The organism is Calorimonas adulescens (assembly GCF_008274215.1).
GTDB lineage: Bacteria > Bacillota > Thermoanaerobacteria > Thermoanaerobacterales > UBA4877 > Calorimonas > Calorimonas adulescens.
This window is the reverse complement of the sequence record NZ_VTPS01000006.1, coordinates 57,672-115,342: the sequence shown is the minus strand read 5'-3', so window position 1 is coordinate 115,342 and position 57,671 is coordinate 57,672. Positions and strand designations below refer to the sequence as shown.

Annotated in this window: 52 protein-coding genes, 2 tRNA genes, 1 riboswitch and 1 other annotated feature (2 of these 56 cut by a window edge); of the genes, 17 read left to right on the top strand and 37 right to left on the bottom strand. The window is 42.8% G+C overall.

Annotated features, from left to right (window positions below):
- Together FWJ32_RS05510 and FWJ32_RS05505 are read right to left on the bottom strand one after the other, a co-directional pair.
- Positions 1-633: the 5' portion of a GumC family protein gene (locus FWJ32_RS05510; protein WP_162523522.1), read on the bottom strand. It extends 627 nt beyond the left edge of the window; only the first 633 of its 1,260 coding nucleotides appear in the window; its start codon is at positions 631-633; its stop codon lies beyond the left edge, outside the window.
- A 288-nt stretch (positions 634-921) separates the two neighbouring features.
- Entirely contained in the window at positions 922-2,520 is a 1,599-nt protein-coding gene (locus tag FWJ32_RS05505) for a CTP synthase (RefSeq protein WP_149544974.1), read from the bottom strand.
- 532 nt (positions 2,521-3,052) lie between these two features.
- On the opposite strand from FWJ32_RS05505, the gene FWJ32_RS05500 reads away from it, so the two are divergent.
- Together FWJ32_RS05500 and FWJ32_RS05495 are read left to right on the top strand one after the other, a co-directional pair.
- Complete coding sequence (locus FWJ32_RS05500) at positions 3,053-3,391, top strand: AbrB/MazE/SpoVT family DNA-binding domain-containing protein (protein WP_149544973.1); 339 nt, start codon at positions 3,053-3,055, stop codon at positions 3,389-3,391.
- Positions 3,392-3,393: 2 nt separating this feature from the next.
- Positions 3,394-3,684, top strand: coding sequence for a type II toxin-antitoxin system RelE/ParE family toxin (locus FWJ32_RS05495; RefSeq protein WP_149544972.1), 291 nt, complete (start codon positions 3,394-3,396; stop codon positions 3,682-3,684).
- 150 nt (positions 3,685-3,834) lie between these two features.
- On the opposite strand, the gene FWJ32_RS05490 is transcribed toward FWJ32_RS05495, so the two are convergent.
- Both FWJ32_RS05490 and FWJ32_RS05480 read right to left on the bottom strand, forming a co-directional pair.
- Positions 3,835-4,146, bottom strand: a complete 312-nt coding sequence (locus FWJ32_RS05490) for a TMEM165/GDT1 family protein (RefSeq protein WP_149544971.1) — start codon at positions 4,144-4,146, stop codon at positions 3,835-3,837.
- A 416-nt stretch (positions 4,147-4,562) separates the two neighbouring features.
- Positions 4,563-5,129, bottom strand: a complete 567-nt coding sequence (locus tag FWJ32_RS05480; protein ID WP_149544969.1) for a sigma-70 family RNA polymerase sigma factor — start codon at positions 5,127-5,129, stop codon at positions 4,563-4,565.
- Between the two features lie 313 nt (positions 5,130-5,442).
- On the opposite strand from FWJ32_RS05480, the gene FWJ32_RS05475 reads away from it, so the two are divergent.
- Both FWJ32_RS05475 and FWJ32_RS05470 read left to right on the top strand, forming a co-directional pair.
- On the top strand, positions 5,443-5,586 hold the full coding sequence (locus FWJ32_RS05475) for a YHS domain-containing protein (RefSeq protein WP_149544968.1): 144 nt from the start codon (positions 5,443-5,445) through the stop codon (positions 5,584-5,586).
- 113 nt (positions 5,587-5,699) lie between these two features.
- Entirely contained in the window at positions 5,700-7,796 is a 2,097-nt protein-coding gene (locus FWJ32_RS05470) for a heavy metal translocating P-type ATPase (RefSeq protein WP_149544967.1), read from the top strand.
- Positions 7,797-7,827: 31 nt separating this feature from the next.
- Here the strand turns inward: FWJ32_RS05470 and FWJ32_RS05465 are convergent, their stop codons facing one another.
- The 6 genes from FWJ32_RS05465 to FWJ32_RS05440 all read right to left on the bottom strand — a co-directional run bounded on the left by FWJ32_RS05465 (position 7,828) and on the right by FWJ32_RS05440 (position 14,726).
- Positions 7,828-8,136 (bottom strand): hypothetical protein, encoded by a 309-nt coding sequence (locus FWJ32_RS05465; RefSeq protein WP_149544966.1) that lies wholly within the window; start codon positions 8,134-8,136, stop codon positions 7,828-7,830.
- 18 nt (positions 8,137-8,154) lie between these two features.
- A complete protein-coding gene (locus FWJ32_RS05460; protein ID WP_149544965.1) occupies positions 8,155-9,792 on the bottom strand; it encodes a response regulator in 1,638 nt (545 codons plus the stop codon).
- Positions 9,782-11,956, bottom strand: coding sequence for a sensor histidine kinase (locus FWJ32_RS05455; protein ID WP_162523521.1), 2,175 nt, complete (start codon positions 11,954-11,956; stop codon positions 9,782-9,784). Before FWJ32_RS05455 ends, FWJ32_RS05460 begins: the two co-directional genes overlap by 11 nt.
- Positions 11,949-12,317, bottom strand: a complete 369-nt coding sequence (locus tag FWJ32_RS05450) for a response regulator transcription factor (RefSeq protein ID WP_149544963.1) — start codon at positions 12,315-12,317, stop codon at positions 11,949-11,951. Before FWJ32_RS05450 ends, FWJ32_RS05455 begins: the two co-directional genes overlap by 8 nt.
- Positions 12,318-12,641: 324 nt before the next feature.
- Positions 12,642-13,940, bottom strand: a complete 1,299-nt coding sequence (serS, locus tag FWJ32_RS05445; RefSeq protein WP_149544983.1) for a serine--tRNA ligase — start codon at positions 13,938-13,940, stop codon at positions 12,642-12,644.
- Between the two features lie 46 nt (positions 13,941-13,986).
- Positions 13,987-14,189, bottom strand: a binding site (T-box leader).
- Between the two features lie 39 nt (positions 14,190-14,228).
- Entirely contained in the window at positions 14,229-14,726 is a 498-nt protein-coding gene (locus tag FWJ32_RS05440) for a ferritin-like domain-containing protein (RefSeq protein ID WP_275266270.1), read from the bottom strand.
- 152 nt (positions 14,727-14,878) lie between these two features.
- Between FWJ32_RS05440 and FWJ32_RS05435 the strand changes: the two genes are divergently transcribed.
- Positions 14,879-15,067 carry a hypothetical protein gene (locus tag FWJ32_RS05435; protein WP_149544961.1) on the top strand — a complete coding sequence of 63 codons (189 nt, stop codon included), beginning with the start codon at positions 14,879-14,881 and terminating at the stop codon, positions 15,065-15,067.
- Between the two features lie 95 nt (positions 15,068-15,162).
- Here the strand turns inward: FWJ32_RS05435 and ribH are convergent, their stop codons facing one another.
- The 11 genes from ribH to FWJ32_RS13435 all read right to left on the bottom strand — a co-directional run bounded on the left by ribH (position 15,163) and on the right by FWJ32_RS13435 (position 22,560).
- Entirely contained in the window at positions 15,163-15,639 is a 477-nt protein-coding gene (gene ribH, locus FWJ32_RS05430; RefSeq protein WP_149544960.1) for a 6,7-dimethyl-8-ribityllumazine synthase, read from the bottom strand.
- A 14-nt stretch (positions 15,640-15,653) separates the two neighbouring features.
- On the bottom strand, positions 15,654-16,847 hold the full coding sequence (locus FWJ32_RS05425; protein ID WP_149544959.1) for a bifunctional 3,4-dihydroxy-2-butanone-4-phosphate synthase/GTP cyclohydrolase II: 1,194 nt from the start codon (positions 16,845-16,847) through the stop codon (positions 15,654-15,656).
- 12 nt (positions 16,848-16,859) lie between these two features.
- Positions 16,860-17,495, bottom strand: a complete 636-nt coding sequence (gene ribE, locus FWJ32_RS05420) for a riboflavin synthase (RefSeq protein ID WP_149544958.1) — start codon at positions 17,493-17,495, stop codon at positions 16,860-16,862.
- A 6-nt stretch (positions 17,496-17,501) separates the two neighbouring features.
- Complete coding sequence (gene ribD / locus FWJ32_RS05415) at positions 17,502-18,587, bottom strand: bifunctional diaminohydroxyphosphoribosylaminopyrimidine deaminase/5-amino-6-(5-phosphoribosylamino)uracil reductase RibD (RefSeq protein ID WP_149544957.1); 1,086 nt, start codon at positions 18,585-18,587, stop codon at positions 17,502-17,504.
- Between the two features lie 84 nt (positions 18,588-18,671).
- Positions 18,672-18,785: riboswitch (FMN riboswitch) on the bottom strand.
- 65 nt (positions 18,786-18,850) lie between these two features.
- On the bottom strand, positions 18,851-19,294 hold the full coding sequence (locus tag FWJ32_RS05410; RefSeq protein WP_149544956.1) for an S-ribosylhomocysteine lyase: 444 nt from the start codon (positions 19,292-19,294) through the stop codon (positions 18,851-18,853).
- Position 19,295: 1 nt separating this feature from the next.
- Positions 19,296-20,219 (bottom strand): cysteine synthase A, encoded by a 924-nt coding sequence (gene cysK, locus FWJ32_RS05405; protein ID WP_149544955.1) that lies wholly within the window; start codon positions 20,217-20,219, stop codon positions 19,296-19,298.
- Between the two features lie 3 nt (positions 20,220-20,222).
- On the bottom strand, positions 20,223-21,359 hold the full coding sequence (locus FWJ32_RS05400; protein ID WP_149544954.1) for a trans-sulfuration enzyme family protein: 1,137 nt from the start codon (positions 21,357-21,359) through the stop codon (positions 20,223-20,225).
- Between the two features lie 11 nt (positions 21,360-21,370).
- A complete protein-coding gene (locus FWJ32_RS05395; RefSeq protein WP_162523520.1) occupies positions 21,371-21,994 on the bottom strand; it encodes a class I SAM-dependent methyltransferase in 624 nt (207 codons plus the stop codon).
- A 230-nt stretch (positions 21,995-22,224) separates the two neighbouring features.
- A tRNA-Glu gene (locus FWJ32_RS05390) sits at positions 22,225-22,300 on the bottom strand.
- A gap of 5 nt (positions 22,301-22,305) precedes the next feature.
- Positions 22,306-22,379, bottom strand: a tRNA-Gln gene (locus tag FWJ32_RS05385).
- A 19-nt stretch (positions 22,380-22,398) separates the two neighbouring features.
- Positions 22,399-22,560, bottom strand: a complete 162-nt coding sequence (locus tag FWJ32_RS13435) for a hypothetical protein (protein ID WP_203227589.1) — start codon at positions 22,558-22,560, stop codon at positions 22,399-22,401.
- A 483-nt stretch (positions 22,561-23,043) separates the two neighbouring features.
- Between FWJ32_RS13435 and FWJ32_RS05375 the strand changes: the two genes are divergently transcribed.
- Positions 23,044-23,805, top strand: a complete 762-nt coding sequence (locus FWJ32_RS05375; RefSeq protein ID WP_149544951.1) for an SDR family oxidoreductase — start codon at positions 23,044-23,046, stop codon at positions 23,803-23,805.
- Between the two features lie 253 nt (positions 23,806-24,058).
- Here FWJ32_RS05375 and FWJ32_RS05370 read toward each other — a convergent pair whose 3' ends face one another.
- The 3 genes from FWJ32_RS05370 to FWJ32_RS05360 all read right to left on the bottom strand — a co-directional run bounded on the left by FWJ32_RS05370 (position 24,059) and on the right by FWJ32_RS05360 (position 28,800).
- On the bottom strand, positions 24,059-25,993 hold the full coding sequence (locus tag FWJ32_RS05370; protein WP_149544950.1) for an oxidoreductase: 1,935 nt from the start codon (positions 25,991-25,993) through the stop codon (positions 24,059-24,061).
- Between the two features lie 498 nt (positions 25,994-26,491).
- Positions 26,492-27,076: a TetR/AcrR family transcriptional regulator gene (locus tag FWJ32_RS05365; protein WP_149544949.1), complete on the bottom strand. Its 585-nt coding sequence runs from the start codon at positions 27,074-27,076 to the stop codon at positions 26,492-26,494.
- A 302-nt stretch (positions 27,077-27,378) separates the two neighbouring features.
- Positions 27,379-28,800 carry an S-layer homology domain-containing protein gene (locus FWJ32_RS05360; protein ID WP_149544948.1) on the bottom strand — a complete coding sequence of 474 codons (1,422 nt, stop codon included), beginning with the start codon at positions 28,798-28,800 and terminating at the stop codon, positions 27,379-27,381.
- Positions 28,801-29,170: 370 nt separating this feature from the next.
- Here FWJ32_RS05360 and FWJ32_RS05355 point away from each other — a divergent pair, with 370 nt between their 5' ends.
- From FWJ32_RS05355 to FWJ32_RS05340, 4 genes are read left to right on the top strand one after another with little or no spacing between them, the layout of a single operon-like run.
- A complete protein-coding gene (locus FWJ32_RS05355; protein WP_149544947.1) occupies positions 29,171-30,193 on the top strand; it encodes a nucleotidyltransferase family protein in 1,023 nt (340 codons plus the stop codon).
- Positions 30,194-30,209: 16 nt separating this feature from the next.
- Positions 30,210-31,385: a glycosyltransferase family 4 protein gene (locus tag FWJ32_RS05350; protein WP_149544946.1), complete on the top strand. Its 1,176-nt coding sequence runs from the start codon at positions 30,210-30,212 to the stop codon at positions 31,383-31,385.
- The gene (locus tag FWJ32_RS05345; protein ID WP_203227588.1) at positions 31,360-32,421 is read left to right on the top strand and encodes a hypothetical protein; all 1,062 of its coding nucleotides are present in this window, start codon (positions 31,360-31,362) and stop codon (positions 32,419-32,421) included. Before FWJ32_RS05350 ends, FWJ32_RS05345 begins: the two co-directional genes overlap by 26 nt.
- Positions 32,384-33,742, top strand: a complete 1,359-nt coding sequence (locus FWJ32_RS05340) for a phosphomannomutase/phosphoglucomutase (protein ID WP_149544944.1) — start codon at positions 32,384-32,386, stop codon at positions 33,740-33,742. Before FWJ32_RS05345 ends, FWJ32_RS05340 begins: the two co-directional genes overlap by 38 nt.
- Positions 33,743-33,951: 209 nt before the next feature.
- Here FWJ32_RS05340 and FWJ32_RS05335 read toward each other — a convergent pair whose 3' ends face one another.
- A complete protein-coding gene (locus FWJ32_RS05335) occupies positions 33,952-37,515 on the bottom strand; it encodes a glycoside hydrolase family 130 protein (protein ID WP_149544943.1) in 3,564 nt (1,187 codons plus the stop codon).
- Between the two features lie 173 nt (positions 37,516-37,688).
- On the opposite strand from FWJ32_RS05335, the gene FWJ32_RS05330 reads away from it, so the two are divergent.
- Positions 37,689-37,880: a ferredoxin gene (locus tag FWJ32_RS05330; protein ID WP_149544942.1), complete on the top strand. Its 192-nt coding sequence runs from the start codon at positions 37,689-37,691 to the stop codon at positions 37,878-37,880.
- 30 nt (positions 37,881-37,910) lie between these two features.
- Here the strand turns inward: FWJ32_RS05330 and FWJ32_RS05325 are convergent, their stop codons facing one another.
- Positions 37,911-38,972, bottom strand: coding sequence for a stalk domain-containing protein (locus FWJ32_RS05325; protein ID WP_149544941.1), 1,062 nt, complete (start codon positions 38,970-38,972; stop codon positions 37,911-37,913).
- A gap of 174 nt (positions 38,973-39,146) precedes the next feature.
- Here FWJ32_RS05325 and FWJ32_RS05320 point away from each other — a divergent pair, with 174 nt between their 5' ends.
- A complete protein-coding gene (locus FWJ32_RS05320; RefSeq protein WP_149544940.1) occupies positions 39,147-40,481 on the top strand; it encodes an MATE family efflux transporter in 1,335 nt (444 codons plus the stop codon).
- A 163-nt stretch (positions 40,482-40,644) separates the two neighbouring features.
- Here the strand turns inward: FWJ32_RS05320 and FWJ32_RS05315 are convergent, their stop codons facing one another.
- Positions 40,645-41,229, bottom strand: coding sequence for a Uma2 family endonuclease (locus FWJ32_RS05315; protein ID WP_149544939.1), 585 nt, complete (start codon positions 41,227-41,229; stop codon positions 40,645-40,647).
- A gap of 404 nt (positions 41,230-41,633) precedes the next feature.
- On the opposite strand from FWJ32_RS05315, the gene FWJ32_RS05310 reads away from it, so the two are divergent.
- Complete coding sequence (locus tag FWJ32_RS05310; protein ID WP_149544938.1) at positions 41,634-42,455, top strand: hypothetical protein; 822 nt, start codon at positions 41,634-41,636, stop codon at positions 42,453-42,455.
- A 66-nt stretch (positions 42,456-42,521) separates the two neighbouring features.
- On the opposite strand, the gene FWJ32_RS05305 is transcribed toward FWJ32_RS05310, so the two are convergent.
- From FWJ32_RS05305 to FWJ32_RS05270, 8 genes are all read right to left on the bottom strand, one after another.
- Positions 42,522-43,937: an MATE family efflux transporter gene (locus tag FWJ32_RS05305; protein WP_149544937.1), complete on the bottom strand. Its 1,416-nt coding sequence runs from the start codon at positions 43,935-43,937 to the stop codon at positions 42,522-42,524.
- A 146-nt stretch (positions 43,938-44,083) separates the two neighbouring features.
- A complete protein-coding gene (locus FWJ32_RS05300) occupies positions 44,084-44,962 on the bottom strand; it encodes a beta-1,2-mannobiose phosphorylase (protein ID WP_149544936.1) in 879 nt (292 codons plus the stop codon).
- A 14-nt stretch (positions 44,963-44,976) separates the two neighbouring features.
- Entirely contained in the window at positions 44,977-45,885 is a 909-nt protein-coding gene (locus FWJ32_RS05295; RefSeq protein WP_149544935.1) for a beta-1,2-mannobiose phosphorylase, read from the bottom strand.
- 13 nt (positions 45,886-45,898) lie between these two features.
- Entirely contained in the window at positions 45,899-47,776 is a 1,878-nt protein-coding gene (locus tag FWJ32_RS05290) for a beta-galactosidase trimerization domain-containing protein (RefSeq protein WP_149544934.1), read from the bottom strand.
- A gap of 18 nt (positions 47,777-47,794) precedes the next feature.
- Positions 47,795-48,631 carry a carbohydrate ABC transporter permease gene (locus tag FWJ32_RS05285; RefSeq protein ID WP_149544933.1) on the bottom strand — a complete coding sequence of 279 codons (837 nt, stop codon included), beginning with the start codon at positions 48,629-48,631 and terminating at the stop codon, positions 47,795-47,797.
- Positions 48,618-49,496, bottom strand: a complete 879-nt coding sequence (locus FWJ32_RS05280) for a carbohydrate ABC transporter permease (RefSeq protein WP_149544932.1) — start codon at positions 49,494-49,496, stop codon at positions 48,618-48,620. The genes FWJ32_RS05285 and FWJ32_RS05280 overlap by 14 nt, the downstream gene beginning before the upstream one ends.
- Positions 49,493-50,818: an ABC transporter substrate-binding protein gene (locus FWJ32_RS05275; protein WP_149544931.1), complete on the bottom strand. Its 1,326-nt coding sequence runs from the start codon at positions 50,816-50,818 to the stop codon at positions 49,493-49,495. Before FWJ32_RS05275 ends, FWJ32_RS05280 begins: the two co-directional genes overlap by 4 nt.
- Before the next feature lie 75 nt (positions 50,819-50,893).
- Positions 50,894-51,943: a LacI family DNA-binding transcriptional regulator gene (locus FWJ32_RS05270; RefSeq protein WP_149544930.1), complete on the bottom strand. Its 1,050-nt coding sequence runs from the start codon at positions 51,941-51,943 to the stop codon at positions 50,894-50,896.
- A gap of 434 nt (positions 51,944-52,377) precedes the next feature.
- Here FWJ32_RS05270 and FWJ32_RS05265 point away from each other — a divergent pair, with 434 nt between their 5' ends.
- The 4 genes from FWJ32_RS05265 to FWJ32_RS05250 all read left to right on the top strand — a co-directional run bounded on the left by FWJ32_RS05265 (position 52,378) and on the right by FWJ32_RS05250 (position 56,891).
- A complete protein-coding gene (locus FWJ32_RS05265; RefSeq protein WP_149544929.1) occupies positions 52,378-53,139 on the top strand; it encodes a threonine/serine exporter family protein in 762 nt (253 codons plus the stop codon).
- The gene (locus tag FWJ32_RS05260; RefSeq protein WP_149544928.1) at positions 53,140-53,559 is read left to right on the top strand and encodes a threonine/serine exporter family protein; all 420 of its coding nucleotides are present in this window, start codon (positions 53,140-53,142) and stop codon (positions 53,557-53,559) included.
- 296 nt (positions 53,560-53,855) lie between these two features.
- Positions 53,856-55,484 carry a putative manganese-dependent inorganic diphosphatase gene (locus tag FWJ32_RS05255; protein ID WP_149544927.1) on the top strand — a complete coding sequence of 543 codons (1,629 nt, stop codon included), beginning with the start codon at positions 53,856-53,858 and terminating at the stop codon, positions 55,482-55,484.
- Positions 55,485-55,499: 15 nt separating this feature from the next.
- Positions 55,500-56,891, top strand: a complete 1,392-nt coding sequence (locus tag FWJ32_RS05250; RefSeq protein WP_149544926.1) for a sodium:solute symporter family protein — start codon at positions 55,500-55,502, stop codon at positions 56,889-56,891.
- Here the strand turns inward: FWJ32_RS05250 and FWJ32_RS05245 are convergent, their stop codons facing one another.
- Both FWJ32_RS05245 and FWJ32_RS05240 read right to left on the bottom strand, forming a co-directional pair.
- Complete coding sequence (locus FWJ32_RS05245; RefSeq protein ID WP_149544925.1) at positions 56,892-57,311, bottom strand: DUF4342 domain-containing protein; 420 nt, start codon at positions 57,309-57,311, stop codon at positions 56,892-56,894. It lies immediately after the preceding gene.
- Positions 57,312-57,398: 87 nt separating this feature from the next.
- Positions 57,399-57,671 carry the 3' portion of a cyclase family protein gene (locus tag FWJ32_RS05240; protein ID WP_149544924.1) on the bottom strand. Its footprint extends 345 nt past the window's final position, so only the last 273 of its 618 coding nucleotides appear in the window; its start codon lies beyond the right edge, outside the window; the stop codon is at positions 57,399-57,401.

Genomic DNA, 57,671 nt, shown 5'->3' with positions numbered 1-57,671 from the left:
CTTTGCAGTCACCTCGCTCTGGAGTTCATCCACAGACCTTGGCTGGGAGAGAAACTCCTTAAGCTTCGTCATGGCCTCATCCAGCCGCTGTGCCTCCACATCTTCCTGCTGCTTTAACACCTGGGCTGTCTTTGATGCCTGTTCACTCACCTTCTGGTTTACAAAACTTACAAAGTTCTTGCTGAGAGAGTTGGCTATATCTGCTGCCATTTGAGGACTTTTATCCTTTACCTTTATCAGTATCAGGTTGGTATTCTGCACAGTCTCCAGCGTAATGCTGTCCGTCAGTGACTGCAGGGTATACCTCTTAGGGTCCAGGTTTAATTCCTTAATGACTGAATTTATCACCTCGGGGCTTTTTATCATTGTCTTGTATGATTCCACATTCATTTGAGGGGTAGTGGTCAGTGCGTCTAGGAGTTCGGATATATTGTTTGCATTCTGCTGATTCTGGTTTACATTGGTGTTTATGGGCGATGCCATAAGGCTGGCTGAGGCCTCATATGTAGGGCTTATGACAAAAAAACTTAAGACTCCGCTTATGATCATGGCTGCAATGGTGATACCTATAACTAAATATCTACCCTTCCACAGTGTTTGTATCAATTCCTTCAATGAAATCTCTTCTTCCATCTGCATGTCCTCCTTGTTTATTATTGGCCCCTTTATTTTCTATTCTACAAAAACCTACTTTATCCTCTCAAAGTGCCAAAAAAAATTGCCTACAGAACGTAGGCATATCTTAGGATAGGGTGCTTTTTAAGACATGAGAATCATTATGAGAATAACTTCTCTGTCTATATAACTTTATTCTACATGATTTTACAAATTCCTGCTTGTATCTAAAAATTTTTTATCTTGCCGTCAGTATAATACTTTCCAGATATGGCATAAAAAGCTGCATAATATATCATAAATTTTTTATTTATTTAGTGCCGCCTTGATAAACTCCCTAAATAATGGGTGAGGCCTTGTGGGTCTGGACTTGAATTCAGGATGAAACTGTACGCCTACAAACCATGGGTGGTCTTTGAGCTCAATCATCTCCACCAGTCTGTCATCAGGGGATGTACCTGAGAATACAACACCAGCGTCCTGGAATGCCTGCCTGTACCTGTTATTAAACTCATACCTGTGCCTGTGCCTTTCATTTATCATGTCCTGGCCGTAGGCCTCATAAGCTTTCGTGCCCTCCTTAACCCTGCATGGATACTGGCCGAGCCTCATGGTGCCACCCATATAATTTAAGTTTTTCTGATCTGGCATGAGGTCGATGACGGGATAAGGAGTCTTTGCATTGAACTCAGAACTGTGGGCTCCTTCCATGTTGAGCACATCCCTTGCAATCTCTATGCAGGCACACTGCATACCAAGGCATAGCCCCAAAAACGGCACCTTGTTTTCCCTGGCGTACCTTACGGCGGTTATCTTACCTTCAATCCCTCGGTCTCCAAAACCGCCCGGTACCAGTATGCCTTCTGCATCCTTTAAAAGCTCTGCAACATTTTCCTCTGTGACATCTTCAGAGTTTATCCAGTCTATATCCACATAGGTGTCGTTAAATATACCTGCATGGTCCAAAGACTCCGTCACAGAGAGGTATGCATCGTGGAGTATGACATACTTGCCTACAATGGCAATCCTCACCCTCTTACTCCTGTGTTTTGCCCTTTCGACCAGGTCGTACCATTCCTTCATGTTAGGCTCTGTGCAGGTTATGTTCATCTTCCTGCATATCAGCTCATCCAGACCCTCCTCCTGCAGCTTGAGCGGAACCTCATATATGCTGTCAACATCTATGTTCTGGATGACAGCATCCGGTGATACATTGCAGAAGAGGGCAATTTTTTCCTTTATATCCCTTGTAAGTGGTTTTTCACTCCTGCATATGATGACATCCGGCTGTATGCCTATACCCCTTAACTCCTTCACACTGTGCTGGGTGGGTTTTGTCTTAAGTTCACCCACCTTAGAGAGGCTGGGCACAAGGGTGACGTGCATGTACAGGACCGAGTCCTTGGGCTGTTCCAACCCTATCTGCCTGATAGCCTCTAAGAATGGGAGGCTCTCTATATCGCCTACTGTTCCGCCTATCTCAGTGATGACAACATCTACATTTTTCTCCCTGGCAACCCTGTAGACGCTGTCTTTTATCTCATTGGTGATGTGGGGTATCACCTGCACAGTAGCACCCAGGAAGTCTCCTCTCCTCTCCTTATAAATTACATCCTGATAAATCCTGCCTGCAGTGACATTGCTGGAACGGGTGAGGTCTGTGTCTATAAACCTCTCATAGTGGCCGAGGTCCAGGTCTGTCTCTGCCCCATCGTCAGTGACAAAGACCTCACCGTGCTGATAGGGGCTCATAGTACCCGGGTCTACATTTATATATGGGTCAAACTTCTGCACAGCAACGGAAAGACCACGGCTCTTTAGCAGCCTCCCGACTGAAGCTGCTGTTATTCCTTTTCCCAGTGATGAGACCACACCGCCTGTTATAAAGATATATCTGGTAGCCATAAAATAAATAACCTCCTTAACATAAGAAAAAGAGCCTCAAATGGAGACTCCTATCCCTTTAGTTTTTATCAGCAAATTTTATTAATACTGAGCATCGGTTTGCCATAACTAAATACACCTCAGATATAAAATACATACCCTATTATAATATATAGAGAGGGTGCTGTAAAGCATAAATTACTGTAATAGGTACGGTCTTCATAGAAATTATCACCTTGTACTATTATAACGTATCCTAAAACGTACGTTAACTTTTTTATTGACTGACAGTGATTTCTTTATCCATTTTTATCTCCCTTTTTATAAAACGGTCAGGTCATATTGGCTATAGTTGTCATCGTCACAAACGCTGAAATTAGACTCAAGAATCTACACAGGATGAATAACGTTAACTCTGAAACTGAAATTGATTTTTCTTTGTTTCTTTGCTATAATTAAATCAAAGAAAATTTGTATATTATATCATTACTCAGCATATTCTAAGAATGGGCAAACAATTATGTTACAAATAGCCCAATGGGGAGGTAATTCTATGTTGAAAAAACGTATTTCCGTATCACAAAAGCGCCAGATAACCATTCCTATAGAATTTTTTAACATCCTTGGCATTGAAAAGGAAGTTGAGTGCTATCTTCAAAATAATGCCCTTGTTATCCGCCCTGTGCGCGAGAACACAGGCGAGTTTGATGAACAAATCCTTGCTGATTTAATATCTCAAGGCTTTTCCGGGACTGAGCTTCTCGAAAGGTTTAAGGAAATGCGGCGCAAGGTCCGCCCCGCTGTTGAAAACCTGCTTGACGAAGCTCGTCTTGCTGCGGCCGGTAAAGCTAAATTTTTCACATACGAAGATGTTTTTGGTACGGAGGACTAATAATGTACAAGCTTATTATTCTGCCTCCTGCTGCTCGTTATTTAAAAAAGTTAAAAGAAAAACCGCTTAAAGCAGCTTTCCAAAAAGCCGTTGATGAAATCCTCAAGGATCCTTATATTGGCGAACCTAAAACGGGCGATCTTTCAGGTGTCTTTTGTTATGATATTTATTATAACAGGACAAATTATGAGCTGGCTTATACAATCATTGAAGAAAGCAGCTCAACAGTTGTTGTTATACTGGCCGGCACCCGTGAAAATTTCTATGAGGAATTGAAACGGTTCTTACACTAAAATCAAAGTTGATTTAGGTGTACAAAGCAGTATTCCACGAATGATAACAACATCTATGCACCTGATCGTTCGTCTTGATACTCTAATAATTCGTGGTTGCATCTGATGTTACATATCATTCTCAACATGGTTCTTACACCTAAATCAAAATTATCTTTTAAAAAATATCTGCAAAGACTTCATTACCTCCGGCAGTGCAGAATAGAGGACATATATTCCTATGCCCACAAACAGAAGGCCCGCTATGAGCTGAAGGTAGTGAGTGGGTATGTATTTTGCAACTAAATTGCCAAAGAGGGCACCTATTAATGTAACAAGCACCAGTCCCAGAGAAGCCCCTAAGAATATTGGCAGCGGTTTATTGTATTGGGTGACCAGGGTAAAGACGGTGAGCTGGGTCTTATCTCCCAGTTCTGCTATGAAGAGCATACCAAAGGCTAAGAAAAAAAGTTTCCAGTCCATGCTGTTCCCTCCATCTTTGATTTATTACAATAGACCTCAAAACATGTCAATAACATCACGGCACCTGATATCTTGTCTTGATACAACAAGGCCAAAAGATACTCTTCTGCTTTGATGATGATCTGCACAGATGAGAGTGGACTTGCTTTAAGGATGTCCTTAGATGTTATACACCATGCCAAAAGGTTCTGCAGCAGAATCATTATCATTATTTCAAAAATAAAAGACCCTTATCCCGTATAAGCGGAATAAAGGTCTCGTTCACAGCTCGCTGCCGATACCCCAGGGCAATGCTGCCCATTATGTTGAGGTATCGTTTTGAACTACTCCCCTTTTTCCTTTAACAAAAAAGCAATCTTTCCGCAGTCCTTTCTTTGATATATTTTACAATATTTATTTCACCTTTACAATAGTCTTTAAAAATTTTTTAGCCGTTCTCTCATGGCGTCAATAGCACGTCCCTTTAATTCCACGGCAGACTGGTATGATATTCCCATTATCTCTGCGCAGCGTCTTATGCTCTTGTCTTGATAGTAGTGAAGCTCTATAATGGTTTTTTGTCTTTCGGTAAGGTCATTTAAAGCTTCCCTCACCTCATCCCTCTCGGCCTGGCCAATTATAGCCTCATATAAGGGAGGGTCATCAGACTCCAGGATATCAACCAGTGAGATGCCGTCTTCTATCTCCCGGTCCAAATATACGAGTTCTCTCTCTTTCGCCCTGAGGTTCTGGTAAAGATATCTTAACCTTATCTTTAAATAAGATTCAAAGGGAACATTCTTTTCCAAATTATAGTCCCTTATAGACTCTAGTATCATCCTGTCCCCTTCGGCGAGGTAGTCGTCCCAGTCGGTGCCATATCCAAAATAGTTCTTTATGAGCTTTATCTTGAGTGGGGCAAAACGCCTTATGATTTCCGCTGCAGCCTCCTCATCCCCCGACTTAGCCATCCTGACAAGGTCACTTAATACTATTGTTTCCACCAATATCCACCCTTTGAAGGGTGCACCCTCTTAAATTATCGCGACATGATAAGGATACAGTATAAGGAACAATATGTTAAATTAATACAAACTTATATTCGGAAAATTAGGTGGGGTCTTATGATAAAATACGCATTTTGTGATTGCATTCACCTTAAAAAATCCATGAATAATATATAATTCGTTTATTGATGCCTATCTGGCTGTACATGCACAAAGGTCTGCAAATAAAAAAGATGCTTTGCAGATGCGGCAGGTATGTGTTATAATATATTCAGATACCCTGCAGGGGTATAGAAAGGGGGCGTTCATTTTGGCGAAAGACCCGGTATGCGGTATGAACGTGGATGAGAAGAAAGCAGCTGCGACATCGGAGTATAATGGCAAAATATACTATTTCTGCTCAAAGCACTGCAAGATGGAGTTTGACAGCGACCCTAAAAAATATGTGAAATAACTTTCTCAAAAAGACCCGGAAAACCGGGTCTTTTTATTGATATGGGATGATAAATGTGATAATATTATATATGAGCAGTTGTTCATATATTGTGAGAGGAGTTGAGGCCCTCAATGGAAAAAAAGATATACCGGCTTGAAAATTTAGACTGTGCGGAGTGCGCGCAGAAACTAGAGAGGGCTGTGGCTAACAAAGATGGAATAGCCGAATGCACTGTCAACTTTGCTTCAGGCAAGATGATGGTCACAGCCGACGGGAATACAGATGTAGACCTTATTGTAAAAGGTACAATAAAGGACCTGGAACCGGAGGTCACTGTAATTTCTGAAAAAGATGCCGACGATGATAAAGAAGAAGATGAGGAAAATATCAGGGGCAGGATAATAACTGTAGTAATTGGGGCTGTGCTGCTTGCAGTGCCCATGGTGTTCTCTCTGCCTCTGTGGCTTGAGGTTTCGCTTTTTGTTGGTTCCTATATAATAACCGGACACATGGTACTCTGGAGGGCCTTTAAGAATGCCATTCATCTGGAGTTCTTTGATGAAAGCTTCCTTATGAGTGTAGCCACATTGGGTGCTTTTGCCATAGGAAAGTATGCAGAGGCCATAGCCGTCATGCTTTTTTATACAATTGGAGAACTCTTAGAGGACATGGCTGTGGATAGGTCAAGGAGATCCATTAAGTCCCTTATAAATATAAGGCCGGACTATGCTAACCTTAAAAGGGATGATGGGATTTTCACTGTAAATCCTAAAGAGGTAAATGTAGGAGATGTTATTGTGGTAAGGCCTGGCGAGAGGGTGCCTTTAGACGGGGTGGTGCAGGCAGGCCAGGCCAGCTTCGACACATCCGCCCTGACGGGCGAGTCAGCGCCAAGGAGCATTGGACCGGGCCAGGAGGTTTTGAGCGGCTTTATAGACACGGACGCCCTTGTAGAACTTCGGGTCACCAGGGGTTTTGGTGAGTCAACAGTGACCAGGATACTGGAGCTTGTGGAGAATGCCTCATCGGAGAAGGCCCCCACAGAGAGGTTTATAACCAGATTTGCCAGATACTATACACCTGTGGTGGTAGGCCTGGCCGCAACTATAGCCTTTATCCCACCTTTATTCATAACAGGAGTTACCTTTTCAGAGTATATAAACAGGGCACTGGTATTTCTGGTAATATCCTGTCCATGTGCCCTGGTGCTTTCCGTACCATTAGCCTTCTTTGGAGGAATAGGAAGAGCTTCCCATGAGGGGATACTGGCAAAGGGAGGAAACTATCTACAGGCATTAAACAGGGTGGACTCTGTGGTGTTTGACAAGACGGGCACCCTGACAAAGGGCACATTCAAGGTAACAGAGGTGGTGCCAAGGAACGGCTTTAGCAAGGAGGACGTCTTAAAATTCGCTGCCATAGCCGAGGTCAATTCATCACACCCTATAGCGCGTTCGATAGCAGAGGCATACGGTAAGCCAGTCGATGAATCCATGATAAAAAATTATGAGGAGGTGTCTGGCACAGGCATTAAGGCCAGGACTGATAAAGGGCTTATCCTTGCTGGAAACGACAGGATGCTCCATCTGGAAAATATAGAACACGGCGACTGCAATATAAATGCTACGGTAGTCCATGTGGCTTTAAATAGAACATATTTGGGATATATTACCATAGCTGACGAGCCAAAAGATGACTCCTATAAGGCTATAAGGTCGCTAAAGTCTCTCGGAGTGAGAAAGACGGTAATGCTTACAGGGGATAACAGATATGCCGCAGAGTTTATCGCTGAAAAGCTTGGTATAGATGAATATTACGCAGAGCTGTTACCTCAGGATAAGGTAGCAAAACTGGAGGAACTGCAGAGACAAAAGAAAAAGGGTTCAGTCGTGTTCGTGGGTGACGGAATAAATGACGCCCCTGTTATAGCCAGAGCCGATATAGGTGTGGCCATGGGGGCACTGGGTAGCGATGCGGCTGTTGAGGCTGCAGACATCGTCCTCATGAATGATAACCCTTATGATCTTGTAAAAGCCATAGGAATAGCCAGGAGAACAAATTCTATCGCATGGCAGAATATAGTCTTTGCACTGGCGGTAAAGGGCCTGTTCCTCATCATGGGTGCTCTTGGGATAGCCACCATGTGGGAGTCAGTATTTGCCGACACGGGTGTGACTATAATAGCTGTGTTAAACTCCCTGCGGACGTTACAAAGAGGCGGCATTTGAGCCTCCTCTTTTTTGTTCTAAGTACAAGTTGTCAGTTTATCTCATTAAAAGCATCTTTCAGTATAAAGTAGGACTTTTTCAGTCTCTCGTGATATCCTGGCATATCCCACTTTGCCCAGCTATATTCCTGCATAGGTAGGTTAACTGCCTCTGAGAGGGAATTATACTCCGGGCTTCTAACGTCAGAGATGCCAAAAGTGAGTTTCCCGGTCTCATAGTATTCAAGAGGCAATTGTTTTTTGTCTTGTGGCAAAAACATTTGAGATAATATATACATGAACAGGACCGCATCGAGAATAAACATTGCAAGCATTACTATATAAATGTATAAAACAATCATAGATATACCCCGCCCTGTTTATATTTCGTTAAGATGTTTTATGACTCTCATCTTCAGTTCACCTATGGAAAATGGCTTTCTAACATAGTCATCGGCACCAAGCTCAAAGACTTTAGCTATATCCTCATCCTGTTTCTTGGATGACACTACAATTACTTTTATGTCTTTTGTCTCAAGTTTTGACTTCAGTGACTCCAATACCTCAAAACCGCTCATTTTGGGAAGCATGAGGTCCAGGATAATCAGGTCGGGTTTTTCTTCCACAGCTTTTTTCACAGCAGCATCTCCATCTCCTGCCACCGTTACATCCACACCTATGTCCCTCATACTTGACTTTATAAGCATGGCTATGACATTCTCATCATCAACTATCATTACCCTTTTTCTCTTTTTAGGTTTTCCCTTCTCTATCTCAGAATATATTACGACCCTGTTTCTCCCCGCCTCCTTAGCAGCGTACATAGCCCTGTCAGCCTGCCTTATAATCCCCTGCGGGTCATCCGCTTCCCTCTCCGCCTCTTTTACACCCGCACTGAACGTAATCTTAAACTCATGCCCCTCAAAGTTGAAGGTCTTTTTAGAAAGTTCCTCTCTTATCCTTTCTACAGCCAGCATTGCTTGTATTTCAGAGGTGTCTGGCATTAGAAGTACAAACTCCTCGCCTCCGTACCTATAGAGGCTGTCGCTCTTGCGGATAGAGTTTAATATAAACTCCGCAAATCCCTTAAGCACATAGTCGCCGGCTGCGTGTCCATAGGTATCGTTGAAATCCTTAAACCTGTCAATATCTAAGAATGCAACAGAAAACGGTCTGCCACCCCTCTCGTACCTTGCAAATTCCTCTTCAAGCCTCTCATTTAAATACTGCCTGGTATGTGCACCGGTAAGCTGGTCATATATGAGTTTTTCTTTAAGCCTGTTGTAGCGTTTCAATATCAACTCTATCCTTGATACAAGTTCCTCGACATTAAATGGCTTTATGATGTAGTCGTCCACATCAGCCTTTAACCCCTTGATTCGGTCCTCTATGCCTGAACGGCCGGTTATAAATACTACAGGCATATCCTGGTACTTGCTCTTTATTATTTTAAGCGCTTCATAGCCGTCCATCTCCGGCATGACTACGTCCAAAAGGACTATGTCCGGAGGATTTTTATCTATGGCGTCCTCTATCTCCAGAGGGTTATCCAGAATACCTACAGAATAGCCTTCATCTTCAAAAGCACTCTCTAAAAGGCTCAGTATGATTGGGTCATCATCTACTATAAGTATCATGCCGCGGTGCTCTATATTGGTATATGTACCGTTAAAGCCGGGTGAGGCCTGGTTGCGTGGTATTTTATTGTACTCTGAGAGTTTTTCTTTTATCTTGAAAATGTAAAATGTTAACTCTTCAATGTTATCCACTACATCCTGGTCCTCTAACAGCTCCTCGCCATTAAGGCCAATCTCTGCCAGTTCGCTCAAACCCAGCGTTGCAGCAGTGCCTTTAATAGAGTGAAAAAATCTTTTCAGCTCCTCTGATTCCGACTCATCTATGTCCTTCCCCTTGCTGAGGATCTCTATCATTCGTAAAAGTTTCTTTTCCAGTTCTTCATAAAAGCTTTCTCTTGCTTTTTCCATAAGCCGCTCCATCCTGCTTTTGTCACTCGTCATGTCTACTGTCCTCCTTTACTTCTCTGTATATGGGTATGGTAAAACTGAAGGTGCTGCCCTTACCCACTTCCGATTCAAACCATATGTCACCGCCATGGGCCGTCACTATCTCCCTGCATATGGCCAGGCCAAGACCCGTACCGCCTATCTCTCTGGTGTCTTCACTGTGTACCCTGAAAAACCTTTCAAATATCTTGTCCTTTTCCTCATCCGGTATGCCTATGCCCCTATCTGACACTGAACATTTAACCATCATGCCGTCTCTGGACAGGCTTATCCTGATATCCCCTTCACTGGAGTATTTGACGGCATTGGATATAAGGTTTGAAAAAACCTGTTTTATCTTATCTTCATCACCGTAGACAAAGGGTATCGTGCTGCTTGTCTCAAGGAGGATATCCCTGCCCGATGAATCCCTGTAAAGCCTGACTGTTTCCTCTGCAACAGCCTTTATGTCAACCTTTCTCATGTTATATACCTGCCTGCCGCTCTCCATCCTCTGAATATCCAAAAAGTCGTTTATAAGCTGCGTGAGCCTCTTAGCTTCAGACTGGATTATACCTATATACTCCTTCTTTTTTCCCTCAGCAAGCTGTCTGGTAGTCAAAAGCTCAGCAAAGCCAAGTATGCTGCTCATAGGTGTTCTGAGCTCATGGCTTACAGTGCTTATCAGTTCAGATTTTAGCCTGTCTACCTCCTTCTCCCTGGTTATGTCGTGGAGGACCACAAGCCTTCCTATGTACTCTCCGCTTTCCATACTTACCGGGACTGAATAGAGTTTAAAGTACATTGAGCGTGGTATCAGATAGATCTCCTTCTGCAGAGAAGAAAACCTATCACTCAACAAAGAAACCAGCTCATCGGCCAGGCCATCCGGTGTGAACGGCTTAAAGAATACCCTCGCCCATTCCTCAGCCTTTACGGTATCATCCGCTTCAAAATTAAAGAGGCCCTTTGCATTCCTATTAATAGTTATTGTGCCGTCCTCACGGAAAAGAATAATATAGTCATCCACAGAGTCTACCACAGCTAGCGTGATATCCCTCTGCTTTCTTAAATTTTTTGTCTGCTCGTCCAGTTGAGCATTGAGCTCCTCAACCAGAGCATAGTCCTCCTCTAACTCGCTTTGCTTTGCAATCAGCAGCCTGTTGGTCTCCTCCAGTTTCTCACTGGTTACAGAGCGGCGGTACTCTCTGAGAAAAAGCCCAAACAGGAGCCCTGCAACAGCAGAACCAGCTATGGTCGCTATCAGGAGTGCCCTTTTCAGGTCATTATACGGCTTGGCTATTGCCGCCATGTCGTTGCTGAGAAGCACATACCACAATTCATGTCCAGCATCAAAGCGCTTAAATGTAATCAGCTTTCCATTCTCCTCTATATACCCTTCCCCTGCTCGAACAATCCTCGCCATGGTGTCAGCTGAAAAGTCCTTTTGGAACTCCTTACCTGTTCCTAAGATTTTACCCCATCTTTTTGAGCTGTCCCGGTTGTATATATACATACCGTCCTGGTTTATAATTGAGATATTGTCATAATCGTCAAGAAATTTCAGAAGCCTGTCCCCCGAGATATTGAGAACAATTACACCCTTGAGCCGGTTTGACCTATCATATACAGGAGCGCCGACCCTGAGCACAGGATTTAATGGCACCTCTATCTCCCCGTTTTCTACATTCAAGTCAATTGGTGAGACATATACACTGCCTTTTTGCTGGTTTATAATATTTCTAAAATATGGTCTATCTGCCTTATTTTGCAGTTTATCATCCTGAATCAATTGGGTTTCCCTGCCATCATTATCAACCCTGATGATCTCATCTCCTTCATCATTTATAAAGCGCACCTGGCTGTACAGGTTATTTATTGCGGCAAACCTGACAAATATGTCCTGCACACGCTTTAGATTGTAATCATAGTCCACATCAACATCAGAGTTTAACACACTGGAACTGCCCATGAACTCCGCAAGGAAAAGGGCATCTGAGTCTGCCTTCTCCAGTTTGTCGTTTATATATGTACGTATCTCACCGGTTATCTGGCTATCTACAGCCTGTATATTACGTATGCTGTATTCTTCAATTATGTTAAATATGTTTACGGCAGTCAACATGACGACAATGAGAAGAACCACTATAAGGACAAGATACAACGTACGCCTATTCATTAAGGATCTCCTCAACGACATCAAGGAGCTCAGATGGACTAAAGGGTTTGAATATGTACCTATCAGCTCCTGCATTTGCTGCATCATCCATATCCGATTTTTGCACCTTAGCAGTCAATATGATAACCCTTGTATCTTTAAGGCTTTCATTGGATTTGATGGCCCGACATGCCTCAAGACCCGTCATCCCCGGCATCATCACATCTAAGACAGCTAAATCAGGTTTTGATTCCATCACTTTTTCAAGTGCCTCAATACCGTCTGATGCTTCAATCAACTCCACATCATCTAATACCTCCATGGTCCCTCTGAGAAGTATCCTTATAGACCTTTCATCGTCCGCTATGAGAATCTTCTTCATTAATATCCCCCTGTTTCCAATGGAATTACTATTGATTTTAGTGTAAGAAGCCCATGGAAGATGACATGCAACATCAAATTCAGCCTTAAAGCACGTCCATAATACTCTTAATAAGCGGCAAATGGAGTCCTGGCATCTGGCATGGATGCCAGATGGAGGCGCACCCGGCAAAATGAGCTACAAATATTAGATCAGAACGAGTGTCAGGTACATGGATGTTGCTGACATGAGCCTTATACACCGAAACAATTATTGTAATCATAATAACAAAATTAAATAAATTTAGCAATGGCCTGAATCACATTTTGCAACAAAAAGGCCGCATCATCTGCGGCCTTTTGCATTCTCCCTGGTTATTTTCTCTATGCCACCCATAAACGGCCTCAGCGCCTCTGGGATTACCACGCTCCCATCAGGCTGCTGGTAGTTTTCCAGTATGGCAGCTGCAGTACGGCCTACAGCCACACCCGAACCATTGAGGGTATGGACATATCTGGCCTTCTCACCCTGGCCTGGCCTGTACTTCATTTCCGCCCTCCTGGCCTGAAAGTCCTCGCAGTTGCTGCAGGAGGATATCTCCACATACCTGCCGTAGCTGGGCATCCACACCTCCAGGTCATATTTCTTGGCTGCTGTAAACCCCAAGTCTGCCGTGCTTATGGCCACCACCCTGTATGGGATACCCAGAGTCTGAAGCACATCCTCAGCATCGTTCACCATCTTCTCCAGTTCGTCATATGATGTTTCGGGCTCAACTATCTTTACCATCTCAACCTTGTTGAACTGGTGCTGCCTTATAAGGCCCCTTGTGTCCCTGCCTGCTGAACCGGCCTCCGACCTGAAGCAGGCGCTGTATGCCACATGGTATATGGGGAGATCTGATCTGTCCAGTATCTGTTCCCTGTACATATTGGTGACCGGCACCTCCGCCGTCGGTATCAGGAAATAGTCTGTGCCTGCCACCTTGAAGGCATCCTCCTCAAACTTCGGAAGCTGTCCTGTGCCCTCCATACTGTGCCTGTGTACCATAAAGGGTGGAAAGACCTCCACATAGCCGTGTTTAGTGGTGTGCATGGTGAGCATGAAGTTGATGAGTGCCATCTCCAGCTTTGCGCCAAGTCCCTTTAAAAATACAAAGCGTGAGCCTGTGACCTTCGAGGCTGTGGTAAAGTCAAGTATACCAAGGTCTTCACCTACATCCCAGTGTGCTTTTGGTTCAAAGTCAAATTTAGTGGGCTCGCCCCAGCGCCTTACCTCTATATTATCATCCTCGCTCTTCCCGATCGGCACAGATGGATGAGGCACATTGGGGATAGACATGAGCACCAGATTGAACTCACTCTCGACCTCATTCAGATCAGCCTCCATGGATTTAATCTTATCCGAGACCTCCCTCATCTCCTCAATCTTTTTACTTGCGTCCTTGCCCTCCCTCTTCAGCCTGGCAATCTCTTCAGACTCGCTGTTTCTCAGGTTTTTGAGCTTTTCCAGTTCGGCAAGGATGCTCCTCCTCTTTTCATCCAGCTCTAAAAACCTGTCCAGGTTTTCTGTGGACTCGTTTCTCTTGATGAGTGATTCTCTGATCTCATCTGGATTGTTTCTTATCCTCTTTGGGTCTAACATATTAACCATCCTTCCTCCCATCGTATAAATAAAAAGCCCGTCCCTGAAAAGGGACGAGCATAATTACCCGCGTTGCCACCCTGCTTGGCCAAAAGCCCGGCTCAACTGCATAACGGTCTTCCCGGCAAGGCTTACTGCTGTTTCAGCCCGCAGCTCCGGAATGGATTCACCCCCTATCCTGCCGGCTCGCACCACCCGCCGACTCTCTTCAAGTGTTCAGGGGCTACTATTTTCCTTCATCGCTTTGTTATAGATTATAGTATAGTTTATCCATAAATGCAAGATTAATTATAGCATAAGGTACCTGCTCATATCTCCAAGGTTGTAGAGATTAGACTTTTCCATAAGCTTTTTATATCGGGCACCAAGTGCATCCTTGTGGCTCTTCTCCCATTGCGCCAGATTGCTTAAGAGTTTCTTTACACTGCGTTCTTCTTCGTCTGCAGCGGCCTTTTGATAGAAGTTCATAAAGTTGTCCTCTATGAGTACCGCCATACGCAGGGTAGAAAGCTCCTCCAAAGACGGCTCCTCTGGTGATACGTCCTGCTGTTCCATCCTTGCAACGAATATTTCAGGGGATTCATACTCTTCTTTTATGTCTTCTACCTCCTTACCGCGGGAGAGGTTTTGATACTGCTCGCTTAAATAGTCATAATGGTCTTTTTCCATCTTGACCAGTGCTTCGAAAAGTGCTTTTGTGCCGGAGTCTTTTACCTTTGGTAGAAAGTCCATGTAAAAGGCCAGGCCCTGATTCTCCATGGCCATACCGAACTTAAGTACTCCCAGTTCTCTTTCCTATGCCATAGATATACACCTCCAAAAATATTATTTGTACATATATTTCGACATTCTGCCGGAAAACCCTTCTTTATAAATAAAAGTTATTTGAATAAAGCAGCTTTATACTGGAAATAATTACTTAAAAGGAGGCGTTTACTGTGAAAGAATTGGATATATATGCTCAAATGGCAAGGCTTAAAGAGATAGATTATAAGAACACCTTAGCCATAATAAGTATCATAGAGACCCTTATTGATAAGGGAATCATAACCAGGACTGATATAGCCAGAAAATCTGCACAGATAGAGATGGAGATGACTTATGACAGCGAGAGCAGGGCCAATTAGGACCTGCTCCTTCAGCGGTAAACTGCAAGGAGAAGGCCTTTAAGGTGGGGTAGTACACCTTTGCATAAAGAATAGGAGGCTTAAGCCTCCTGTTTTCAAATTATATCTTCATCTAAGGAATGGTTCAGATTTGCCATCTCTATGGCTGTCATTGCTGCGTCGTACCCCTTATTGCCGCTCTTTGTACCGGATCTTTCTATTGCCTGCTCAATTGTGTCTGTAGTGAGCACGCCGAATATGGTGGGAACACCTGATTCCAGTGAGACATGGGCCACACCCTTTGAGACCTCTGCTGCCACATAGTCAAAGTGTGGTGTGGCACCCCTTATCACAGATCCAAGGCATATGACTGCATCGTATCTGTGAGCTCCGGCCAGTTTCTTAGCAGCAAGGGGTATTTCAAAGGCACCAGGTACCCAGACAATATCTATGTTTTCATCCTCAACCCCATGCCTTCTGAGGGCATCAAGGCAGCCCTCCAAAAGCTTTGAGGTTATAAACTCGTTAAACCTGGAGACCACTATGGAGAACTTAAGACCGCTTCCAATCAGTTTGCCTTCGTATACATTCATAAATTATTCCTCCTCTATATCATATGGCCCATTTTTTCCCTCTTTGTGTTGAGGTACTGGCTGTTTATGTTATTCCTGCCGGTTATCAATGGAACTCTTTCTGCTACATGAATACCATATTTTTCAATGTCCGAAATCTTATCGGGGTTATTTGTAAGAAGCCTAATGCTGTTTATACCGAGGTCCTTCAATATAGCTGCTGCTGTCCTGTAGTCCCTGAGGTCTGGCGGAAATCCCAGTTGAAGGTTGGCATCTACAGTATCGTAACCCTCATCCTGAAGTCTATAGGCCTTTAGTTTATTCATGAGTCCTATACCCCTGCCTTCCTGCCTCATATATATGAGGATGCCCCGCCCTTCACGGGCTATCATCCGGAGAGCCCTGTGAAGCTGGCTGCCGCAGTCGCATCTTAAAGACCCAAATACATCACCGGTCATACACTCTGAATGTATCCTTGTAAGAACTGGCCTGGCCTTATCCCCTGATACATCACCCATGAGCAGCACTATATGGGGCTCACTCGAGTTGGAATCAGGATAGGCCACAAGTGTAAAGTCTCCATAGGCTGTGGGAAGATGTGTCTTTACACTCATCTGCATACCATTATTCGCTTTAAGCCTGTATTCTATAAGCTTTTCCACAGATGTTATCTTAAGGTCATGTCTTTTTGCAAATTCAATGAGCTGCGGCAGGCGCGCCATGGTGCCGTCATCATTCATTATCTCGCATATGACACCTGCGGGATAGAGGCCGGCAAGACGGGCAAGGTCAGAGGAGGCTTCGGTATGGCCTGGCCTTTCCAAAACCCCGCCATCCCTTGCGATAAGCGGAAAGACGTGGCCAGGCCGGTTAAAGTCTTCAGGCACGGCATCTGGCGATATCAATTTTTTTATAGTCTTTGCCCTTTCATATGCCGAAATACCTGTAGAGGTTTCCCTGGCGTCCACAGAGATTGTAAAAGCAGTCTCATGGCTGTCGCTATTTTTCTGGACCATAGGTGAAAGCATAAGCTCCCTTGCCCTGTATGAAGGGATGGACACACATATCAGTCCGCGTCCATATCCTGCCATGAAGTTTATGACCTCGGGTGTCACCATCTCTGCCGCAGCTACGATATCACCCTCATTTTCTCTGTCCTCATTGTCCACGACTATAACCATTTTGCCGTTTCTGATGTCTTCTATGACTTCTTCTATAGAATTTAACATTTATATCCCTCCTCAAATATAGCCGTTTTCTTTAAGCTTTTCAGCAAGGCCATTCCCTTTTTCTCCAGCCAAAAACTTCCTTATATATTTCCCAATCACGTCACACTCTATGTTCACCATGTCTCCAACCCTTTTTTTACCTATGGTGGTAGACGACAGGGTATGAGGGATGACAGATACCTCAAAGGTGTCCTCAAAGACCATAGAGACAGTGAGGCTTACCCCATCTAAAGCTACAGAACCCTTCTCCACTATATACATTAGAATTGAATTATCAGCCCTTATACATATCCTCCTTGAATTCCCTTCATTCCTGATAGAGGCTATAGTCCCTGTACCATCTACATGTCCTGCCACAATATGTCCGCCAAACCTTCCATCTGCAGGCAGAGCTCTCTCAAGGTTTACGTGGTCACCTATGCGGATGTTCTTGAGTGAGGACCTCAGGATACTCTCAGGCATAACATCGGCGGTAAAATGGTTCCCCATTACTCCTGTAGCAGTGAGGCATATGCCGTTTACGGCTATACTATCGCCTACGGCCATCCCCTGAAGGATTTTCTCGCACTCTACTGCCAGAGATATACCTCCGCCTGTGCGATTTAGGTGCCTTACCCTACCCATCTCTTCAACAATTCCAGTAAACACAGCCAATCACCTTCTTTCAGGATACCCTTCAATTAAGATGTCATCACTTAAGCTTTTAAGGCTTAGCCTTTTAAGTCTTAATGCCCCTGATACCGTCTTAAATCCTTCTCCTTCAACCGGTGTTAGGGCAGATGCTCCTCCAATAATCACGGGGGCTACAAAGAACAAGAACTTATCCACTATACCCTTCTTTACGGCGCTCCAATTGAGGCTTCCCCCTCCTTCAAGGAGGATACTGTCTATGCCCATATCACCCAGTTTATACATAAGCTCATTCAGGTCTACCATGCCATTTTCGTCCTCTCCTGTATAGATGACCTCTGCCCCTTTATCCTTAAGGGTACTCACCCTTTCAATAGGGGCCCTCTCTGTAACAACCACTATGGGCCTGTTGCCTGACAGCACATTGGCTGATATGGGGATGGAAGCCAGAGAATCTACTATTACAGGCCTGGCATCTCTCCCGTTCTTGATCCTGGTGGTCAGATGTGGATTATCAGCAATCACAGTGTTTAGCCCCACCATTACAGCTGAAACCCTGTTTCTTATAGAATGGACATAAGCCCTGGATGTCTCCGAGCTTATCCATTTAGAGTCTCCTTCAGATGTGCAAATCTTGCCGTCTAAACTCATGGCTGCCTTTAATATAACAAAAGGCAGGTGTGTCGTTATAAACTTTATATATATCTCGTTCAGCGCCTTTGCCTCCCCTTCCAGCACACCACAGCTAACCTCTATACCTGCCTCTTTGAGCCTTGCTATACCCTCGCCATCTACCAGCGGGTTTGGATCCCTCATGGCAACCACCACCCTTTTGATAGAGGCGTCTATTAAAACCTCGGTGCAGGGCGGCGTCTTGCCATAGTGGCAGCATGGCTCGAGATTTACATACAGCGTGGCGCCCTCTGCCCTCCTTCCTGCGGCCTTTATAGCGTTCACCTCGGCATGAGCATCTCCATAAATCTTATGGTATCCCTCCCCAACAATTTCGCCATCCTTTACTATAACAGCGCCTACAAGGGGATTGGGATTGGCCCTGCCGGCACCTTCTAAGGCAAGCTCCAACGCCCTCTTCATGAATACTTCATCCATGGCCTGGCCTCCTTTACGTATAAAATAAAAAGCTCTGGAAAAATACTCCAGAGCATACCTGCATACACAGATAGACACACTGCATCTACCCTTCTTCCATCCAGACTATACTGTCGGCCCCGTAGTTACAACGGATCTGCCTTACGGCTCGCGGGCTTTACCGCCGGTCGGGAATTTCACCCTGCCCTGAAGGTATTTTCTTCAGTTTTCATTATATTAATTGTACCACTCATTTTATTTATCGTCAATATATTATCATGTTTTCACACAATACCTATCCCCTCATCAAGGACTCTCTTTGCGTGCTGTCTGGCGTCCTCAAGAGAATGGTCTTTGTAGTTGCCGCACTGCCTCTCATTGGCAGCGGGGACCTCCTCTGTCTCCAGCACCTTCTTAAGTGAGTTTTCAAAAGCTCTTTTTATATCCTCCAGTGATGAGACGCCGAATTTTATGAGGTAAAAGCCTGTCCTGCATCCCATGGGTGATACATCTATGACCCCATCCAGTTCATCCCTGAAGTATCCTGCCAAGAGGTGTTCTAATGTATGCATCCCACCTGTGGACATAGCTCCTGTGTTGGGCGTAATAAACCTTATGTCGTATTTTGCAACCTTGTCACCCTTTTCTCCTTCTTCCACGGCAGCAAGGCGGACATATGGCGCCTTTACCTTTGTATGGTCCAGTTCAAAACTCTCCACTCTTGCCATGTTATCCCTCCAATCCATATATGCCCTCGGAGAAGTATCTGTCGCTCCTGTCGGGCAGTATCACGACTATATTCCCCCTGCCTTCTATTTTAGCATACTTTAATGCCGCACACACATTGGCACCCGACGAGGAACCAACAGTGAGTCCCTCTTTTCGTGCCAGCTCACTCACCATGGCAAAGGCCTCTTCATCGCAGATTTTTTCCACATGGTCTATAAGGCTTATATCCATGGTTTCAGGTATAAAGTCATTGCCTATCCCTTCTATCTTATAGCAGCCTTTAATATCACCGCCGCCTATTATGGAGCCCACAGGGTCGGCCAAAACCCCTTTGATCTCCGGTCTTCTCTCCTTTAGATATCTCATTACCCCTGTGAATGTGCCTCCCGTACCAGCGCCCATTACCACGGCATCTATATCCCCATCAAGGTCATCCCATATCTCCGGGCCTGTGGTCTCGTAGTGGGCCTTCGGATTGGCAGGGTTTGCAAACTGGTTGGGTATAAATGAAGCCGGTATTTGCGCTGCCAGTTCCTCTGCCTTTTTTAGTGCCCCCATCATCCCGTCCTCCCTTGGTGTATTTATTATCTCTGCCCCCAGTGCCCTCATTAGCTGCTGTTTCTCTACAGAAAACTTGGTCGGCACCACCAGTATCAGTCTGTAATCTTTATTGAGGCAGGCCATAGCTAAACCTATCCCGGTATTGCCGGCCGTAGGTTCTATGATAGTGGAGCCAGGCCTTATGAGGCCCTCTTCCTCTGCCTCTTTTATTATATAGAGACAGGTCCTGTCCTTTACGCTTCCACCGGGGTTGAGGTACTCCAGCTTGGCAAATATGTTTACTCCATGTGGGATATCAAGGTGATTCAGTTTTAGAAGCGGTGTCTTGCCTATTATCTCCCTTATATCGTTATAGTAACCCATCCCCTAACCCCCCATTGCCGTCCTGAGGTCTTCTATTATATCGTCCGCATCCTCAATGCCTACCGACAGCCTGACAAGGCAGTCGTCTATGCCCAGTCTGCCTCTAATGTCCTCTGGGAATGATGCATGGGTCATGGTGGCAGGCTGGCATATCAGGCTCTCTACCCCTCCCAGGCTCTCTCCCAGGGTGATGAGTCTGACCCCGTTTAATATCTTTAAGGCCAGTTGTGGAGTTGATGTCCTGAATGAGAGTATACCGCCAAAGCCGTCGGCCTGGCCTTTCATTATCTTGTGTCCGGGGTGGTCGGGAAGACCCGGGTAATAGACCTTTTCTATCCCTTCCTGAGTTCTAAGCCATTTTGCTACCTTCATGGCGTTTTCCTCATGTCTGTCCATCCTGACACCTAAGGTCTTTACGCCCCTTATGATGTAGTAGCTGTCCTGAGGACCCAGTACAGCACCGACGGAGTTCTGGATAAAATGCAGCCTTTCCTTTAGTTCTTCGGTGGCTGTTACGGCCAGGCCTGCCACCACATCAGAGTGTCCTCCCAGGTACTTTGTGGCGGAGTGTACCACTATATCAGCCCCTAGCTCTATAGGCCTTTGCAGGTAAGGCGTCATAAAGGTGTTGTCCACAATGGTTAAACCTCCCGCCCTTTTTGCGACCTCCGCCACTCTCCTTATGTCCGTAACGTCCATAAGGGGGTTCGTGGGCGTCTCAATGAAGATAGCCCTGGCTTTACCCTCAAAGGCTTTCTCTACCTCTTCTATTTTTGTGGTATCAATGTATACTGCTCTCAGCCCAAACCTTTTAAATACATTCTCCATTACCCTGTATGTGCCACCATATATGTTGTCTGGCAGGACTATCTTATCCCCAGAGTTAAACAGCATAAAGACAGAGGATATTGCGGCCATGCCTGAGGAAAAGGCAAAACCGGCCAGGCCGCCCTCCAGTTCTGCTATCAGAGACTCCAGCGCCTCCCGTGTCGGGTTTCCCGTTCTGGAATACTCGTATCCGTACGTTTCGCCAAGACTCTTTTGTTTAAAGGTTGATGTCTGATAGATTGGTATGTTGACTGCCCCTGTCTGTTTATCCCATGATATACCGCCATGAATCAGCCTTGTATTTATACCCATTATAAGCCTCCTCACTTTATTGCTTTTGCTATAAATATTGCGGGCTCGCATATGTCGCCTGACCTTGAAACTGCCCTCGCATTAAACCCGGAATATGACACCTCATATTCTGTAAATCCTGCCTCTCCAAGCCACTCTCTTATAGTATCAAGCCCAAAACCCAGCCATACGTCAGCCATCTCATCCCTGGCCCAGGACTTATGGTGTTCCTCCACATCACTGAGCACGAGTTTGCCACCAGGCTTTAATACCCTCCTGACCTCTCTCAAACCGGTTGGCGGCTTGCCCACATGGTGAAGCACCATATTGGCAAAAATCATGTCAGCCGAATCAGAAAGGAGTGGTATCTCTTCCATGGCAGCCTTTATAAATGTTATATTGTTTACTCCTGCAGCAGAGGCATTTTTCTTAGCCTCATTCATCATCTTCTCCGTTGGGTCTATACCAAGGACCCAACCCGCATTCCTTGCCAGTTCTATAGTCAAAAATCCAGTACCGCATCCAATATCCACTATAAGGCCTGGAAAACCATCTATCTCCTGTAACAAAAGCTCTCTCAGTTCGTCGCCAAAATATCCCTTCCTCATTCTGTCCCACTTATACGCCACTTTGTTGAAATATCCCACCACATCCATCTTCATCCTCCTAATTCATACTAATTTACTGTGAATTATATGCCTATTTTAACACTAAATTCATAGTAAATCAATAGGAATTAAGCATTTTAATTCCATGTAATTTAGTATGAATTAAGGTAGCGCAGGGAGTGGGCAAAGATGTGCAGTGCTTAAAAAGTGTCCACAAAACAACTAAGAGGCAGGTAAAAACCTGCCTCTTAAACACAATAAATATTTTCTTATGTAAATGGTAGCCCCCAGGGGATTCGAACCCCTGTTACCGCCGTGAGAGGGCGGCGTCCTAGGCCGCTAGACCAGGGGGCCACAAATGGCTGCGGGACTAGGATTCGAACCTAGACAGCATGATCCAGAGTCATGCGTGCTACCATTACACAATCCCGCAATTCAACTGACGATTGATATTATAACATGAGTTTTCCATTCATGCAAGTATTTTTTATGCTGGACTTTTTTCTATCTTTTTTCAAATCCTCCTGATGCCATTTCTCTTTTGGTATTGATACCAAGGCAGTAACAGTACGCATTCCCTCTATAGTCGTAGACGGCATTTTCACATTTGTCATTTAAATGCCTGGTTTTATCAGGGTCTTTCCACATGTCCCTTATGTCTATAAATAGGTTTTATGTCATAGCCGTCATAGAGTCCTTTTATGAGTTTAATGCCATCATAGCCTTTGTCTGCATCTATATCTCTTCTGCCGCCTTCTTCTTTATTTTTGTTGGGATAGGTTGCAAAAGATTGTATTGCTTTGCTGTCTATGGCAAGGTCTTCTCCAAAGTCAGGCAGTAGATTGCTTAGCTATTTTAGGGGGCTATATAGGTAGAATTTCTGAAAAAATAACTTTCGTATTTCAGTTTTGAATTTACACAAAACTGCTTGACATTCAATTTGAAATGTAGTACTATTAATTTAGTACTATAGTAATAAACTATTAGTAAAACAGTACAAAACATTTTTTGCTGAAATCAGGACAACATCCAAACAGAAGACCGGGTGTATTCAAGTGCATTGAAATCTGTGAAAGAGATGAAGGAGGAAAATAATTATGGATTACGGTATGCAAGGCAAAGTAGCTCTTGTCATTGGTGGAGGCGGCGGGTCAGGAAGAATAACTTCTACTATGTTTGCACAAGAAGGTGTCAAAGTAGTGGTAGCAGACATCAGTGAAGAAGCAGGGCAGGAAACCGTAAATATAGTAAAGGCAGTCGGTGGTGAAGCTTATTTCATTAAATGTGATGTAACCAGTGAAGAGGATATTAAAGCTGCTGTCAACTTTGCTGTTGAAACATATGGTGGACTCAATTTTGCTATTAATATTGTAGGTACAAATACGGATTTTACCGACATCACACAGGTGCCTGCAGAAAATTTCGATAAAATGTTTTATATCTGTACACGGAGTACATATTTAGGAATGAAATATCAAATACCCGCTATGATAAAATCCGGTGGTGGATCTATTGTCAATATGGCATCTGCTGGAGGTCTTGTCGGTCAGCGCAAGCAAGGTTTATATAACGCTGCAAAATTTGCTGTTGTTGGGATGACAAAGGCCGCTGCTTTAGATTTTGCCGCACAAGGTGTTAGGATTAACTGTGTCTGTCCTGGGCCGATGTTATCTATCGGGATGAAAAAGGCTTTGGAGAAGGACCCGCATTTTGGAGATCAATATCTTGTAGATGTTCCCATTGGAAGATTCATTGGTCAGGATGAAGTAGCGGCAGCTTGTGTATTTCTTTGCTCAGAAAAAGCTGCAGCAATTACGGGTATTGCTTTGCCTGTTGACGGAGGCATGGTAGCTGACTAAGTTAACATTAGGAAAAAAGTATACAATATAAAGAAATTGCAGAAACCGTTCTGGTTCGATTACCGCTCTCCGCATCATAAGAAAAATAAAAGCCCAAAAGGGCTTTTATTTTTATCGTTTAAAAATGAAATTATATTCTTATTAACTTCAACCTTTATATTTATATCAATCCGAAATTTTTTATGAAGTTTTAACTTACTCTGAGCCAGCAGCCCCAGGGCTTCATATTTTTAATAAAAATTGCTTCCGAATTTTACAATTCTTCCAGAAGGCGAATTATATGGAAACCTTGATGTGTAGCATCGATAATTTTACCAGCTTTTACATTGTCACCTATTGTAAATACTTTCTCTATCTTTCCCTCTAACGCTTCCTTTAGCTTTAAGTTCGGCTTGTAACCAATAGCCAAAACGACTCTATCACATTCAATGGCGATTTCTCTTCCATCTTTTTCAACTGTGACGCTGCCTGCATCAATAGATTTGAGAGAAGTTTTAGTCATTTGTTGAATATTGCTGGCATTTAGCATTTCTGTAATAGATATATGGTTTTGGTATGCATGTACCGCTGTTGCCAATAGTTTATCTAACATCTCTACAATCGTGACTTTTTTGCCCATATTGTCTAGCATTAAAGCAGCCTCACAGCCAACCAGGCCGCCACCGACCACAACAATCTTTTCGCCGTCGATATTTTTGTTTCTGAGCAAATCATTTGCTAAAATCACCCTGTCACTATTAATACCAGGAATATTAGGTACTATAGGTTCTGCACCGCCAGCCAAAATCACTACATCCGGTTTTCTTGCCAGTATTTCCTCAGAAGTAGCTTCTTTGTTCAAGATAACTTTTACATTGCTCTTAGCTATTTGTGCTTTCAAATACGATACATACCTTGCTACATCACGCTTAAATTCTGGCGCTCCTGCTGCCAACAACGCACCGCCAAGTTCACTATTCTTTTCCCACAGCTCTACATCAAAACCACGCTGATCCGCCGTTAGAGCAGCCATTATGCCTCCAGGCCCACCGCCCACAATAAGTATGGATTTCTTGTCTTTGGCAGGAGTAAGAACATAATCTTTTTCAAAGCCTGCATATGGATTGACTGTACAGGAAAGGGGTCTTGCATTAGATGCTCTTAGAACACATTCATTGCATCCTATGCATGGCCTCACATCATCAAGTTTTCCGTCTTTTACTTTATTAGGCCAGTATGGTTCTGCAATGGATGTATGGCCAAGACCAAGTAAGTCAATAATTCCTTTTTCTATAACTTCTTTAGCAAATTCCGGACGACCGAGTTTACCTTGCCCAAGTATAGGTGTCTTAATACCAGCCTTCTTCAACGCTTCAGCTATATGTAACTGAAGACCTTCTTTTTCATATACTGTGGTTACACTTTTGTTTTGGCATTCATAAGAGCCGAAGTCAACATGGAGTAATGAAAATCCACTGTTGTCAAAAATTTTGGCTATTTCAAGACCTTCTTCTAAAGTCCTACCACCTTCAAAACCATGAACAGGTGTAAATTTAATTGAAATTGGAAAATCTTTTCCACAGTTTTTCCATATCTCATCTCTTAGTTCAAATACAATGCGCAGCCTATTTTCTAAACTGCCGCCATATTCATCTGTCCTCTTATTCCAGATTGAAGTAATAAATTGGTCAATTAAATACCCGCCGTATGCATGTATCTCTACGGCGTCTGCACCGGCTCGTTTGGCCAAAAATGCTGCATAGCCAAAACTCTTAACAATATCTTTTATCTGCTCCTTGGATAAAGGCTTACAAATGAGGTCTTTAAACCAGAATGAGGGTATAGCGCTGGATGAATATGGAGCAGTAAATGGATCGATTAAAGATACACGTCCCATGCCCATAGAAAGCTGAATACAAACTTTGGCGCCGTAGTGATGGATTTTTTCTATTGCAGTCGCAAGCCTGACAGAGTGAGTGAATTTTGTTAGCAGATTAACACAAGCAACAGTTTCATATTTGTCAGTAACAACATGACACGGCAGAAATATTAGACCGAAACCACCTTTAGCTCTTTCGACATAGTAATCCATTTCTCTTTGAGATACACCGCAATCCAAATCTGTTGCCGGAAATCCCATAGGTGTCATGACTATTCTGTTTTTTAACACCATATTACCGATTTTAATTTCATCAAATAACGTATTCATAATAATAGCCCTCCTAAAAAATACTTATGATAACTTTCATATACTAACTTAGACCACAACTCTATGCAGATAACAAGAAAGAAGATACGTAGGGTATCATAGATTATCTATGAAAAAACGAAATCCTGCGAAAGAACGATTATATCAGACTATCAGACTCCCTTCATATAAAATCGTACTATAGTATAAAATATTTTGTACTACAGTATATATAATACGACCGTGTTATATTTTTGTCAACAGCGTTATTTAAAGGGCTTTTTGCGTGAGGAAGTTTTCATTAAAATAAAAAATCAGCTTCCTGGAAGCTGATTTTTTAAAAAGTTTAAATTGAAACTACCAAGGAATATCAATGCGAAAGCAGAAATTGATGACTGCTTTACAGTTAAGAAAAAGGAAACCCGGGGACAACTTTCATTCTTTAAAGACAGGAATGGTTAAAATAGCATGTTCCCAGGTTTCTACTTTCAAACTTGAGAAAAATTAAGTTCATCAATCTTAGAAATAACCTGGTTTTACCATAAGTATAGTCTCAAAAACCTGTTTGATTCTTGCAAAAAGGTCAAAGTCACCATTTTTTATACACCAAACTAAGACAACACCTTCCATTGCAAAAATTAAGCTTTCGGCCAGTTTCTCGGGGCTTGCAGTATTTAATATTTGTCCACTTTGCTGGGCTTTTTGGATTAGTAGTTTTTCTGTCTCCCACAGCTTAATATCACCTGGTGCAAAAAAATGATGGTCTTCATGTAAATTGGAGATAAAAATTTGCTTTGATATTTCAACTCCTGCCTCATAGGTGGGTTTTGAATACATCTCATAAAAATTCCAGAGTTGCTCGACATAATTAGATGAAGTAATGAGTTTGTTAAAATTCTCTTCAACATATACATCGGAGTAAAATTTAAAATCAGCTATTATCGAATCCTTTGAATCAAAATAATAATAAAAAGTGCTTTTAGAAATACCGCTCTTTTCACAAATGTCCTTTATTGTTACCTTGTCATAACCATTTTTACGAAAAAGTTCTATAGCAGTCTCGATGATACGCTTTTTCGTTGGAATCTTTGATTCTTTGCTCATGTTTTAACCCTCACATATGTAATTAATTATTATAATATTGTCACAGCTTTCGCAGGAACATAATACAAGCTTTTCGCTGATGAAAGTAGGCAGACAAGACATAAAGTAATTCAAAAATCCACTGATCGATTCTTTTGAAAGATCTTCCCTCCCTGTGCTCTCTTTCCTACCAACATTATACCATAATCCCTGCAGGTCACATCAATAATTAACTACATATCAGCATGATAACCGTATCCATTTGCCTGGCCACTTGTTACGGCATCCTAGTATTTGCCGCCGCATTCCACCTGAGCTGTACATTATTCCCAAAGAGACTGCCTGTTATCATAACTTTGCTGGTTTAATACCCTCTCAATCATAACAGCAAGCTCTGCCCTGGTTACATCGTCCTTCGGTGAGAGACGCCCCTCTCCTTTCCCTTTGATTATACCTGCAGCAACAGCCTTCTCCATAGCATGGACAGCAAATGGTGAAATCTCATCAGTATCCTTATATATGGAGAGGTCTGCAGACTGTCCACTTTTTATAAATGGTGAAAGTACAGATACTACCTCCTCGCGTGTGGCCTTTATATCCGGCCCAAAACTGTTACCATAAAAACCTATTATACCATCAGCGTAGCAGGAACTGACAGGCACATAATACCATGCGTTTTTCATCACATCATTAAACGGCAGAGCCTTACCATCAGGCTTGAGGCCAAAAACAGAGGAAACCATAGTAGCCATCTCTGCTCTGGTGACAGGACTATCTGGTCTGAATGTCTTATCGGGGTACCCTTTCATGTACCCCTTTAGCATCATCTCCATTATATCGTTGCTGGCCCAGTGTTTTTCAAGGTCATAAAAAGGTACATTTCCTTTAACTCCGGCAGCCCTGTAAATATTCCTTACAATGTCAAAACCAGTTTCAGTGCCCTTTACCTTAATCCTTTTGCCGGACATGATGTCGTCGCCCTGCCTCATCACCCCTTCCTTTATGGTAAACATGGCCTCGTAACCCACCTCTCTTGCCAGTTTCTTAGTGGTGCTGTTGCCAACACCATAGGGATATGACAGCACCTTCACCCTCTTCCCCACATTTTTTTCAATCATATCCTTTGATTTTTTAAAGTCATTCTTTACCCTTGTGGTGTACTCATCAAAGCTCTCCAGCTTTCCATTAATCTCTATCTGGCCTGAAGCTGCCGGTATCTTTTTTTTGCCATTTGAGGCATAGTAGTGAAGGTCATAGGTATGACTCTCAATATCAATCACACCGGAATCACTTATCTCTTTCATCTCTTCCCAAGTGAGATGGGTCGGGTCCCAATAATGATAGTTGGGCTCCCCTTTCGTCTCTGATACAATCACGTTTATAACAGCCCTCATACCCAGTTTCTTTAAAATTGGATAGGCATATTTATAATTGCTCTCGTAACCATCATCAAAGGTTATCATTATCGGGTTCGGAGGCAACGGTTTGTTTCCCTCCATAAAACCTATATAATCATCCACACTTATGGTATTGTAACCTGCCAGCTTTAAATACTCCATCTGCTCCATGAACCTTTCATAGTTGACTGTCACACCGGCCTCCGAGGGCTTTATTGCGCCATCTATTATATTGTGATACATGAGGACAGGTACATAAGTTTTTCCAGCACCCCATGCGCTTTCTGGCAACGCCATAACGAAAATAAAAACAAACAAAATAAAAACTTCAGAGATATATCTTTTCATACAGACCCCTTTCTGCCAATTGTAATTTGATTATACCACAGGCCTGATGGTAATTCGGTTAAAAAATGGTTAACGGAATATTAAATTTTGATTACAAGACAATTTAACTGAATAGCAAAGAGTCCTGTTATAAGGTATAAAGAACAGGGACATTAAATATAATAATAAGTGTGCACGTAGATTATTAGTAAACAACAGTATATTTAAATGATATATACTAATTTGTTTAAAAAAATATATATCACAATGATATATACAATAATATTACGCATTTTTGTACAAAAAGGGACAAAAATCAGGTTTGACAAACAGACACACTCATGTATACAATAGAGTTGTAAATTGGATAATTTTTCAAGGAGGTGGTTTAATGAAGGCACTCTTACTTGCCGGAGGAAAGGGTACCAGGCTGTATCCTCTTACTCATTCCATACCAAAGCCAATGGTCCCAGTACTCAACAAGCCTCTTTTGGAGAGAACCATAAACTATATTAAAGGCTATGGCATAGATGAGATAGTCATGAGTCTGTGCTATCAGCCTGAACAGATCATGAATTACTTTAAAGACGGCAGTAGATTTGGTGTAAAGATATACTATTGTATTGAGGAGAGCCCGCTGGGTACAGGCGGAGCTATAAAGAATGCAGAGAGGTATTTGGATGATACATTCCTGATATTCAACTCCGATATAATTACCGACATCAACCTTAGAGATCTGATAGACTATCATATGGCATCAGGAGCAAGGGTGACCATTGCCCTTACCAGGGTTGATAATCCAAGTGCATACGGTCTTGTGGAAACGGACAATGATGGCCGGATAACTGCATTTAAGGAAAAACCAAGGCCTGAAGAGATAACTACAAACTTTATCAATGCTGGTATATACGTGTTTGAGAGGGATGTCCTTGATTTTATACCTGCGGGACGTGAGGTTTCTGTAGAAAAAGAGGTTTATCCAGGCCTATTATCGGCTGGCGTTAAGATGTACGCATATAAAAATAACAACTACTGGATTGACATAGGTACGCCGCATAAGTATTTGGAGCTGCACAACAGCATACTGGATGGTCTGTTTACTTATCCATTTATAGAGATGGATTATAAAAACCGCATAGTTATAGGTAAAAACTCCTATATAAGCCCCACAGCAAAATTGATTCCCCCAATAGCGATTGGGGATAACTGTTATATAGGCAATGATGTGATAATAGGTCCCAGGGCTGTTATCGGCAACAATATTGAGATCGGGCCGGGTAGCTATATAAGGAATTCGATCATATGGGAAGGGTGTAAGATAGGCAGTGGTTCAAAATTGAGCAATACCATCATAGGTATCAACTGTACCATTGGAGATAACAAAGACGTGTCTTATGGTGTGATTGCGTATTAAAAAGGAAGGGATGCAAATGAATATAGCCATTTTAAGCACTTATCCACCAAGAGAATGCGGCATTGCATCATTTTCAAAGGACTTGAGAGACAATTTCGTCAAGATGGGCAAAAATGTGAAACTACTTGCCATCACAGATAGCGGAGCCAGTTATAACTACCCACCTGAGGTTATATTCGAAATTAATCAAGATGAGAGGGATGAGTTCATCAAGGCTGCTCATTTCGTGAACGATTCCTTTATAGATGTGGTAATAGTGGAACACGAGTATGGGATATTTGGTGGGCTTGATGGGAAATATGTCCTGGACTTTGCTGCCCACCTGAGAAAGCCTTTTATCCTCACCACACATACTGTTCTGCCATCCCCTAACTTTAGACAGAAATGGATACTCAGGGGACTCGGCAGCGCAGCAGCCGCTGTTGCCTGTATGACTGGAAGGTCAGCAAGCCTCTTGGAGGATATCTATGGAGTCCCTAAAGACAAAATTTATGTAATACCCCACGGTGTTCCCAGTTTTAAGCAGAAAAACAGAGAGCAGTTAAAATCGATGTATGGATACAGCAAAAGGACTATAGTTTCCACTTTCGGTCTTATAGGGCCTGGCAAGGGTATCGAAAATGGCATCAAAGCTATAGGGGAAGTGGCATCAAGACATCCCGAAATACTATATCTTGTACTGGGTGAAACCCATCCTTCCCTGGTTAAAAAGTTCGGTGAGACATACAGAGAGTCGCTGATAGACCTGGTTGAGCATATGCACCTGACAGATAATGTCCAATTTGTCAATCACTATCTATCCCTGGACGAACTTGGTGACTATCTGTATATGACAGATGTGTATATGACCCCTTATCCTGATAAAAACCAGGCCGTTAGCGGTACATTAACCTATGCTGTGGGTTGTGGAAGAGCTATAGTGTCAACCCCTTACGAGTATGCCCTGGAGATACTTGGTAATGGCAGGGGCCTTATAGCAAAGAGCAGCAATAACTATATGGAACTTGCCACACTTATAGAGAACATAATAGATAATCCGACGCTAAAACACAGCCTGGAGGAAAGGGCGTCCAAGCTTGGCAAAACCATGACATGGACCAGTGTGGCAAAACAGTATATAAATCTTATGGGACTCGTAATTCAAAACAGTGCGAGGGGGAATGGGTATGGGAGTGTCTTACAGGCACCTTAGAAGGATGACTGATAAAACAGGTATAATACAGTTTTCAAGGCATGATGAACCTTTAAAGGAGAGCGGGTATACAGTGGATGATAACGCCAGGGCTCTCCTTGTTGCTATTAATATGGAGGACGATGATGCAGGATTCGCCAAAACATATCTGGACTTTATAAAAAGTGCTCAGCGTCCGGACGGAAGTTTTATCAACCTCAAGGTAGCTGATACATTTCTTCCAACCATTGATTCTGAAGACAGCATAGGGCGTGCATTTCTGGCGTGTTGTTATGTCCTATGCAGTGACGATACTCATGATAGCATAAAGAAACAGTCAAAAGACATAATAAGCAGGGCATTGCCTGTAATATCAAGGATGAAGTCCTTGAGGGCTGTAGCATACTCACTTATCGGCCTGATATATTTGATAACAAACGGGTATAGCTATGACAACCTCTATAAGGTGGCAGGCGACATGGCCTCCTATCTGAAGAAAAACTATGCAGATAACAGGACCGATACCTGGAAATGGTTTGAGGAATGGCTTACTTACTGCAATGCAGTATTGCCCCACTCCTTATTCTCTTACTATAAAATCTCCAGCGACAGGAACTCGCTTAATGTTGCTGAGGAGTCCCTGGGGTTTTTAACAGATTCGCTTTTTAAAAACGGGTACCTGTCCATTGTAGGCAATAGGGGGTGGTGGCAGAGAAACGGTGTTATACCACCATTTGACCAGCAGCCTGTGGATGCGGCATCAATTACCTTGGCCTGCCTCGAAGGATACACTGCCACGGGAAAGAGAGAGTATCTGTCAAAAGCAATCCTTTCCTATGAGTGGTACTGGGGGAAAAACATAAACAGATTAAATCTATATAATGAAAATTCGGGAGGGTGTCATGACGCCCTGGTGCCAGAAGGCTTGAATCCTAATCAGGGTGCAGAGGCGCTGGTAAGCTTCCTCTTGACTTATCAAATGATGAATGCGATACTAAAAGAAAGGGAGGAGGTAATACATGGCAAAGATAAACCCTACTATATTCCGGCAGTATGATATAAGGGGAGTTGTCCCTGAAGAACTGAACAGGAATACAGCATATCTTATAGGAAAGGCCTTTGGGACATACCTCAAGAGGAGAAATGAGGATGTATGCCTTGTTGGGCACGACAACAGGGCTTCTTCATTAGACCTCATGGATGCAGTTATAGATGGTCTCTTAAGTACGGGCACAAATGTATTGAATGTGGGGCTCTTAACAACCCCAATGTTTTATTATTCCAGAATACTTTACAGTGTAAACCCCGGACTGATGATAACAGCAAGTCATAACCCTCCTCAGTATAACGGGTTTAAAGTATGCTTTGGCCCGGCTACCCTGTATGGCGATGACCTGCAGGATATCTGCCGCATGATTGAAAACGACGATTTTATGGATGCCCCCAGGGGAGATATAAGCTATTCCTATCCCATATTCGGCTATGCTGATATGCTGAAGGAAAAGATAAAACTGGAAAGAAAACTCAAGGTGGCAGTTGACTGCGGAAACGGCACTACTTCTATTATAGGCCCCCAGGTACTGGAACTATGGGGATGCAATGTTATACCCATATACTCTGAATCCGACCCCAATTTCCCAAATCATTTCCCTGACCCTGTAAAAGAAGAAAACCTCAAGGCATTGAGGGACGTTGTCTTAAAGACAGGAGCAGACCTGGGTATAGGTTTTGACGGAGACGGCGACCGGATAGGAGTTGTGGACGATAAGGGAAACATAATATGGGGCGATACTATGATGTCCCTCTTTTGGAGGGAGATCCTGCCAAAATATCCGGGTATAGACTGTATTGTGGAGGTAAAGTGCTCAGAAGCGCTTGTAGACGAAATTAAACGCCTTGGAGGGAAGCCGTTCTTCTATAAGACAGGACATTCCCTTATAAAGGCGAAGATGCGGGAACTGGATTCGCCTTTCACCGGTGAGATGTCAGGACATATGTTCTTTGCTGACGAGTACTATGGGTTTGATGATGCGCTTTATTCGGCAGGCAGGCTCTTGAGGATAATTTCAAAAAGCGGCAAAAAGCTGTCAGAACTGCTCTCGGATGTTCCTTCCTATGTGTCTACTCCGGAGATAAGGGCAGAGAGCGACGACAAAGAAAAATTCACCATAGTTGAAAACGCCAAAAGATATTTCATTGAAAAAGGGTGCTCCGTTGTGGATGTAGACGGGGTGAGGGCGTATATATACGACGGATGGTGCTTAGCCAGAGCATCCAATACAGGTCCTGAGGTGATTTTGAGGGCAGAGGCAAAGACAGAGGAGGGCCTGGAAAAGATTCTGGACGAACTTAGAAAAGCTGTACCGTTGAAATTTTAAAGGGAGGTTCCCTCCCTTTTTGAATTTATACCCCAGTCTCATCTATGAATCTATCTCTGTATAAACCACCTGACATACTCTGCAGGTGGTTGCCCCGGAGCTGTGTGGACAAGGCCTGCAGCATAGATTATCGGACTTTCCAGTACCCACCCAAAAAGACGCAGAAACAGCCTTCCATGATGTACTATCGGAGTAAATATACTGCCCTGTTATCTGTCTATCCTTTTTCTGACCTCCTCCGGTATTAACTCGCCAACCTTTGCATGGGCTACACAAATGTAGGTATCTGCAGCTCCATAATATACCAGTATCTCATCTTCAGCGTCCAGCATCTCCTTATCCTCGGCAGGCACTGCGCCGCAGGTGAAAACCACATTGGGCACCCATGCCGTAGACCTGTCACCTGTTTCGTACTCCTTCTCTGGCGACAGGATTGGGTTTGGTGAACGATAGAGCAGCCTTCCCGGGTCTTTTAAGTCTACCAGTATAACGCCCAGCCTGTATATTAGATTATCGTCTACCCCATGATATATAAGCAGCCATCCATACCTGGTCTTCAACGGCTGGGTTCCTGCACCTATCTTCAGTGAGTCCCACATCATTCCTGACCGTGGACCGATTATTATTTTATGCCCATCCTTGGGCCATGGAAACTTAAGTTCGTCTGAGTATGAGACCCACATACTGGGCTCTATCCTGTGGTACATGACATATTTGCCGTTAATTTTTTCAGGGAAAAGTATAGCATCCTTATCCCAGAGGTTTGGAAAGGCCAGGCCAAGTCTCTCCCACCTGTCAAAGTCCCTGTTTAAAAAATCATCTATGCTTATGGAGGCGGCAGCAACCTGCGCCACCACTCCATCATAGGCGGTGTACATCATATATATTTTATCGTTTATGATTACCGCGCGCGGGTCCTCACAGCCATCTTTCTCAGTGCTATTTTTAGGGTAGAAAACTGGTTCAGGTAGCCTCTCCACTATATTGTACCCATCGGATATGGCCAGGCCAATCCTGGATATGCTGTCCTTCCCAAATGCCCTGTATAGGATATATACCCTGTCCTTTATCCGTAAGGTTGCAGCGTTCAGCACATACCTGGATTCCCACCAGTGGTCCGGCAGGGGTTTTAAAATGGGATTGCCGTCATAGCGTAAAAGGTAACCGGCTGCAGGCCAGTTTTCCACGTCCTGTACCATTACCGCATCGGCATGAGGCTTCACACCAAGTATAATGTTTATAAGGTCGTCACTCTCCTTACCTTCACCAATAAGCTGGTATACCTCCTCGAGTATCTCACCGGGCCTGTAGCCCATCTCCTTATAAATCTCTACTAAAAGGTCATTGTTAAACCAATCTCTCTCAACATACAGGGAAAGTGGGGTTGGTATGCCTTTGCCACCCCTGAAACTGTAACTGGCCCATGTCCATGCCGAGCACGGTACAAAAGTCCCATCATTCAAGGTAAGCGACAGCCCATATCCCTCTGCCATTAGATAAAAGGCTTTTGCCTCATCTTTGTTTCCTTTTGACTCAAGACCCTCTGCCAGCCTTTTAAATCTGACCACCATCTCCCTCTGGTGCCAGTTTTCGAACATATTGTGAGCTGAAAATATGTCCCTGCCGTGGTGCCCGAGGATAGAGTTTGCCACCTTGATGCCAAAGCCCCTGCGTTCTCTGGCGTATAACTTCCATATGTATGAATAGTGTTCCGCCTCCACTATATTCTTTGCAATATGAGTAAAATACCTGAGTTTGGGATATTCACCACCCATACCCTTGCTCAGGCTGCTCACAGCAATCATACCCGTTATCTTGTTCAATATTGTAATATCCCTCATATCTGGAATATCTGGTATCACTTCTCTGCTGAGTACGATAGGTTCTATGTCAACCTCTTCCATGCTGTCAGGCCTCAGGTTATCCTCCAGCCACAGTGTAACCTTATCTACATACTGCCTCTCTTCCGTTATATTGGCAAGAGTCAAGGCATATCGTGGGTTCATGTTGTTTAATAGTTCAGTAACATTCTTATAGCCCACGCGGAGCATAAGATTTAACGGGGGGAACTCATAGAGCAGTTTCCTCAAAATCTCTGGCCTTACTATCAGGACCTTGCCATGAGGCAATAGATTAAATATCCCCTTCACCACATCCGCAACACCGCTGCTGGAATATAGGTCCCCCGGGAATACCTTGTTCACAGCATCTTCAAGATGCAACATAAATTCCTTTACTCCATTGCACACATCCGACGGAGATAAGCCCTCCGGTATCTTTAACATGTTGTGTACAAAATCATAAAAATCATTAGAATATTTTTTCTCAACCCTCCTGAACACCTCACTGGTCCTTATGATACTGCCGCCCAATCCTTTCAGTTCCTTGGGCAATACAATGGGCACGCCCGGCACAAATTCAAGATAGTCAAGTGGTGTTATGACCGGTTGTACCTCCATGGTCTTCTCTATCCAGGTCTTTACAAAGCTTTCCTTCATAGACAGAAGAGTCTCCACCTGACAGGCATAATAGTCCCCTGTCTTTTTATAGGTAAGCTCATCCATATCAATTCCTTTGATATCTATAAGATAATCGCGAAACCCTCTCACCTGTTTTATATATCCGGCTATACGCCCTTCGTACATAATGGTAAAAGCATCCAGTATATCCTCCTGGGGTACATTGCTCTTAAAACAATAGACCTGCAAAAACTGATATATAATCTGTGCCCATAGGTCCTCATTAAACCTGAAATTTTTATACGGAAGGCTATATACCTCTTCGATCTGCCTTTTTAAACCTTCAGGGAGTATCTTTTCATATATAACCCTGTACCTCTCATACCCTGACTGAAACGCCTGCACAAAGTCAGTGAGGCGGCAGGATATCTCCATAGGCCTGTCTCTGTCTTCAAGCCCATATATGTCAGGACGCTTCAATATCATATGTGATTTTAGCCAGTAATCCTGATCGTCCTTGAGACACTCAAAAATTGCCCTTGCCACCTCTTTGAAAACATAGGCCCTCTTTCCTGTTGATGGGGGAGTAAGTTTCGCCCCGAGGCTCACCTCACATAATTTCTTGTCCCAGATGACTGCCCTGGTTACCATCCACGGGTCTATACCGTATCCACCCGTGTATTCATACCAATGCCCGGCCTCTGCGCAGTATGCCTCCACCATATCATGGGAAATTCCATATATTCCGCTCAAGGGGTCCTTCAATTGACATCCATACAATGCCTCAAGGATTGGCTTTACAAAGAGGTCGCCGGTGGTATCTTCAAAGTAATGCCTTCTAAAACTCGTAAAGACCATATCATACCCCTCATTGAGGGGATATATAAGCCTTTTCAGCCATGAGGGCTTAAAACCCCATTTCCCTTCCCTTTTCAGGTCTGCTTCAAGAAGGATAACATCCGCCTCCAGCCTCTTTGCTATCTCCATTATAGCCCTTATGCTGAAACCCCTACCATTTATACCGGACTCCATAAGGAAAAAGAGGCACGGTACCTCGCAGTCAATCCCTTTTATGGCCTCCAGTGCCTCCCTGCCTGCAGGATCTCCAGCGCATACTATTAGTTTTTTCATGTCAGGAAAGCCTTTGAGACCTTCCTCTGCTGTCTTTATTACATTCCTCAAGGTTTCCTTTTCATTATAGAAAGGAATGCCAACCACTGTGTCAATATAGTCCATATCCTGTATCTCGCTCATAGCCTCATCAATCTTGTTATAAAACCGGTCTTCCATCTGCCTTATGTACTGAATGTCCATACCATATACCTCACTTCTGTTTTTACTATATTAATTATTATATATCAATGAGGTGTAAAATAATAATTTTTGTCTCTTTGTGATTTAAATCACCTCAAAACTTGAGTATTGTCATAGTCTGGTTTATAAGAAAGCAGGATAATTAAAGCAGAAATCGAGAGGAGGAATTGTAAATGAGACTGTATGTAGATGAAGAAAGCTGCATAGGCTGCGGCGACTGCATATATACATGCCCAGAGGTATTCCACTGGAATGAGGACGGCACCATGGCCTTAGCCATTGATACAGATATACCGGCGGAGTTTGAAGACCTGGCAGGCCAGGCCATGTATAACTGTCCCGTAGAGGCCATACATGAGATGTAAAAGGCCTGGGAATAGTCCCCAGGCCTTTTCTTACCAGTCAGCTCCATCCTCATCAAAGTTTACAAGGGTATTGCCATCCGAGTCTACTATCTCACCGACGATCTCATAATTATCATCAAAATAGTCATAAGCAGCGTCAATTATGTCATCTATCCAGTTATCAGCACCCTTGGTATCATAAACACTTTCCCATTCGTCAAGATACTCACCGGGTACAGTGACAGTTATATATATCCTCTCCCTGCTCTTGTTGCTTGTAACGTCAAAGTCCACCTTCATACTACCAAATGCTGAACTGTACCAGTCAAGGTCATCGCTCAGATTCTTGTCCAGGTAATACTCCAGGTCATCAGGATCAGCAACCTTATTAAACGTGACCTTGAGCTTGCTGCCCGATGATTCAAACTCTACCAGTGTATCATCACTGTCGCTGTCCACTATCTCGCCTGAAAAGTCAGCATCGGGATACTCATCCTGAACATAATCATATATGTCATTCAGCCAGTCCTCTATATCGCCCTCATCTGTATTACTCCATCTGGTGCCGTCCTCGGACAAATCTATCTCTATAGTAAGTTTCAGGTCATCGGCATCTCCACGGGCATCAAAGCTGAAGTCCATCCTGTTCCAGGTGGAGTATTCATCATCCAGGTAGTCCTCAAGGTCTGAGGCTGTTTTCTTGCTTTCTTCCTGGTTCTTCAATTGAGCCTCCAGTTCTGCTATACGTGCAGCCTTTGCAGCATTATCGCTCTGCAGGCTTGCTATGGTGGCATCCTTCTGGGCTATCTGCGCCTTCAATGAATCCACATCAGCTGTAGAACCTGAAATTATCACCGAGTAGCTATTCTGGTCCCATGTCACCTTTTGGCCCAGAGCCTCACTCACCAGCCTTATCGGTACATACACGCTGTTATTATACATCAAAGGCTGAGTATCTGATGTCAGGGTTTTGCCGTTGGCGACTATCTTTATACCGCCAAACCAGGCATTGATGGCTTTGAATCCGCCTGAGGTCGCAGCAAAAGCTGCCGTAGCAAATAAAGTAGAAACAATGAGTAAAACCGCAACTAAAATAGAAAGCTTTTTTTTCATACACTATCCCTCCAGAATATATTTGGCCCCTTTGTTATCATTTCTCCATCTGTTTCCAAAAATCCTTCTTTTGTATGAGAAAATATTTTATAATAGTAGGGGGATTTTTATTCTGCAATAAAATTAAAAAGACGGACCTGGCACCAGTCAATTACAGCTTAGAAGAGGTGATTTATGAGTAAGGATAAGATAAGGAGAGAGGTATTTAACCTGGCCTGGCCTGCTATCTTTGAGATGGTACTGGAGACTTCAGTATGGATATTCGACACTGCCATGGTAGGACGCTTAAGTGCTGCAGCCCTGAGCGCCGTTGGTCTTGGCGGCCAGCTTATATATACACTTTTATTTGTCCTTTCGGCTGTGGGCGTGGGCTCTGCAGCAATGGTAGCAAGGTACTGCGGGGCAGAGGAATACGACAGGGCGGAGCGCGTACTCGGCCAGTCTTTTGTTCTTTCTATATTTATAGGTGCACTTCTGCTTACAATAACCAATGCGAGCGTGGGGTACTTTTTTAATGTGCTGGTAGGCCAGGCCGATGTGGCAAGGCCAGGCATAACATACACCCGCATCATATCCATAGGCGGGCTAATAATGGTTCCAACCATGGTCTTAAACTCGGCTTTAAGGGGCTCCGGCAATACCAGGGTGCCCATGATAGCTACACTTACAGCCGACCTATTTAATATATTTGGTGACTATGTACTCATTTTTGGAAATTTCGGTTTTCCACGGATGGGTGTCGCCGGTGCTGCAGTTGCCACGACTATATCACAAAGCCTGGCCTTCTGTGTAACTACAGGATATCTGATATTTAATAAGGGCAGCATAAGGCTGAAAATGAATAATATCATAAACCTGGACTATGCTATATTAAAGAAGCTGATATCCTTGAGCATACCCGCATCTCTATTTGAGCTTTCCGATAGTGGCAGCAGGCTCATATCCTCATTATGGCTCTCCAGACTCGGCCCTGTGGCATTTGCCGCCAATCAGGTAGCGGTAAGCGCAGAATCCGTATCATTCATGCCGGGGTTCGGGTTTTCTGTGTCCGCCTCAACCATGGTCGGCCAGGCCCTGGGGGCCAAAGACGAGAAAAAGGCTGAGCAGGCCGCCATAGAATCAGCAAAACAGGCTGTATCTCTCATGAGCATTATCGGCCTTTTATTCTTAACCATACCCTATCAGATAATGGGATTCTTCACAAACATAGGAGAGGTAAGGGAACTTGCATCAAGGTGTATAAGAATAGGAGCTTTTGAGCAGCCTACAATGGCCCTCTCCATGACACTCTCCGGTGCGCTAAAGGGTGCAGGCGACACCAAGGGGCCATTCTACGTTTCGCTTATAAGCACATGGCTTATACGGCTACCTCTCATATTTATGATAGTCTTTGTATGGAAAAAGAATATCGAATATGTATGGCTCGTTACTGTATTCCAGTTCCTAACAGAGGCCATGCTCATGGGATACAGGTTCAAAAAAGGTGGATGGAAGAAGATAGAGCTATAGAAACAGTTTTCAAATATCATCAGACTATGACCAGCGTCAGGTACACAAATAAAGGATAAACTGGCTGTGCAAAGAGAAGCCATAGTCAACCAAAAAGTCCGGGGCTTCGTAAAGAAATTCGGTCACAGGGTAAAGCTGAATTCAAAAAGGTAGTGATGCCCCTTCACTCTTTTTTGAACACCTGCTTTAGATCTACTACAAGGTCATCAAATATTCCAACCCTTACGCTGTCCTCATCCCCATACACGTATGGTCTGCCATATTTATTGTCATCTCCCATTTTAAATACCATAACAACACCATCCTCAGGGTAGACGATCCAATACTCTTTCACCCCTGCCTTCTCATAGAGACCAAGTTTTATCTTCAGGTCTTTCTTTATCGTGTGAGGTGAGACTATTTCAATCACAAGATCTGGGGCGCCTTTGCAACCTCTATCGTCCAGTTTTGCAGGGTCACACACCACTACAATGTCGGGCTGGACCACTGTATCGATATCCTCTTCACTTTCCTGCTCCTTTGGAAGTCTTACATCAAATGGTGCAGAGTAGACCTCACATGTCTTATCATGCAGATAGGCTGTGAATTGATATAACAACTCTCGCAATATAGCCTGATGCAATCTTGATGGGGATGGACTCATATTATAAGCCTCCCCTTCTACTATCTCCCACCGCTCATCTTCATCCCACTTGAGATAGTCACCATATGTGTAGCCCTTCTTCAATTCCTTTTCTGGCGTACTCATATCCGTATTCACCTCTATTATTTATTATTGCAGAAAAGAGTAAAAATTACAATAACGACATGCTTATAGGTAAATTTATACATCTGGTATAAATGCACCGCTTATGCTATCATCCTCCTTAAAATATATATCATATAGACATACTTCTTAAATAACATTGTGACAAAATAGGTCAGGATGGATACAGGAATAAACAGAATTATATTTAATGCAGGGTATTTGCTAAAAACCCCCGCTGTTGAGTGAGAAATATAAAAGAATGACAAACTAAAAATGTGTTGTATTAATTCTACATAACTTCCAAAACCCCTGCATATAAGACAAATATTTAACCTTTTGTTAACCTATTTTTCATGAAAAGGTCTTATAATATTAATATAAATAATTTTTAGGAGGGCTTAATCATGTGTAAAAGAGCCACAGTACTTTTTCTGCTACTTTTTCTGCTCCTGTTCATCCTTACCATGCCCCCTATAGCAGGTACAATGGCTGAAAGCAATGTTTCTCAGACAAATACAGGTAAGACAACAGTTATTGCGACATCTTCAGAAGATGTTACAGGGGATGGTGTTAAAGATGGTATTATCCTTATAGGCACAAGGGCCTATGGCGATAACTTAGTATTTTTTACCAATATTAATGTAAGGATAATAGATTCAGCAAATAACAGGGTTATTGATGCTGGCATAAGCGGTCTTGCCGGGTATGATCCAAAACTCTTTATCGGTGATTTTACCGGTGACAAGATAAAGGATATAATGATAAGTGCGCCGACTGGCGGAAGCGGCGGCATAATTGATAACAGAATAGTAAGTGTGTCGGGAGGTATACCTAAGGTTATATTTGAAGAGAAAGACAATTCCGGCCTGGCCATCACAGGCAAATTCGTTGACGGCTTTAAAGCTGACATCAAGGTAGAGCAGTTGGGCATGGAGTTTACTATAGACCTGCAAGCGTTTAAAGATATGTATATAGAAGGCGGCACCTACAGTAAGGATGGCAAGCTCCTCATAGACGTAGAGCCGTGGATAGACCCATTCTCTACTCTTGACCCTGTGGATTATGATGGAGACGGGACCTATTGCCTGCATGGCTATCAGAGTATTTCAGGTGTTGCACATGTCAACAGGATATCCAATGTGGAGTCTATATGGAAATATTCAGATGGCAGGTGGGTTATTGAAAACGCCGAATACTCAACATGCATGATTTCTGATGGGATGTAGCAAACTTAAAAGAGGGGAATTTACATGTGGCCTGCGTGTAGAAACATACATGGCCACATTTTTATATTATTCCTGTGTGGAAGATGATGTATTAGATTCACCCAGTATGCTCGCATGTTTCCAGAGCCCGCTCCTGTATCTCCACTGGATTACTATGGAACGCATGGTCTGGTCGCATGCAGTGGCTATCCACGCTCCTACTATTCCCCATCCAAAGTATCTTATGAATATATGAGCAAATAAAACTCTAAATCCCCACATACCTATGAGGGTAGAATAGAGCGGCCACCTTGTATCCCCGGCACCTCTCAGAGACCCTGATAATATAAACTGGGTGGACTGCATGGGTTGTACCATAGCTATTATTATAAGTGCTATGGCTGATTGGGATATTACCTCAGGGTCGGAAGTATACAGCATAGCTAACTGCCTTCCCAGGAATACAAATATAAGGGCCATTCCTATGGCTATATACATGCCTTGACGCCTGGCCTCGTAGGTATATTTTTGCGCCATATCGGGTTTCTTCGCACCAAGGCTCTGACCTGTCAGGGTCGTCGCTGCCATGCCATAGGCCTGGCCGGGGCAGAATGAAAGCCCAAATATATTTATGGCAATCTGGTGCGCCGCATACACTGTAGTCCCAAGACCTGCCACAACCCTGGCGTACATTATCTGGCCGCCGCGCAGCACAAGCTGCTCGCCTGCTGCTGGAAGGCTGATCGTAATAATTTTTTTGGTAAGTTCCCTGTCAAGGGTGTGATGCTCTTTTAAGTCCAGCCTTATGGTTTTCTCACCTCGTACCATAATATAAAGGAAGATTACCATTGCTACAGCCCTCGAAAGTGTGGTTGATATGCCCGCTCCTGTTACTCCCAGCATCGGAAAGCCAAGTTTCCCAAAAATCAGGACATAGTTGCCGAATACATTGAGCAGATTGGCATACAGGTTTACAGTCATAGGTGTCCTGCTGTCCCCAACGCCCCTGAGTATACCTGCTATGCCCATGGACACAGCCTCAAATACAATACCACCCATGACCACCTGCATATATCCCAAGCCTTCTTTTATTACTATGGGCTCTGCACCCATAAACTTATATATATCTTCTGAAAGCAATACCCCTATCAAACTGACAATTACGCCAAGCACGGATGTCAAAACAACCGTTATAAAGGTTGCATTATCAGCGTCATCCGCCCTTCCTGCACCAACAGACCACGCCACCACTGCCGTTGCGCCTACGGTAAATGCCTGAAAAGCGGCCAGGCCCATAAACACAGGCTGGTTGGTGAGTCCTATGGCCGTTATAGCCACAGGTCCATCAGGAATATGGCCAACCATCATCATATCCACCATACCGAAGAGTGTAGCCATAAGCAGCTCCACCAGGGCTGGCCAGGCCAGGTCTGTTACCTGAGTTACAATCTCGCCCCTTGACGGTTCCCTTTCAGAACCCAGTTCAGTTTCTCCATCATTCACCTGTATCCCCCCTCAACCAAAATATTAAGGGAGTACTGCATAAAAATGCAGTAACTCCCCTGTAAATCTATATATTTATAATCAGTATAGAACAATTACCTTGTGAAATCAAGCCTCAGAATCAGATGGTATATGTCAAGAATACTTTATACCAGGACTGCGCCGCCTATAACTGTATCCGCACCGCCATAATAAACGTAAATAGTATCGCCTTTAACCGCATTGCCACAGCTAAACACAACATTAGGAATGTGCCCTTCCCTCTCCCAATCCAGCTCAGGCTCTAAGATAGGCTCTTTCTGTCTTGAGATAACCTTTGATGGGTCTTCCAAGTCAAGAAGAGCCACCCCAAGCCTATACACATTGTCCTCGTCAGCTGCATGGTATATTAAAAACCAACCATCCTTCGTCTTAACCGGCGGTCCTCCAATACCCACTCTTGCACTCTCCCATGTTCCCGGGATAGGCTTTATTATAGGCTTATGGCCATACCAGCTCTTTAAATCATCAGAAAATGCTATCCAGATATTGGGATACCTTCTATGTAACATCACATATTTCCCGTTAATCTTTTCGGGAAACAAGGATGCGTCCTTATTGGGTTCATCCAACACAACGCCATGTCTCTCCCAGTCAATCAAATTCGTAGAAGTCGCCAAACATATCCTGTAATCGCCATCGAATCTACCACCAAAGGCTACATACATCATATAATAAATACCATCAATTTTCACTATTCGAGGGTCCTCTATCCCCTTCGCCTCCTGAGGTGTTTCATTAGTAAAAATAGGCTTGTCCAACCTCATAAAATTTATCCCATCTTTACTTACTGCATATCCCAATCTTGAGACATATTCACCATATTTAGCATGAGGTCCCACGTCAGTTGCTCTGTAAATAAGGTGAAACAAACCATTGTCATAAATAGCTGCCGTATTAAAAACCGCTGCTTTTTCCCACTCATGCCCTTCTTTGTCTTTAGGAACAAGCACTGGCTTATCCGATAATCTCTTCAGTTTGATCACTTTATCCACCCTTCTTAAAATTTTACTTTTTCTTTTTCAATGACTGCTACACCAATTACGGTATCTGCCGCACCGTAATAAACATAATACACACCATTTACCTCTACCGTGCCACAACTGAATACCACATTAGGCACAAGCCCATTTATTTCCCAATCGAGCTCAGGCTCCAAAATAGCCTCTCTCTGTCTTGCAATAACCCTTGACGGGTCATTTAAATCCAAAAGAGCTGCTCCTAATCTATACACGTCATTTTCATCAACTCCGTGGTATATAAGAAGCCACCCATCCTCCATTTTTACAGGAGGCCCTGCTATACCAATCTTTTTTGATTCCCATGTACCAGGTATTGGAGACATTATAATTCTATGATCATACCAAACAGTCAAATCATCAGAATATGCAACCCAAATGTCAGGCATCCTTCTATGAAAAAGCACATACCTGCCATTTATTTTTTCGGGCAAAAGCGCCGCATCTTTATTGGACTCATCAAGAACTACCCTGTGTCCCTCCCAATTCTTTAAATCATCGGACCACGCCATACATATCCTAAAATCCAACCAGCTCCTTCCCCCAAAACCTGTGTAGAGAATATAATACTTATTGTCAATTCTTGTAATTCGCGGATCCTCTACTCCCCACGCCTCTTGTGGGGTTTCTCCCTTTAAAACAGGCTGGTCAAATCTTTTAAAATTGATACCATCCTCGCTTACAGCATACCCAATTGAGGATACAAATTTATAATTTTTTTCTGGCTTCTCTGTATTTAGAATAAACTTATTATTAGAAGCCCTGTAAAACAAATGGAATTTATTATTCTCATAAATTACCGCCGCATTAAAAACTGCCTCCCTCTCCCACTCATGTTCTTTTATTGGTAACAATACAGGATTATCACTGAGCCTCTTCAGCCTGAACATATTTATACCCCCCTTATATTAAGATTGCAACTGCTCCATTCGCATTTACAGTAAAACTTTCTAAATCAATCTGCTTTCCGGTAATCAAATCTTGTATTCTCTCATTATTTCTGTTTTCTTTCACATCTTTTAAGTTTATTTTACTTTTTATATCCATATCTTCATGGTTTATAAAAATTATAAGGGTTTTATCTTCATAATCAAACTCCTTAACCTCAATATAGGGGGAGTCTACACTTACATCGTACCTTATTCCACTTAACTCCTTGGCATATCTATAGATCAAATAAGACTTGTCAGCTTTATATACATCTGGCATATAGCTTAAATAAAGTTCAATAGGATACGTGACAAGAATTGTTTTCCCATTGCCATATCTATTTACAACCACTGCTGGATGTCCCTCAGCATCATCGGCAATTACATGACCTGTTGTCGGTTTTACAAAAAGCCTTTTATTAAATTTAAGAGCCCTGTAATTTAAATCAATCTCAAGTTCCTCACAATGCATTGATACTGTCTTATTTTTGGGCACCATAGAGTATTGCGTTTTAACTCCAAATACCTCATCAAAACCTTCTATAGATATTCCGTCATATGATGTATATAAAGTGCCGCCATTTTTGATAAATCCCATAACCTTAAGCCACTGATCATAATTTAAATGCCCTTTTCTATAAGCGGAAGGCAAGATAAGCATTTTATACCTGTTAAAGTCCCCATCAGCTCTTACCAATTCAACGTCTATACCTGCTTCTTTTGCAAGTATAAAGCTATTTAAAAGGACTCTAAAATTTCTTTCTGGAGTATAGTCATCTCCCACAAATAACGCATTGTAATATTTGTCTGGAACGATTATTGCAGCATCACATTTTCTGGGATTAAGCCGTCTATATTCAATCTTATCTATAAAATCAGAAAAAGCTTTTATTTCAAGTCCTGCTTTTTTAACTCTGCCATCAGCTGCTGTTATCCCAAATTGCGTTTCAAAGGGCGTGGAATTATACGGAAGCCTTTCACCAACAGAAAAATCTCCAAAACACCACGCTATTGCACCTATCGATTCATTCGCAAGGAGACTGTAAAGCACTACCCTGTAATAATCCCCTTCTATGTTTTCGGACATCATGAGGGTGGTTGCACCAAATTCTTCGAGTAACACTTTTTTGCCGCCCATAGCCTGAGTAAGTTTAGAGGCGAATGGCGCTATGTAAGTGCTTCTTATAGAATTTACAGGATCTATACATGCGTCTGTGTAAATCGGATATGCGTGCATACACAGAAAATCGTTGCCTTCTTGCATGTCTTCAGGATAAAAATTATTATCGGTAAGAAGAGATGCCTGGTGCATTCCAAGTGTTACGGGATGATTTTTGTCGTATTTTTTTATCTCATTCGATAAGACATAGTTCCACAACCAGGCATCATGTCTTGACTCTGCTTTTACATAATTATCTGGCTCATTTGAAAGGTCCCAAAACAAAATAGCAGGTTCGTCTTTATACCTTTCTGTAAAAAATCGCACCAGCTTAAGTTGGTACCTCAACATAAATGAATCACTGTATATATTCCTACCTTCTCTCCACGGCACATCCCAATTCTCACCGCTCATGTGCCCCACAAAAAAAGTGGGAGCAATTTTCATATCCACTTCATGGCATATTTTAATGAGCTCATCAAATTTCTCTATCGCTTTTTCTGATATTACATCAGGCTTTGGCTGAAAATCCTCCCAAAAAAGATTTATTCTCATTACATTAATACCTAATCTTTTCGCCTCAATAAATTCACTTTTTATCTCATCATAGTTCCACTCTTTCCACATCTCGATACCATGATTTCTTGGCCAGTAGTTAGCTCCTATTACAAATTCATCAGTAAATTTTGTCATAACCCCACCTCCGTCACATCATTTTAAGACAAACTGTATGCCTTCTTTAAAATTCTTGCTAAAAATTATAAACAAAATAAGTATTGGAAGTGTCAAAATTACAGATGCAGCATACATCGGACCTGGATATGCACCATATGGCCCAAACATCTGTGCCAGCATAACATTCAGAGTAAGAAGGTTCTGATTATGCACAACAAGCATATCCCATAAAAGCTCTACCCACCTTTCCATAAACAAAAACAGAAAAATAACTGTGGTAATTGATTTTGACATTGGCAAAACGATTTTAAAAAGTATTTTTATCTCATTTGCACCATCTATCTTTGCGGCTTCAATTAACTCATTTGGTATCGCTTTAAAAAAATTTGTATACATAAATATTGCCCACAAGCTTACAGATTTTGGAATTATCATGCCCCAATAGGTATCATACAATCCCAACTTCCTCACTAGTATAAATGTAGGTATTAAAAGAATAATTGAGGGATAAAACATTTGAAACATAATAACATTGTTTATTGTTTTTTTACCTTTAAAAACCAATTTTGATAAGGCATAGGCTACTAATATCGCTGTGACCATCATTAAAAAAGTAGAAGAAACAGTTACAATCATACTATTAGCAAAAGCTCTAAGCCATGGTCGCGGCATAACATCGGTTCCCCCAAACAGAAGCCATATATAAGATTTCAAGGTAAGTCCTGTTGGTATTATTCTTCTATCAACTTGATCCCATGGCGCAAGTGAATTTAATATCATATATACATATGGGTACATCATTATAATCAAAACAATAATCGCTAATGTGTATAATAATACAGTTTGCAATTTTTTATTTTTAGTCCCAACCATATTTTTCACCCCAAACTTCCAATAGTTTACGAACTACTAAAATAGTAATAAATGTCACCACAGAATCAATAATTGCAATTGCAGAGCCATAACCTGCGTTTAGCTTACTAAAAGCCTGGTTATATATTTCCATCTGCCAGGTATTTGTTGAAAGTCCCGGACCCCCTCCTGTCAACACATACGGTTCTGTAAAAATACCAAATACAAGCCCAACTGCCAGTATAGTTACAGTAAACATGGCTGGGTATAAAAGCGGCAGCGTAATTTTAAAGAATCTCACCCAACCTGTTGCACCATCTATGGCAGCAGCTTCATATACTTCGGTAGGTATACTCTCTAAACCTGATGTCAGTATGAGCGAATAATACCCCATAAATTTCCACGCTATCATGACAGAAATAATCAATGGGGCAAGCGTTGATGAGCCGAGCCAATCAATATTCAAATCCCACGTGTTCCTCAGCCATACATTTAAAGCACTGTTATATGACAAAATACCTCTTACAACTATTGAGGTGGCAACGCCAGAAGCAAGGTAAGGCAAAAAATATCCTACAGAAAACAGACTTTTAAACCTCGGCAAGCTGTTTATAATAAGGGAAATTGCCAAAGAACCAATTAATACAATGGGCACAAACATTGCCATAAATTTATAAGTCACAAAAAACGCAGCCCTAACTTCTTGGCTTTTTACAGCTTTAACAAAGTTTAAAAAGCCAACATTCTCATATTGAGGCGAAATGAGATTCCAGTTAGTAAAAGATAAAAATAACGCTCCAAAGAGTGGAATTACAAAAAATATTAAACTATATAAGAGGTATGGGCTGGCAAAAAGCCAACCCAATTTTTCCTGCCTTCTTTTCATTTAAGAACCCCCTGAACAGCTTGTTTCATATCATCCCAGGCTTTTTGAGCATCTATTTGTCCTGCAACAACTGGATTTACAGCCTTCTGTCCAATTAATGTCTGGATATCATTAAATTTAACATTATCAAACGGCGGAATAGCATTAGGTATCGATTCCGCATAAAGTTGAAGCTCTGGATGATCTTTCAGATATGCCTTAAATTGTTCGTTTGTATTAACATCATCCCTTGCAGGCGGAAGGTTTGTAATTTCAAACCATTTCATATCGTTTTCAGGATTAGAATATACCCATTTTATGAACTCCATCGCTGCTTCTTGCTTTTCAAGGCTAGATTGTGCATATATTACAAGACCCTTTGTGTCAGCAAATGTCTTTACATTGTTTGTACTCATTCCATCCGGTACCGGAGGCGGTGTAAGTACATAAGTTTCATTCAATTTAAGTTCCGGATATTTGTCTTTCCATGTGCCAAATGTCCAAGGTCCAATTGTCGTCCAAACACTCACCGCCGTTTCAAAGGGATCCGTCGCCACTTGTGTCAATAAAAGTTTATTTTTTGCCATATCTTCAAGGAATTTAAGTGTAGCCACACCAGCTTTATCATCGGCAACAAGCGTATTGCCTTCTATAAATTTATTACCGTTTGATGCCGCATCATAAAGCATAAAGAAGTCAAACCATCTTTTCCACCAGGTAGAGTCAATTAAATCAGGATTTGCCCATAAATATTTATCTGGATATTTTTCTCTTAGTTTTTTCCCTAATTCAATAATTTGACTATAAGTTTTTGGGGGTTCATCATATCCTAATTGTTTTAAAATATCAATCCTCCATGCAAAGAGCATAGCGTTTGAATATATAGGCAACACATATTGATGACCATCTGCAAATTTCCATGCCTGGATTGTATCTTCCATATTTCTGCTCTTTATAATGTCATTCCAACCATCCATTGAATCAAGGGGAACTAAAGCTTTGCTATCCACAAGTTGTGCCGCAAAACCACGGGAAATGTTTTCAGAAATTGTAGGAGCATTGCCACCTGCTAGAGCCGCCTGTATACCAGCCTCAGATGATGGTGTCTCTGGCATTGGGCTTACATTTACTTTGATATTTGGGTTGACCTTTGAGAACTCTTCAGCCATTTGTTTCCAGAAAGTTTGTTGCGGAGGATTTGGAGCAGCCCAAAAATCGATTGTCACAACCCCTTCCTTACTCGTCTGTGATGCCTCATTTTCTGATTTTGTGCTAGTCCCACACCCTGATAAAAGTGATGCGACAAGGACAAAAACCAGAATGCCTTTAGCTATCTTTTTCATAAAGTGCACCTCCATCTAATTAATTTTATTTAGAAAACAACTTAAATGTTGTTCTCTTGTCCTTTATCAAAAGCCTTAATTTTTAATCTCCTTCACTGACTCCCTCACTACCAGCTTGACCTCCATTCTTATATGGTCGTGAGGTTCTTTTGGGTTATCCATTCTCCACAAAAGCCTTTTTACAGCTTTTATACCCATAAGTTCCTTATTAACTCTTATGGTGGTCAAATGTGGTGTCACAATGTTGCATATATCAATATCATCAAAACCAACTACAGAGATATCGTCAGGTACTTTTATACCCAAAATGTTCAATGCATTGTACAAGGTAATAGCAGCACTGTCATTGGAGCATACCCATGCAGTAGGAAGTTTATCTAACTTCGAGATAATATTTGCTACCTCTTTGTAGTTTTTGCTTAAAACATATTGTTCTACCTGTCCTATTACGCAATATCCAGGATTTACATTAAATATGGGATCTACATTAAGTCCTGCATTTCTCATCGCCTCGTTAAAGCCTAACCATCTTTCTTTAAAACTTAAAGAAAAATCGATTTCACCAAAAAAACCTATTTGTGTATGTCCTTTTCGAATAAGATATTGCGTTGCCATATATGATCCGGACATATTTTGAGTTAATACAGCATCTGTACTTATAGTAAATGAACAATGGTCAACAAGGACAGTTGGTATATCATACTTCAATAATTTTTCAAGATGTTCATCTTTTATAGTACCTACAACTATAACTCCAGAGACCTTCCTCCTCTCAACGCTTGATGGAATCTCAAACTTATCACTGGTCATGAAGTTTACTAAAATATCATAATCATTTCTTTTAGCCTCATTTTCTATTCCTAAAATTACCTTCGTATAAAAATGAGTATCGCGAAAATTTCTCTCTTCAACCATTAGGCAGATATTCCTGAGGCGATTCCTGGCAATAAAAGAGGGATTTTCATCGAAATACCCCATTTCGTCCGCAGTTTTTATAACCAAATTCCTTGTTTCTTCGCTCACACCCACTTTATCATTTAAAGCCAGTGAGACAGCATTAACTGACAGGTTCAGCACGTCAGCAATATCTCTCATTGTAATTTTTTTTCTTTTAATTGGATTCAAGATTAGCACCTCTGAAAATCGTTTTCTCAAGATAAATTATAAATTGGCCTAGTTTACTTATCAAGCAAAATTTACTTGAATTATCATATATTTTACTTGAATATCGTTTACTATAACGATTACCTTCAGTGCATTTGAAATAAAACAGCAAAAACATGCTTACGTCTAAGTTTATAATTAAAGTTTTTAAAGTAGTTGTGGCATCAAGAGTGATCGCACTGTTTTTGGCGTGCCGTGTGCTTTAACAAACGCCAGGCTTATACTTTCATTTATAGTAAATATTAAACGCTGTCAATGGAATACAGGATTGCCCAGACAGGAAGGTACCCCATATGAAAGGGAAGGGTAATCAAATAGACAAAAATAGCAGTGAAACTTCAGGTCAGAAGGCAGCAGTTAATCGGATATGATATAATAGGTTAGGTGGTGATGCTATGGAAAATGAAAGGGCTTTAAACCTTGCCATTATGGCAGCACAAATCCTTTTAAAAAACGGAGCAGAGACAAACCGTATAGAGACTACGGCAGACATGATACTATCAAGCCTCGGGTACATATCCCATACCTTTGTTACCCCTACTACCATAATAATATCCATAGAGGACGAAAGCGGAAAACTGGAGACGGCCATAAGGAGGGTTCATTCCCGCATTATAGACCTTTCCAAGGTGGATATGGTAAACAGCTTTTCCAGGGATTTTTGTATGGGTAAAATCAGCTTGGATGATGGTATTGAATACTTAAGTGAGATCGATAGAAAGCCGCGATACAGGCCTCTCTACCGTGTATTGGGCGGCTGTCTTGGCGCATCCATGTCCATGCTCATATTTGGAGGGACATGGGCGGACTTCCTGCCTACATTTGTAACGGTCTTCATAACCTTAAGTCTACTGTATAACATTGAGAGATATGAGTTTTCCGTATTTCTTACCAATTTACTTGGGAGTATAATAATAAGTCTGTTTGCCCTATCATTTACATATCTGGGTTTTGGCCAGAATCTAAATAAGATAATCATCGGTTCTATAATGCCTCTTGTGCCCGGTGTTGCCATAACCAACGGGGCAAGGGACTTCATGTCAGGCGACCTGATATCTGGTACCGCCAGGACGGCAGAGGCTGTGATGAACGCTGCGGCTATAGCTGTCGGCGTAGGTGTTACGCTGCAGGTATGGTTTTATCTGAGGGGGATATAAATGTTAAATGTGATATATATGTTCTTTTCTGTAATAGGTTTTGGGATAATATTTAACCTGCCAATGAAGATGTTGCCTCTGGCTGCCCTGAGCGCAGCTGTGGGCCAGGCCGGTTATACCATCATAATGGACCGTTTTCAGTCTCCTGTCGCAGCCACGGTGCTATCAGCCATTATCATAGGGCTGCTTGGAGAGGTCATGGCCAGGACGTTCAAGAAGCCAGCCACCCTCTTTGTAATACCAGGTATACTGCCTCTGGTGCCGGGAGCATATATTTATCAGACAATGCTCTATCTGGTGCAGGATAATATAAAGTTGGCCATAGAATATGGGCTTTTAACAGGCTTTGTGTCGCTCGGCATAGCAGCCAGCCTTATGGCTGTAACTACATTCTGGAATCTAATTTTTAATAAAAAATGATTCTGGTGTAAGAACTCATTTGAATATGACATGCAGCATTAAATGTGACCTTAAAGAGAGTCCACGGTACTCTTGGATTTACAACAAATGGAACAGGGGCATCCGGCATGGACGCCGGATGAGCCGACCTGAGGCGGGGACGCCGGATGGAGGCGTACCCTATGTAATGCAGTGGTAAATATTAGAGTATCAGGACGAACGATCAGGCACATGGATACTGCTGGTATGCTGATATAGACTTATTACACTGAAATTAAGAAATTATTATACATGAATATATAAGGTGGGGATGATAAATGGACAGTAGGATATACATAATAGGTCATAAAAATCCTGATACAGATTCCATATGTTCTGCCATCGCATATGCATACTTTAAAAGGCAGCACAGTGGGGTGGATGCAGTACCATGCAGACTGGGTCCTGTTAATGCGGAGACCCGGTTCGTCTTAAACCACTTCGGGCTGGAAGAGCCTGAGTATATAGAGAACGTTTATACCCAGATAAAGGATATAAATTACGATAGGCCTCTATCTGTAAACGGGTCCTGGCCAATGCTGGCCGCATGGCAGCTCATGCAGGAGTCCGGTATGGGGACTGTCTGTGTGGTTGACGATAGTGGAAAATTCCTCGGCCTGGCCACTTTAGGCGACCTGGCCAAGGTATATCTTTCACAGATGAACAGTTTAGAAAAATTCAACATACCCGTAAATAACGCAGCCAGCGTCCTTTCCGGGGAAGTCATAACTCCTGGCAAGGGCCAACTGGGCGGAAACCTCATAGTAGCCGCTATGTCTTTAGACGAGGTAGTAAAAAGGATACAGCCAGGGGATACCATAATCGTCGGCGACCGGCCATACATACAGAAAGCCGCCATTGAGTACGGGGCTGGGGCACTCATCATCACGGGTGGGATAAGGCCAAATGATGATATTATAGAACTATCCAGGAGACACGGGGTAAGCTTAATACTGGTGCCCTGCAACACCTTTGATACCGTAAAGTATATCAGTCAGAGCATACCCATATCCTATATAATGAAGGAAAGGGATATAGTGTCATTCAGTGAGGACGATTATATCCATGAGGTGACAAACACCATGTCCCAGTACAGATACCGTAACTTTCCTGTAGTAGATGAGAACGGTGCTGTAATAGGCCTGATATCCAGGCGCCACGTCTTGGATTATGAGACAAAAAATGTCATACTGGTAGACCATAATGAATTCTCTCAGACAGTAGACGGGATAAATGAGGCAAACATCCTGGAGATAATAGATCACCACCGCCTCGGCGGAGTAGTGACCGATAAACCCATACTCTTTAAAAACCAGCCTGTGGGGTGCACATCTACCATTATCTATGGCATTTATGAGGATGCAGGTGTAATGCCGCCACCAGAAATAGCCGGTATAATGTGTGCAGCCATCATCTCCGATACGCTGATATTCAAGTCGCCTACATGTACCCCTAAGGACATAGAGGCAGCGCACAGCCTGGCTTCCATTGCCGGGATCGATATCAAAAGCTTTGCCGGCATGATGTTCAAGGAGGGCACATCCCTTGATGGAAAGAGCCCTGAGGATATATTCTTCACCGATTTCAAGGAGTTTCATGTAGACGACTTTACCATTGGAGTAGGACAAATAAATGTCCTGGCTGACCCGGGAGACATTAAGAGGGATATACTCTCATATATGAAGGGTCTTAAGGAAAAAGGGAACTATGATGTCCTGCTGCTGATGCTGACAAATATCATAGATAATGGTTCTGAGATCCTCTGGGTTTCTGATTACAGGGATATGCTGGAGAGGGCTTTTTCTATTGATATTTACGGCAATAGTTTCTATCTCCCCGGTGTTGTTTCCAGGAAAAACCAAGTAATACCTCCAATTATCAGGGCTGTAAAATCCCTTAAAAAATAAATGAGGCGAATTTAGATGTATCTTTCATTTTCTTTAACTCTAATAATAATCTCTGCCATAGGACTCTATTATGGGCAAAAGGTAAAGACCCTGAGCGATTTCAATGTTGGAAGCGGAAAACTGGGAGCATCCATGGTGAGCGGCAACCTTGTCGGCATAGTGCTGGGCGGTGCGTCTACCATAGGCACTGCGGAGATCGCCTATACATCCGGCTTTAATTCACTGCTGTATGTCCTTGGTACCACAACCGCCCTTATTATCCTCGGGATATTTTATGCAGGACCTGTAAAGCGCTCCGGCGTATATACCATAGGCGGCTTTATGGTACCAACGTATGGAAAAGAGATAAGTCTTTTCGTAAGTATATTCTCTGCCATATCCATAGTCATGGGGCTTATATCACAGATACTCTCCTCCACTGCCCTGTTTATGACCGTTACCAATCTTAATATATCCCTCTCAATAATACTGTCTGTGGCGTTAATTGTCGTGTATGTGCTCTTTGGCGGGTTCTTAAGCGCCAGTATAATCGGTACCATGAAGATATACCTGCTATATGCAGGGTTTTTAATAGCAGGCGTCATAGCCGTATCAAAGCTGGGTGGGCTTATGGGCCTGGCCACGGGTTTTCCCGCATCTGCATTTAACCCGTTGAACAGGGGTGTATGGCCTGGCCTCTCCTCATACTTTTCCTCCATAATAGGCATACTTTCCACCCAGGCATACTTCCAGGCAGTCTATTCAGCCAGGGATATAAAGACCGCAAAAACAGCCTGCTTTACGTCGGCGGCCCTAAACCTGCCTATAGGCATATTATGTGCCATCATAGGCATGTATATGGGCAAGAATTATCCAGGAATAAATCCCAAAATGGCCCTCACACTTTTCAGTATGAAGGTCTTAAACCCATACATGGGCGGCCTTGTCCTGTCTGTACTCCTGATTTCTGTCATCATCACATCCTCGGGGCTGCTCCTTAGCATCTCTACCCTGCTCTCCAGGGATATATATAAAGGGTTTATAAACCCTGCTGCCGATGATAAAAGGGAACTCTTTATAGAGAGGCTTATAATAATAGGGTTTGGAATAGTATGTGCGGTCCTCACCATGTCCCTATGGAGCACACCCATACTGGAGTTTACATACATATCCATGGGGATAAGGGGGCTTGCTGTATTCCTGCCTCTGCTTGCAACCATGTATTTTAAAGAAAGCATCACAGCAAGGTCTGGAATACTGTCCGCATCCCTGTCACCACTGCTATATATTGTCCTTTTCATCATGAAGGTCGATGCAGCTCTGTATATAGCCCTTGCTTTTGCTTTTGCAGTCCTCCTATGGCCAGGCCTGGCCGCCAGAAATCTGCATATTATTAAATTGTTGAACAAATTATTTCCCGGGAAATAATTACTCCCCAGGGCTTTCCTTCTTCTCCTTTTCCTCCACGAGCTTTACCGCACCCTTATCGGGCCTTTCTATCTCTATGGTGCAGTTGGCCACCAGCGCAACGGCTGCACCCGCCAGAGTAAGCTGCGGCAGCAGGATGGTTGATATGGCACCCGCTGTGACCGGTATGTCCATTATCACCCTGCCGTCCTTTTTTATCCTTATCTTGGTTACATTCCCTTTTCTGACAATCTCTTTTACCTTATCAATCAGGTCTGCTCCCGCCACTGTCATACTCTCGGTCCAGGACTTTTTATTGTCCTCCAGGTATATGAGGGCCTTCACCACATCGCCCTCATTCTTATCCAGGGCCTCTTTTGCCTCCTTGTAGCTGACTCCGGTCCTGTCCCTTATGGCATCAATCTTTTCAAGCTCATCCATGGGCTCATCCCTTTCTCAATTTATTTATCTGTCCATAACAATACTATAGATATTTTTCCCGATTTTTATTCATCTCATATCTCTTGACTACATTTCTATAAGAAGTGCCCTCGCTGGCGCTCCTTCTGCTCCAACCACATAGAGAGGTGCAGCCACAAGAAAATACCTGCCCTCAGGTATATCCTTAAGCCTTAACCCTTCAATTATTGCTATGCCGTTTTTAAAGAGGGTTATATGGGTCTCATGGACCGGCTGGCCCCTCTCGATACCAAGGGAGTCTATCCCCACACCCTTCACCCTTTTCTCAGCCAGAAATTCTGCCCCCGATTTTTCAAGAAATATAAACTCAGGATTAAACCT

Bases quoted from the DNA above. Each gene is read 5' to 3' on its own strand.
- FWJ32_RS05310 (WP_149544938.1), top strand. From the start codon at position 41,634: ATGTGTAAAAGAGCCACAGTACTTTTTCTGCTACTTTTTCTGCTCCTG.
- FWJ32_RS05340 (WP_149544944.1), top strand. From the start codon at position 32,384: ATGGCAAAGATAAACCCTACTATATTCCGGCAGTATGATATAAGGGGA.
- FWJ32_RS05350 (WP_149544946.1), top strand. From the start codon at position 30,210: ATGAATATAGCCATTTTAAGCACTTATCCACCAAGAGAATGCGGCATT.
- FWJ32_RS05355 (WP_149544947.1), top strand. From the start codon at position 29,171: ATGAAGGCACTCTTACTTGCCGGAGGAAAGGGTACCAGGCTGTATCCT.
- FWJ32_RS05260 (WP_149544928.1), top strand. From the start codon at position 53,140: ATGTTAAATGTGATATATATGTTCTTTTCTGTAATAGGTTTTGGGATA.
- FWJ32_RS05285 (WP_149544933.1), bottom strand. From the start codon at position 48,631: ATGGTTGGGACTAAAAATAAAAAATTGCAAACTGTATTATTATACACA.
- FWJ32_RS05465 (WP_149544966.1), bottom strand. From the start codon at position 8,136: ATGATTGTTTTATACATTTATATAGTAATGCTTGCAATGTTTATTCTC.
- FWJ32_RS13435 (WP_203227589.1), bottom strand. From the start codon at position 22,560: ATGACAAATGTGAAAATGCCGTCTACGACTATAGAGGGAATGCGTACT.
- FWJ32_RS05265 (WP_149544929.1), top strand. From the start codon at position 52,378: ATGGAAAATGAAAGGGCTTTAAACCTTGCCATTATGGCAGCACAAATC.
- FWJ32_RS05255 (WP_149544927.1), top strand. From the start codon at position 53,856: ATGGACAGTAGGATATACATAATAGGTCATAAAAATCCTGATACAGAT.
- FWJ32_RS05360 (WP_149544948.1), bottom strand. From the start codon at position 28,800: ATGAAAAGATATATCTCTGAAGTTTTTATTTTGTTTGTTTTTATTTTC.
- FWJ32_RS05315 (WP_149544939.1), bottom strand. From the start codon at position 41,229: ATGAGTACGCCAGAAAAGGAATTGAAGAAGGGCTACACATATGGTGAC.
- FWJ32_RS05330 (WP_149544942.1), top strand. From the start codon at position 37,689: ATGAGACTGTATGTAGATGAAGAAAGCTGCATAGGCTGCGGCGACTGC.
- FWJ32_RS05455 (WP_162523521.1), bottom strand. From the start codon at position 11,956: ATGAATAGGCGTACGTTGTATCTTGTCCTTATAGTGGTTCTTCTCATT.
- FWJ32_RS05505 (WP_149544974.1), bottom strand. From the start codon at position 2,520: ATGGCTACCAGATATATCTTTATAACAGGCGGTGTGGTCTCATCACTG.
- FWJ32_RS05325 (WP_149544941.1), bottom strand. From the start codon at position 38,972: ATGAAAAAAAAGCTTTCTATTTTAGTTGCGGTTTTACTCATTGTTTCT.
- FWJ32_RS05345 (WP_203227588.1), top strand. From the start codon at position 31,360: ATGGGAGTGTCTTACAGGCACCTTAGAAGGATGACTGATAAAACAGGT.
- FWJ32_RS05500 (WP_149544973.1), top strand. From the start codon at position 3,053: ATGTTGAAAAAACGTATTTCCGTATCACAAAAGCGCCAGATAACCATT.
- FWJ32_RS05365 (WP_149544949.1), bottom strand. From the start codon at position 27,076: ATGAGCAAAGAATCAAAGATTCCAACGAAAAAGCGTATCATCGAGACT.
- FWJ32_RS05490 (WP_149544971.1), bottom strand. From the start codon at position 4,146: ATGGACTGGAAACTTTTTTTCTTAGCCTTTGGTATGCTCTTCATAGCA.
- FWJ32_RS05395 (WP_162523520.1), bottom strand. From the start codon at position 21,994: ATGGATGTGGTGGGATATTTCAACAAAGTGGCGTATAAGTGGGACAGA.
- FWJ32_RS05400 (WP_149544954.1), bottom strand. From the start codon at position 21,359: ATGGGTATAAATACAAGGCTGATTCATGGCGGTATATCATGGGATAAA.
- FWJ32_RS05335 (WP_149544943.1), bottom strand. From the start codon at position 37,515: ATGGACATTCAGTACATAAGGCAGATGGAAGACCGGTTTTATAACAAG.
- FWJ32_RS05460 (WP_149544965.1), bottom strand. From the start codon at position 9,792: ATGACGAGTGACAAAAGCAGGATGGAGCGGCTTATGGAAAAAGCAAGA.
- FWJ32_RS05290 (WP_149544934.1), bottom strand. From the start codon at position 47,776: ATGACAAAATTTACTGATGAATTTGTAATAGGAGCTAACTACTGGCCA.
- FWJ32_RS05375 (WP_149544951.1), top strand. From the start codon at position 23,044: ATGGATTACGGTATGCAAGGCAAAGTAGCTCTTGTCATTGGTGGAGGC.
- FWJ32_RS05495 (WP_149544972.1), top strand. From the start codon at position 3,394: ATGTACAAGCTTATTATTCTGCCTCCTGCTGCTCGTTATTTAAAAAAG.
- FWJ32_RS05370 (WP_149544950.1), bottom strand. From the start codon at position 25,993: ATGAATACGTTATTTGATGAAATTAAAATCGGTAATATGGTGTTAAAA.
- FWJ32_RS05470 (WP_149544967.1), top strand. From the start codon at position 5,700: ATGGAAAAAAAGATATACCGGCTTGAAAATTTAGACTGTGCGGAGTGC.
- FWJ32_RS05250 (WP_149544926.1), top strand. From the start codon at position 55,500: ATGTATCTTTCATTTTCTTTAACTCTAATAATAATCTCTGCCATAGGA.
- ribH (WP_149544960.1), bottom strand. From the start codon at position 15,639: ATGAATGTATACGAAGGCAAACTGATTGGAAGCGGTCTTAAGTTCTCC.
- FWJ32_RS05275 (WP_149544931.1), bottom strand. From the start codon at position 50,818: ATGAAAAAGATAGCTAAAGGCATTCTGGTTTTTGTCCTTGTCGCATCA.
- serS (WP_149544983.1), bottom strand. From the start codon at position 13,940: ATGTTAGACCCAAAGAGGATAAGAAACAATCCAGATGAGATCAGAGAA.
- FWJ32_RS05450 (WP_149544963.1), bottom strand. From the start codon at position 12,317: ATGAAGAAGATTCTCATAGCGGACGATGAAAGGTCTATAAGGATACTT.
- ribD (WP_149544957.1), bottom strand. From the start codon at position 18,587: ATGGATGAAGTATTCATGAAGAGGGCGTTGGAGCTTGCCTTAGAAGGT.
- cysK (WP_149544955.1), bottom strand. From the start codon at position 20,219: ATGGGTTACTATAACGATATAAGGGAGATAATAGGCAAGACACCGCTT.
- FWJ32_RS05320 (WP_149544940.1), top strand. From the start codon at position 39,147: ATGAGTAAGGATAAGATAAGGAGAGAGGTATTTAACCTGGCCTGGCCT.
- FWJ32_RS05425 (WP_149544959.1), bottom strand. From the start codon at position 16,847: ATGTTAAATTCTATAGAAGAAGTCATAGAAGACATCAGAAACGGCAAA.
- FWJ32_RS05295 (WP_149544935.1), bottom strand. From the start codon at position 45,885: ATGTTCAGGCTGAAGAGGCTCAGTGATAATCCTGTATTGTTACCAATA.
- FWJ32_RS05410 (WP_149544956.1), bottom strand. From the start codon at position 19,294: ATGGCAAGAGTGGAGAGTTTTGAACTGGACCATACAAAGGTAAAGGCG.
- FWJ32_RS05245 (WP_149544925.1), bottom strand. From the start codon at position 57,311: ATGGATGAGCTTGAAAAGATTGATGCCATAAGGGACAGGACCGGAGTC.
- FWJ32_RS05280 (WP_149544932.1), bottom strand. From the start codon at position 49,496: ATGAAAAGAAGGCAGGAAAAATTGGGTTGGCTTTTTGCCAGCCCATAC.